Raw genomic sequence first — 55778 nt, forward strand, 5'->3', positions numbered from 1 at the left:
CGCAACGGGGCCCCGGGTCCCCCCCGGTCGGGCCCCCCCGGCGGGCGGATATCCCCCCGTTCCCCCGGCTGGGCCCGCGGGCGCCGAGCCGTATCCGCCATACCCCCAGGCTGACCCGGCGGGATACCCGCCGCCACCTCCGGGATACCCCGCTGCGCCATACGGCTATCCCGCGGCGGGCTCCTATCCGCCCGTCGAAAGCGCGCGAAGCACCAACGGATTCGCCATTACGGCGCTGATTTTCGGCATCGTCCCCTGCCTGGGCGGCATCCTGGGCATCATCTTCGGCGTCCTGGGCCTGAATCAGATCAAACGAACCGGTCAGAACGGCCGCGGAATGGCCATCGCGGGCATCGTGCTCGGCTCCCTGTGGGTCGTCGCGTCGATCGTCATCATCGCGGTGGGCGTCGGCAACCAGCCCAAACGCGACGAATCCGGACACGTCACCCAGTCCGGCGATATGGACGTCACCAAGTTGCGCGTGGGCGACTGCGTCGCCGATCTCGGCGACAAGGACTACTACACGACGACTAAGGCCATCCCGTGCTCTCAGCCACACAAGGCAGAGGTCTACGCACTGCTACCGCTGTACGGATCCTCGGTGCCCGCGCAGTCCGAGCTGGACGAAAAGGGCAATGAGGGCTGCAGTACCGCGCTAGAAAGCTACTCTCCCAGTGCATTCGAAGACGACGGGGTCGAGATCACCTACCTCTACCCCACCAAACGTTCCTGGACACAGGGTGATCACGCGATCGCCTGCGTGGCCGTCTTCACCACCGAGCGCACTGCATCCATCAAGGGCCAGTAGCTGCTACGGGCGCAATGTCAGAATGCGGGGGCCGTCCTCGGTGACGGCTACCGTGTGCTCCCAATGCGCGGCCCGGGAGCCGTCGGTGGTCACAACGGTCCAATCATCGGCCAGCACCCGGGTCTGCGTGGTTCCCAGCGTGAGCATCGGCTCGATGGCGAGCACCGACCCCACCCCGAGAAGCGGCCCCTTGCCGGGGGCTCCCTCGTTGGGCAAGAACGGATCCAGGTGCATCGAACGGCCGATGCCGTGGCCGCCATAGCCGTCCACGATTCCGAATGCCCGGTCGAACTGCTTCTCCGCCGCCCGGGTGCCCAGCTCGATCGCATGGGACACATCGGTGAGCCGATTCCCCGGGATCATCGCCGCGATACCGGCCTCCATCGACAACCGGGTGGCTTCCGACAACGCCTCGTCGACGGGAATGACTGTCCCGACCGCAAAGGTCCACGCGGAATCCCCGTGCCACCCGTCCAGAATCGCACCGCAGTCGATGGACACCAGGTCGCCCTCAGCCAAGATCGCTGTCGCCGAAGGTATTCCATGAACCACTTGATCATTGACCGAGGAGCAGATCGACGCCGGGAAACCGTGGTAACCCAGGAACGACGGCACCGCGCCGCCATCCCGGATCACGGACTCGGCGACCTTGTCCAATTCCAGCGTCGAAACACCGGCCTTTGCGGCATCACGCACGGCGACCAATGCGGCGCCCACGACGGCGCCCGCGGCAGCCATGGCATCCAGTTCTCCGGTGGTGCGCTGCTCCACCGTCTTCTTGCGGCCGAACAGCCCCACTGCTACCTCGCCTACTACCGGCCCAGAGCCTGCGATGTCCGCGCGAACACTTCGTCCACCGTGCCGACGGCATCGATGGTCTGCAGCACGCTCTGGTAGTACTCCAGCAGCGGTGCGGTCTCGTCGCGGTACACGTTGAGGCGATTGCGAATAATGTCCTCGGTGTCGTCGGCGCGGCCACGGCCCAGCAGTCGCTGCACGAGCTCTTCTACCGGCACCCGGAACTCCAGCACGGCGTCGATCTTGACGCCGCGGGCCTCTTCCATCGCGGCCAGCGCATCCGCCTGGTCCACGGTGCGCGGGAATCCGTCGAGGATAAATCCGTCCGCGGCGTCCGCCTCGTCGAGGCGCGCCTCGACCATCTTGTTGGTGACCTCGCTGGGCACCAGATCGCCGGCGTCCAGGTACTGCTTGGCCTGGATTCCCAGCTCGGTGCCCTCACTGATGTTCGACCGGAACAGGTCGCCCGTAGAGATCTGCGGAATGCCGAACTTCTCCGAAATCAGTTGTGCCTGCGTACCTTTGCCTGCCCCTGGCGGGCCGAGTAACACCACTCTCACTTGAGGAACCCTTCGTAGTTACGCTGCATCAACTGGCTTTCGATCTGCTTCACAGTATCGAGGCCGACACCGATCATGATCAGCACCGCAGTTCCGCCGAATGGCAGGTTCTGCATACCGCCGGAGTTCCCGATCTGCAGGAACAGGTTCGGCAAGATCGCGATGATACCCAGGTAGATCGAGCCTGGCCACGTGATGCGGTTGAGCACGTAACGCAGGTAGTCGGCGGTGGCACGTCCGGGACGGATACCGGGAATGAAGCCACCGAACTTGTTCATCTCGTCGGCGCGCTCATCGGGGTTGAAGGTGATCGACACGTAGAAGAACGTGAAGAACACGATGAGCGTGAAGTAGATCGCGACGTACCAGTAGTTGCTGGGGTCGGTCAGGTACGTGCTGACGAATCGATCCCACCAGCCGGTCTTGTCCTTCCCGCCACTGCGCACGAGCTGCGTGATGAGACCCGGGATGTACAACAGCGAGGAGGCGAAAATGACCGGGATAACACCGGCCTGGTTGACCTTCAGCGGCAAGTAGGTGGAGGTGCCGCCGTACATGCGCCGTCCCACCATGCGCTTGGCGTACTGGACGGGGATGCGGCGCTGGCCCTGTTCGACGAACACGACACCGATCACGATGAGAAGCGCCGCCACACAGACGGCGGCGAAGGTGACACCGCCACGGCTGTCGAGGATGGTCTTGCCCTCGGCGGGGATCCGGGCCGCGATACCGGCGAAGATCAGCAGCGACATGCCGTTGCCGACTCCGCGTTCGGTGACCATCTCACCGAGCCACATCACCAAGGTGGATCCGGCGGTCATGACCAGAACCATCACGGTCAGCGAGAAGATCGACTGGTCCGAGACAATCTCGTCCTTGCGGTCACAGCCCTGCAGCAGGTTTCCGCTGGCACCGAGCGCGACGATCGAGGTGGACTGCAGCAGTGCCAGCGCGACCGACAGGTAGCGGGTGTACTGCGTCATCTTGGCCTGGCCCGACTGGCCTTCCTTGCGCAGCTGCTCGAACCGGGGAATGACCACGGTGAGCAGCTGAACGATGATGCTGGCGGTGATGTACGGCATGACGCCGACCGCGAAGACCGACAACTGCAGCAGCGCACCACCCGAGAACAGGTTGATCAGCGAGTAGAGCTGCGCCGAATCTCCACTGCTGACCTGCTCAACGCAGTACTTCACGTTGGCGTAGTTCACCCCGGGAGACGGCAGCGTCGCACCAAGCCGATAGATGAACACGATCCCGATCGTGAAGAGGATCTTCCGCCTCAGGTCAGCTGTCCTGAGAGCAGAGACAAAAGCGGAAAGCACACATCCTCCTGCGCATCCTGCAGCTCGCCATGTGATCTGCTAGATGAATCAGCTGGTGATCCCAGCGTTGGGTAACCGTTTCGGCGGCCGTCAGGGCACGCCCGGGCCGGATACGAGACTAACAGTTCGCTACGAACCGGTGGAGAAGACGGTGTCCTTCTGGTCGGGGACGACCGTGCCATCGGAACGAAGCAGCGGCCCTGTGCTGCCGTCCGGGTTGGTCCTGCCGTCGGTCGCACACAGGTACGGGTCCACATGCTGCGGATAGGGATCGATAAACATCGGGTTGACCAACCATTTGCCGTCGGCGTTGTCATAGGCCCGGCACATGAGCTCGGTCTTGTTCCGATTGATGACGAGGTGCGCGGCGGTGGCGTCGTCGACAAAGGTGACGTCGGTGGTCGAGTCCCCGGCGGCGAGAATCTGCCGCTTGTTGGCGTCGTAGGGCTCGAATGCGGCGGGTCCCTGCACGCCGAAGACCACCTGGTTAGCCCAGCAGCGTTTGCCGTCGACATAGGTGATGACGGTGTCGGCACCGTCGGGCTGTCCGCCACAGCCCTTGACGTGCGGGGTCTGCCGCCCGTTGGTGTCGTAGACGCTGCGCACCCCGATCACCTGGTTTGTGGGGATTCCGATTTCCGGTGACCACACCTTGGCGACCACCTCCGACGACGCCGAGATCACCCAGGTGCTGACACCGTGCGCCTGCAGCGTGGCAATGAGGTCCTTGATCTGCGGATATACCCGTACATACCCCGGCACGGTGGTGGTGCCGATGGTCTGGGTGGCTCCGATCGGCGCGTCCAGGTTCTCGCGCTTGGCCGCCTGCGCGAATTGAGCGACCTCGTCGGCGGTGTACCCGGCGGTCAGCGCGACTGTCCACACGTAGGCGCCATTGCTCCAGCGCTGGTTGTATCCGGTGAAGGCTTCCTGCTCGTCATGGGTCTTGCCCTCGCGGACCGCCAGGATCTCGTCGGCGCATGCGGCGTTGGTTGAGGTGGCCAGCGGCTGTCCAGCGGGGGTTGTGGTGCCGCACGCCTCGCGCAGCGCGGTGGCCGCCACTTCGGTGATGTGTCGGCTGGTGGCGTGCCAGTCGCCGGGCTGACGGATCTTGTTGTGCCGCAGCATCCACGCGAGGGTCGCATCCGAGATGTCGTTCTTGACCTCGGTGTTGTCCCAGTCGAAGAGCGCGACCGCCGTGGTGGAGCGCTTCCAGGTGCCGGTGCACGTGCTGTTGGCGTCGATCGCGGCTTGCAACCGCTCCCTGACCTCGCCGTACCAGGGCAACGCGGGATCCAGCTGGCGGCATCCGGGTGCGGCCTGCGCGACGGGAGTGCTCACGTTCCAGGCTGCGACGAATAAAACGACGGCAGCAATCCAGGTCATCGCCTTCACCGGCCGAAATTACCACCGCGCGTCCGTGACTCGGGGCCGGTCACCGGGCGTTCATCGGCATTTCCCGTTAGTTGAGTTCGGATCTGCGCGGCCCGCAGCCAAATGTGCTCTCGCAGTTGCGAGATATCGGTCGGATGCGGCGCGGACAAGACATCGGCTCGCGCTCGTTTCGCGATGGCGACCTCGCGGCGGTAGTTCAGGAAGATCTGGAGCTCGCCTTCGCGATCGGCGAGATATTCGTAATCCGTGTCCCACGGCGCGCCGACGCGCATCAGTTCGGCATGGGTGGCCCATTGCCGCAACGTCTGCGGGCCGCCCGCCAAAACAAGTACCCCGCCGATCCGTTCGACGCTCTCCCACCCGGTGGGTTCGGGTGTGTACGGATACTGCCGTTGGCCACTGGGCATTTCCCGCCACTCACGAAATTCGGCGACCCAGCTGTCCAGGCCATGGGTGCGCCAGCGCACGGTGCCTTCAGGCTTGGCCGGCGGCTGCACCCGCAATGTCTGTGCCGCCTGCCGGGTGAGCACGGTCAGATGCGACGGCAGCAGCACAATCGGGTCCGCCGTCTCGGCGTCGAACGGATTCGGTTCGAGGTGCGCACGGTCGATGAGCACCAGCGTGCCGGGGCGCCGCTGATATGCCAGACCCCACAGCAGCCGGGCCAGCGTCTTGGCGCCCGCCTCATCGGAGATCACATGCCAGGTCTCATGAAACCGATTGGTGGAGAACCGCACATCGGCATCCGCGCGCAGCGTGATGACCGTGTAGGACCGTCCGTCAAGCGTCACGGAACGCCGGTGCAGCTTCATCACGCTGTCTCCGGTGGCGGCCGTACACGGCCGCACTTCTGTTTCGGCCACGTTCACCTCCTGATATCTCGGCCGCCCTCAGTGCCGGAACAGCAAACACCTCGATACGGGTCGCGCGCAACTGAATTTGCGCAGGCCACAGGCCCGGGGGTGCGCAATCGCAGACAGCGGCGCACTATGGTCGGGGCACCCCGACAACCTCCAAAGGAGCCTCGATGACGCGGACCGATGACGACAGCTGGGACTTGGCCTCAAGTGTCGGAGCGACGGCGACGATGGTGGCCGCGCAGCGCGCGCTGGCCAGCCAAGTGCCCAATGCCTTGATCAACGATCCCTACGCGGAGCCGCTGGTGCGTGCGGTCGGCATCGAGTACTTCACCAAGCTGGCCTCGGGTGATTTCGACCCCGAACAGATGGCAGGTCTGGTGCAACTGGGCATCACCGCGGACGGCATGGCCAACGGGATGGCAAGCCGCACCTGGTACTACGACACCGCCTTCGAATCCGCCACCGCCGCGGGAGTACGCCAGGTCGTCATCCTCGCGTCGGGACTCGACACCCGGGCCTATCGCCTGGATTGGCCGGCCGGTACCACCGTGTACGAGCTGGACCAGCCGGATGTGATCGCGTTCAAGACCGACACCCTGGCCGAGTTGGGAGCCTCACCGAGCGCCAACCGGCGCACTGTGGCGATCGACTTGCGCGACGATTGGCCAACCGCCTTGAAAGCGGCCGGTTTCGACCCTGGACAACCGACGGTGTGGTCTGCCGAAGGACTGCTGATCTATCTGCCCCCGGAGGCACAGGATCGGTTGTTCGCCTCAGTCACCGAGCTCAGCGCACCGGGCAGCCGCCTCGTATGTGAGCAGGTTCCCGGCCTGGAGACCGCCGACTTCTCCAAGGCCCGCGAACTCACCCGCCAATTCGCGGGCGACACACTGGATTTGGATATGGAGTCACTCGTCTACACCGAAGAGCGTCAAATGGCCGCGGATTGGCTGGCCGAACACGGCTGGTCGGTGGTCACCGAGGAGAACGACGCACTCTACGCGCGGCTCAACCTAGATCCGCCGAACCCTTTGCTGCGCACGATATTCCCCAACATCGTGTACGTCGACGCGATGCTGGGCTAGCTCGCCACGCGCGAGCGGCCCCATTTCCACCAGGCCCGCCTCGGCACCTGCGGCTCGTCGGTATCGGAGTTCGCAAACGGAACTCCTTTATAAACAGCGAGATACATGTCGATCGTGGTCACGATGACAATCATCAGCACCGGGCCCAGCACGATCCCCCAGAATCCGAAGGCCGCGATACCCGAGAAGACCGCTAGAAGCATCAACGCGGGGTCCAGGCGTGCGCCGCGCGGTACGAGGAAGGGGCGCAGCACATTGTCGATGTTGGACACCACCAGCAGGTGCCAGGCGATGACGAATAGTCCAGCGACGGGGTGCCCGAAGAGGATCATGCCGATGCCGAAGGGAATCGTCACGATGCCACCCCCCAGCGGGATGATCGATAACGCGGTCAGCAGTATCGCGAAGAAGAAGAAACCCTGCTGGAAGCCGGCCACGTAGATCGACGCGGCGCCCGCGACACCCTGCGCCATCGCAATGACGAACTGGCCCTTGACTGTTCCACGCACCATTGCACCGATCTTGTCGAGATACAGATCGGTGATCTCCTCCCCCAGCGGATTGAGCTGCCGCAGCAGGGTGAGCACCTTGTCCTGTTTGACCAGGAGCGAGACAAACACGTACAGGAAGATGATGCAGGCCGCGACCGCCGCCGCAACACTGCCGACGGCGCTCTGCAGCACCTGCAGCAGCCCTTGCCCAACGTTCTCCGCCAATGACGCGATCGACTGCCGCAGGCTGTCCGGGGTCAGCTGGACGTGCACGAATGGGATCCGGGCCAAGACATCGTTGATCACCGCGAACGCCTTCTGCCCGAGTGTGGTCATATCGGTGTCCCCCACCCAGTTCGAGACACTGTCGACCATGCGGGTGATCTGAACCGTCGCAACGTAAACCAGCGCACCGAGCGGAACCACCACCGATCCCAGCGCGCACAGCAGCGTCAGCGTGGCGGCCACACCCGATCCGAATCGGCGACCCAGGCGCCGATACAGCGGCGTGAACAGATATGCGGCCACCGCCGCGACGACGATCAGGATGAAGTAGCCGCGCAGAAAGTAGATGCCGACGGCGATGCCCACACCGGTGAGAACGGCGAGCACACGTTTCTGAAACACGGTCAGTTCGGTGTTCACGCCACGCCCTTCCGCCGGCAGCTGCACCCGATACGTTAGTCGGTGTCAGCCCCGGTCCTGGCGAAACATGCTGGTGCCGCGCGACTAGAAGCGGTAGTCGCCCATCATCATGGCCTGTGCACTGCCGATCGATCGCTGGGCGCGCTGCACCGTCTCCACAGCCAGCTGCGCCACTCGCCCCAGCACCGCATCGGTCACGGCCGCGGCGGCGGGTTGCGACGACGCGCGCTGCCGCAACAGCGAGGTGAGCGGCGAACTCGGGAAGCTCGCGATCCGAACCTCGTCGTCGGCATCGATGTCCGCGAGTTCCTTGGCCTTGGCCACCGCGTCACGAAATCCGCCGAGCTCATCGACGAGGCCGTGCTCCAACGCATCCCTGCCCGACCAGATCCTGCCCTGCGCAACCGCTTTCACGGCATCGATGGTCAGATTTCGTCCGTCGGCGACCCGCTGCACAAAATCGTCGTAGTGCATGTCGATCTCGGCCTCGACGAGATCACGTTGCTCGTCGGTGAAGGGTTCATTACTCGACCACGCGTCGGCGTTGGCGTTGGTGCGCAATGTGGCCGACGCGACGCCGAGCTTCTCCTTGAGTCCGCGAGTGATGAACTTTCCGGTGATCACGCCGATGGACCCGGTAATGGTCCCCGGATTGGCGATGATCGCGTCGGCACCCATGGCGACGTAATAGCCACCCGATCCCGCGACGGCACCCATGGACGCCACCACTGGCTTGCCCGCCTCACGCGCCCGGATCACTTCTCGCCAAATGGTTTCCGAGCCGTTGACCGAACCACCGGGGCTGTCCACACGCAACACGATGGCGGCCACCGAATCGTCGGCGACGGCATCGCGCAGCGCCTCGGCGATCACGTCACCTCCGCTGGCCGGCCCCGGCGGGAAGAGCCGGGGCCCGCTGCGGCCGCTCACAATCGGTCCCGCCAGGGTGACCACGCCGATGGTCCGCCGCGACGGACGGCCGGGCAGGGCGGGCAGGCTCGGCACCTGTGGCCGGGTGGCCCGGGCGTAGCGCGCCAGATACAGCAGCGGGGGTTCTTTGTCGGCCTTGACGCCGGTCACTTCGGCGATGCGGGCGTACGCCTCGTCGCGATATCCGATGCGATCGACCAATCCGGCGACCACCGCATCGGTGCGCCGCAGTGGCGCCCGGTCTGCCAGGGCGTCCACATCGGCCGGTTCCAGCTTCCGCGATGCGGCGACGCCGTCGCGAACCTGTTCGGACAGGCTCTCCAGCAGTCGCCCGTCGGCCTCCCGCTGCGCCTCGGTGTAGCCGTCTTCCGTGAAAAGATTTGCCGCCGACTTGTATTGACCCCGGGAGAGGAACTGCGCTTCCACCCCGGCCTTATCGAGAGCGCCGCGCAGGAAGGTCCCGTTAGCCGCGAATCCGATGAGTCCCACCGTGCCGGAGGGCTGCATCCACACCTCACCGAACGCCGATGCCAGGTAGTAGGCGAGGGTGCCCGGGTAGGTCTCGGCCCATGCCACGCTCGGCTTGACGGCGCTGAATGCCTCGATGGCGGCCCGCAGCTCCTGCACAGCTCCGGCGGCGGCTGGAGGGATCTGCACACGGGCGATGAGACCGGCGACCCGCGGATCGTCAATCCCCCGGTGGATGGCGGCGATGGTGTGCCGCAGCGACAGGGGCCTACTCGCCCCGGAGAACACGAGGCCCAGCGGATCGAAGCTGACGGCTTCCGGCGGGACGTCGAGCAGGTCGAGCTCCAGGATGCAGTCCCGCGGCACGCCCCGGTGACGCGCGGTGTCGACCTTGGTCAGCAGATCGTGGACGTCCGAGGGCGTGGTGAAAGCGAACATGCCTTGAGCGTACCGACGAATGCGGCAATGCTCCCGGCCACAAATCCGTGCTGCCGTTCTACTCGGCGCGTAGGGTCGAAGCCATTCGCTGGCGGAGGGGCAACGATGACACGTGCACAGAAGATGGTGGCCAAAAAAGTATTGGCCCAGGTCGCTGCGCTGCTCGCGGTGACGACCGTATCCGGGTGTATCGATACCTCCGGGTCACGCGAATTCACACCGCCACCATCGGCGTCATCGACCGCGGCAGCACCCACCCGTAGCTACCCCGGCTTGTTTCCCGAATACCGCGGAAAGTTCCATCCCAATCACACCGATCTGGGTGGGCGGAACAACGCCGAGCTCTCCAGCCTGCTGCCGACGGAGGCCGACTTCCCCGCGCAGGGAACGACCCGTCCGCCGGATATCGCCTCCGACGACGGTTCCGGGCTGGGCGTGCACGGACAAACCGATGGTGAGACGCGTCCGCCCGAATGCCTGTACACGCCCTTCGGCAAGTCCTTTTCGCGGACTCCTGATGGCTCGGACTGGAACCTGTACTACGTGGCCTCGACATTTCACGAGGCGGACCCGAACGGTAACCACATCATCGTCACCGTGAATCGTGAACGCGAGAACACCGACGTCTTCGCGTTGACCAGCACCTGGATCAAGAAGTGCGGGCAGTACGACAAGGCGTTCCCGACGTTCGCCAAGCCGGAGGTGCGGAATCGGCACGTCACCGACACCTTCGCGCCCGGTCCGACCGTCGACGGTGTGCAGACCTATGTGTACACCAGTGCGAGCACCGACCTGGATGACGCGTCGGCGAGTGCCCAGCCTTCTGGAGTGCGTGGACAGCGCATTCTGCTCGCCAGGGTGCGCTCGGTCGTGTTCGAGGTGGAAGGCACCGACCAGGTCGACGCCGGTCTGCTGGACCAGCTGATGGCCACCACCATTGCCAACGCCAAACATGCCCCGCCACCGCCCGATCAGAACGCCGGGCGATTGGCCGCACTTCCCACCTGCGACACCGCACCGACCCAGCCCGGGAATCCGCAAGCGGATCCGGCGCTCGACTGCACGATCCGCACCTCGGACGGCAGCGGTGTCATCTTCGAAGTGCTGGGCACCCCCGCCGGGACCATCCGCGTATTCAACGGCAGTGGTGCACAGCTGCAATCCATTCGTGTCCCCAACTCGATCTTCCAGCAGCGCGTGCCCTTCTTGCAGGACCTGGATCAAGACAAGCGCGAAGAGCTGCTGGTGGTCAGGGCAACCGGCGACCCCGCGGGCGATCTCATGGATGTGTGGCGCTCGCGGCCGAACTCCGATCAGTTCGACATGACCGGAACGATTTTCGGGGTCCCGAGATTCTGGCTGACCTCCGATCGATTCATCGGAATCTTCTCGCGCAACGGCGCCGACGCCGGGGTGGCAGCGCTGTTCCGGTTCGTCGACAACAAGTTGGCGGTGCTGGCACTGCTGGACACCGAAAGACGTGTCGACAACAAGCCACTCGACGATCCGAAGTGGCGCCTCAACGCCAACGTCAAATGCGCGATGAACGTGTCCGATGATCCGCCGGGAGCGCTGGGGTCACGGATGGATGCGTTACGCGCAGCCGGCGTCGACCCAGCCACAGCCGCGGAACATTTCTGCCTGCAGCCGTGGGTGCCAACGCTGTACCGGCAGGGCGCACGGTGAGGCGCATATGAAAAAGTGGGGTTTCACTGCACTTTTCGTCGTGGGGATGACCCTGACGGCATGCAGTCACGGCGGTATTCATCGCGCCGCAACGCCGACCAGCTCGGCGCCCAGCCGCCTCGATGCGCTGCCACTGTGCTCATCGATCACGCCGCAAGCGATCGAGCCGGATCCAGACCCGGCTCTGGACTGTGTATTGCGATCCAAGGATTCGGCGAAGCTGACGTTCGAGGTACTGGGCACACCCCCCATCACCATCAAGGTGTACGAGCCCAATGGGACCGAGCGGCAGACCTTTACCGTTCCCGTCAACAAGCCGGAACGAACCCCGCCGCTTCTTGCCGACTTGGATCGCGACGGCCGCGATGAATTGGTCGTGGTGGACACCGTCGGCTCCGATGGCGATGTCCTGGATGTGTGGCGGGTCAACAAGGATTCGGGGAAGTTCTCTCACGCGGGACAGGTAGTCGGTTATCCGGATTTCCGGACGACCGACGAACACTTCGCCGCGTTCTACGCCAGTACCGGCGCCGGATCGGGAAGGGCATCCCTCTACCGGTTCGTCAACGACAAGGTGGTGAGCCTCGGCTCCCTCTTCGTGCAGGCGGCGGACTGGCCGGATCCGCCCGATCCCGCCCGCACCTGGTACACCAACGGAAACACGTTGTGTTCCTTCAACTACGACGACGTTCCCCCTGGACAAGCCGAGAAGACGAACCAAGCCTTGGCGGAAGCGGGCGTGGATCCACCGTCCGCACAGGATCGATTCTGCAAGCAAGCCTGGGTTGCCGATATCTACCGGAAACGCTAGCCGGACGTACCGTGGTGGGATGCGGTTCTCCATCTCGATTCCCCAGTTCGACACCGGCGGCTTCGATGCCGAGGGCGTCCGCTCCTATCTGAGACGCGCCGAGGACCTCGGCTTCGAAGGCGGCTGGACCCTGGAACAGACCATCGGCGCGTCGCCGATCATCGCGCCGCTGGAGTTACTGGCCTATGCGGCGGCATGCACCACGCGATTGCGCCTTGGTGTCGCGGTACTCGTTGCCTCACAACATGATCCGCTACAGCTGGCCTCCGCCATCACAGCGGTGGACCGGCTCAGTCACGGGCGCCTGGACATCGGGGTCGCCCCGGGCGGCGGTTCCCGCAACTTCGCGGCGTTCGGTGTGGACAAGGCGACCTTCATCGCGAGCTTCACCGAGGGACTCGATCTAATGAAGCTGGCGTGGTCAGACCAGGAACGCATCACGTTTCCTGGGCGCTTCCGGCATGTCGACGATCTGGCGATCCAGCCCAAGCCCGTTCAGCGTCCGCATCCGCCCATCTGGTTTGGCGGGCACGCGCCCGCCGCACTCGCCCGCGCGGTGCGCCATGGCGACGCCTTCCTGGGCGCGGGATCCTCCACAACGGCTGCCTTCGCCGAGGCGGTCACGCAGCTTCACAGTGCGTTGCAGGGCCAGGGGAAGGACGCGGCCGGATTCCCGATCGGCAAGCGCGTCTACCTGATGATCGACGACGACAGGGACCTCGCCCACGCGCGTGTCCAGGCAGGGCTGCACCGGATTTATGGCGAGATGACGGGCATTGACGCTGTGCCGGTGTGGGGCACTGCCGATGAGGTCGCGGCTGGTCTGCGCGAGGTCGCCGACGCGGGCGCGGAGATGATCCTGCTCAATCCCGTCGGTGAGGACGTAGCGGCCGATCGTGAGCAGATGGAACGCCTTGCCGCCGAGGTCATCCCGCAACTGGCCTGACACCGAGTGTGAAGCCAGGGCGGAAAAGCGGCCGAATTGTCGCCCTGGCTTCACACTCGGCGCAACAGAAAGGGCGCCCACCCGAAGGTGGACGCCCTCTCCAGAAAGCAGTTACTAGGCCTCGTTGACCGAGCCGCCTGCGGCGGTGATCTTCTCACGAGCCGCATCGCTGAACTTGTTGGCAGTCACCGACACCTTGACCTTGAGGTCGCCGTTGCCGAGCACCTTCACCAGCTCGTTCTTGCGCACCGCACCCTTGGCAACCAGGGCCTCGATGGTGACGTCGCCACCCTCGGGGAACAGCCGCTCGATGTCGGCCACGTTCACCACCTGGTACTCGGTACGGAAGCGGTTCTTGAAGCCCTTGAGCTTCGGGAGCCGCATGTGGATGGGCATCTGCCCACCCTCGAAGGTCACCGGCACGTTCTTGCGTGCCTTGGTGCCCTTGGTACCGCGACCCGCGGTCTTACCCTTGGACCCCTCACCACGACCGACGCGGGTGCGCTCGGTCTTGGAGCCCGGGGCCGGGCGTAGATGATGCAATTTGATGGTCATTTACTTCACGTCCTCGACGGTGACCAGGTGGCGAACCACCTGGAGCAGGCCGCGGGTCTGCGCGTTGTCCTCACGGACAACGGTCTGGCGAATCTTGCGCAGGCCCAGTGTCTTCAACGATTCGCGCTGCTTCCACCGGGATCCGATGGTGCTGCGCACCTGGGTGATCTTCAGATCAGCCATGGCTGCCTCCCTGTGCTGCCGCAGCTGCGAACTCTGCACGGGCCCGGAGCATGCCGGCCGGTGCCACATCTTCGATGGGCAGACCGCGACGTGCCGCAACCTCTTCGGGGCGCTGCAGCTGCTTGAGCGCCGCGACGGTTGCGTGGACCACGTTGATGGCGTTGTCGCTACCCAGCGACTTGGCCAGGATGTCGTGCACACCAGCGCACTCCAGCACCGCGCGAGCAGCACCACCGGCGATCACACCGGTACCGGCCGAGGCCGGACGCAGCATGACGACACCGGCGGAATCCTCACCCTGAACGGGGTGGACGATGGTGCCGCCGATGAGCGGGACGCGGAAGAAGTTCTTGCGAGCCTCATCCACACCCTTGGCGATAGCGGCCGGAACTTCCTTGGCCTTGCCGTAGCCAACGCCCACCAGGCCGTTACCGTCGCCAACGATCACCAGCGCGGTGAAGCTGAACCGGCGACCACCCTTGACGACCTTGGAGACGCGGTTGATGGTGACAACGCGCTCCAGGTAGTTGCTCTTCTCGGCGTTGTCACGCCCACCACGACGGTCGTCGCGGTTGTCGCGGCGTCCACGGCCGCCATCGCGACCATCGTTGGCGCCGCCCGCATTATCGGGAGCGCCAGAATTGCGCTGCGCCATCATGCATTCCTTCCGTTGAAAGTCACGAACATCAGAACACCAGCCCGTTCTCGCGGGCGGCGTCGGCGAGTGCGGCAATCCGGCCACCGTAGGTGTAGCCACCGCGGTCGAACACCACGGTGTCCACGCCGGCAGCCTTCGCACGCTCGGCGATCAGCTGACCGACCCGAGCGCTGCGCGCCTTCTTGTCGCCGTCCACTGCCTGCACGTCGGGCTCGATGGACGAGGCCGCCGCCAGTGTGGTGCCGGTGAGATCGTTGACCAGCTGCACGTGGATGTGGCGGGCCGAACGGTTGACGACCAGACGAGGCCGTGCGTCCGTACCGGACACCTTCTTGCGCAGACGCGCGTGGCGGCGCAGACGCGAGGTCCGACGCGCCTCCGAAACGCTCTTGCCGACGGGCTCGTGCTGCTTCGCTTCTGTCTTCGTTTGAGCCATGGTCACTTACCTGTCTTTCCGACCTTGCGGCGGATCTGCTCACCCTCGTAGCGAATGCCCTTGCCCTTGTAGGGGTCGGGGCGACGCAGGCGGCGGATGTTGGCCGAGATCTGGCCAACCTTCTGCTTGTCGATTCCGCTGACCGAGAACTTGGTGGGGGTCTCGACCGCGAACGTGATGCCCTCGGGCGCCTCGATCAGCACGGGGTGGCTGTAACCGAGCGCGAACTCCAGGTTCGATCCCTTGGCGACGACGCGGTAACCCACGCCGAAGATCTCCATCTTGGTGGTGTAACCCTGTGTCACACCGGTCACCAGATTGGCGATCAGGGTGCGAGACAGTCCGTGCAGCGAGCGGTTGCGCCGCTCGTCATCGGGACGGGTGACCACGATGGCGCCATCGTCGTTGCGCGACACCGAAATCGGCTCGCTCACTGTCAGTTCGAGTGTGCCCTTGGAACCCTTGACCGAAACGTTCTGGCCGTCGATGTTGACGTCCACTCCGGCGGGAACCAGCACTGGCTGCTTTCCAATACGTGACATGTTTGTAGTCCTCCCCTACCAGACGTACGCGAGGACTTCGCCGCCCACGCCCTGTCGGGACGCCTGACGGTCGGTGAGCAGGCCAGTGGACGTGGAGATGATCGCCACGCCGAGGCCACCGAGAACCTTGGGCAGATTGGTGGATTTTGCGTACACACGCAGACCGGGCTTCGACACGCGTCGCAGGCCAGCGATGCTGCGCTCACGGCTAGGGCCGTACTTGAGCGAGACAACCAGGCTCTTGCCCACGCGGGCGTCCTCGGTGCGGTAATCGGTGATGTAGCCCTCGCGCTTGAGGATCTCGGCGATATTGGCCTTGATCTTCGAGTGCGGCAGGGTCACCTCATCGTGGTATGCCGAGTTGGCATTGCGCAGACGTGTCAGAAAGTCTGCGATCGGATCAGTCATAGTCATGACAGAGTCCATCAACCTTTCTCGCCGCGGTTCCCATACAGCACGCTCGTACCGGTTCCCGTAAAGGGCCTGGTACATCCCGTGGTGGGCCTACTGCGAAGTGATCTTCCGTATCTGACCGGGTTCGGTCAGGGGTCGTGCATCGGTAGTGCTATCCATAGAACCCGAAAGCACGTACCGACCGGCCATGGGCGAGACACAGCCCAGGCAACCGGTCAAGTGTAGGTGGCCTGGACGTACGGACCAAATCGGTGCCGCCGACCGGTCAATCGGTGGGTGTCAGCGTGAACGGCAGCCAGTAGGTACCCGGTCCATCATCCGGGCATCCCGGTGCGCCGACCGTGAATGTGCGCTCACCCGAAAAGCTGCCATCGCCGTTCGGCACCAGGAAGTCGGATCTGGCCGCGATGACCGCGCCGCCGTCGCTGCAGTGAAACGGATAGTCCGAGGACGATTCCCATCGATCGCCGTTCCACCGATAGTCGAACAGCGCGGGTGCATGGGGATTGTCGGCAAGCTCGGCCAGCCGCAACCAATGCGCCACGCACCCCTGCGCGCCACACAGGGTGGTGAAGCTCGCCGCCTGCGTTGAGGGGTCCGAGGCATCCGGCCGGCCCTCGAATGTCTGCCGTGAATGATCCAGGTAGGTGTCGTAGGTGCCGTACAGCGGCACCGGCTCAGGCCGGTCGGCGCGCGCCACCCCGGCGCCAGACAATGCCGCGACGACCGCGAGCACCAACCCGCCGCACCTGCGCATACGTCACTGATAACACAGCACGCACACGACCGGAGCCGAACGATCGAACACGCTCCTCAGATGACACCGAGGGCGACCATCGCGTCGGCGACACGCGTGTATCCGGCCAGGTTGGCGCCGGTCACATAGTTCCCCGGGTCCCCGTAGTGATCCGCGGTTTCGATGCAGGTGGCGTGGATGGATCGCATGATCGACTGCAGGCGGTTTTCGGTCTGCTCGAACGACCATGAGTCGCGGCTGGCGTTCTGCTGCATTTCGAGCGCACTGGTTGCCACTCCACCGGCGTTCGACGCCTTGCCGGGGGCGTACAGCACCCCCGCGTCCTGGAAGTTCTTCACCGCCTCCGGTGTGCAGGGCATGTTGGCGCCCTCGGCGACGAGCTGCACACCGTTGTCGATGAGCCTGCGGGCATCCTTGCCGTCGAGTTCGTTCTGAGTGGCGCACGGCAGCGCGACCTGGCAGGGCACTTCCCAGAGGGTGCCGTCGGTGATCTGGCGCGCTCCCCCGCCGTGCTCGGCGACATACTCGGAGAGCCGGCCCCGCCGGACCTCCTTGATCTCCTTGAGGAGTTCGAGATTCAGGCCCCGCTCGTCCACGATGTAGCCGTCGCTGTCCGAGCAGGCGATGACCTTCGCGCCCAGCTGCTGCGCCTTCTCCACGGCGTAGATCGCGACATTCCCCGCGCCGGACACCACCACTGTCTTCCCGGCCAGCGATTGTGCACGGGTTGCGAGCATCTCCTCGGCGAAAAGTACGACTCCATAGCCGGTGGCTTCGGTGCGCACCTGAGATCCGCCCCAGGGCAACCCCTTACCCGTCAGCACACCGGATTCGTAGCGATTGGTGATGCGCTTGTACTGCCCGAAGAGATACCCGATTTCACGCTGGCCCACGCCGATATCGCCGGCGGGCACATCCGTGTATTCGCCGATGTGCCGATAGAGCTCAGTCATGAAGGACTGACAGAAGCGCATGATTTCGGCGTCGGAGCGGCCCTTGGGATCGAAATCGGATCCGCCCTTGCCGCCGCCGATGGGCAGTCCGGTCAGCGCGTTCTTGAACATCTGCTCGAAGCCAAGGAATTTCACGATCGACAGGTTCACGCTCGGGTGGAAGCGCAGACCACCCTTATAGGGGCCGAGCGCGGAGTTGAACTCCACCCGGTAGCCGCGGTTGATCTCGACAGCGCCATCGTCCCTGATCCATGGGACGCGAAAGATGATCTGCCGCTCTGGCTCACAGATCCGTTCCAGAATCGACCAGCGGTCGTAGTCCGGCGTCTTGCCCACCAGAGGAGTCAGACTGGCCATCACCTCGAAAACAGCCTGCTGAAATTCCGCCTCTCCCGGGTTACGTGCGAGAACGGTTTCGAAACGCGGCTGAAAGACGGGGTGCAAAGCCTCTGGCATACCTAATAGAGTGCACCACAGCACATTTGGCTAACGAGGCGGTATCAAACCGCAAGACTACGCGGCAGGCGCGGGCACGATGGCCAGTGCGTTGCCCTTGATGGTGTAGAAGAACGTGCCCTGCTCGGTCTCCGTCTCGATCACACCGGGTCCGGCAGGCACCGGATGCCCGTCGACGACGCCGACGCGCGACAGCTTCGGGTTGCTACCCGACGCGTGCCAGATCGCCCACTTCCCGTCCTTGACGCGTGCGTCTACCTGAACGAGCAGATCGTCACGCCCGTCCTGATCGATGTCGCGCAACTCGACCGCCGCGCCGTTGAGCCAGCCCTTGAACGGCTCGGAGATCGTCTGCACAACCTTGCCGTCGGCGGTGCGCACCGTGATGGTGGTCGTTGCCCCCTCCGGCTGCGGAGTGCTGGTCTTCTCGAACCGCAGGCCGAGCTGATCAGTGGACTGCAGTACCTCGGGGTCGGCACTGGCCACACCGGGAAGTGCCACAAGGGCCAGCGCTGCGAGCGCTGCCACGCCGGTTGTGCGCAACCGCACCTTGGTGATTTCTCGTCGACCCTGCGAGACCTGCATCGGTGTGTCCATTCGTCATAATTTGCTCAGACATGATTTCTTCGACCCCTCTCGCTGCCCAACCCTCCAGATCAGCGAGTTTGTCGAGCCACTGCCGGACTATCAGCAATGCGGCATCACAAAGGTATACCAGCTGGACCACCGTCGCTAACTCAGCCGTTCGTTGCGAGATGCACAACACTGCGCAGAGAACTCCTGCACAGGCCACAGCCCCAGAACGTTCCCCACCGCATGACACACGCACAGCGCCGAATCGGCAGCAAAGTATCCGATCACACGACCCGGAATTGAAACGCACGCCGGTCTCGGCTCTCGCGCACCCTCCGGCACAGCAGAGGAGGTTGCTGACTCGGAATCATCTGGGCCGGCGAGGTTGGGCTGGGGTACCGCGTGTCACGTCGTGCTCGTCGACTCACGCACGAGCGTGCTCAGCGATGAGGCGCGTGAATTCCGGCTGCAGTCGTTGAGCTTCGCCCACCGTGATGTGCCCGCCGTCGCGCGCCACCCAGCGCGCACCCAGATTGGTGCGGCATACGCCGCCCGGGCACATCGCTGAACCCAGATCAACGGTGGACACCCCGGGAAGTCCACCGGCGGCACGCTGCTCGGCCGCCATCGCGATGTTCTGCTGGCGCTGAATGTCCGCCAACGCGACGGTGCGGCCACAGTGGGAGGGGGATGTCCAGACCTCGTAACCCGGGCATTTGTACAAATCCCAGTTCACGAAATGCGGCAAGGTATGCACGACGACCACGGGGACCCGCGCCCCCGACAGCTTCTGCAGCACAGCCGCCATCCCCTGCTGCCACAACCGGCCCTTACCGGCATCATCGCCGACCCATTCCTGCGTATCAGGAAGCCGGAAGCGGACATGTTGATCGGCCAGGAAGTAATCGCTTGATGCGGAGGCGATCACCACCAGCCCCGGCCGGACGGCCGCCAGCGCGCTCGTCCAACCCCGCACGAAATCGATGCAGCCGGACGGTGAGGGATCGAGGACGAGCTCAACGAAGGGGCAGGCGGCGTTTGTCGCGAGGATCATCGTCCGGTTTTGCTGTGTCGCCGCCGGGATGAGCGCCTCGGCGAACTGTCCGGCGTTGGAATCACCGACAAGGACGACCGACCGCGAATCGACGTCTCCGCCTCCGGGCCACAGGCAGTCCAGACGAGTCTTTTCGTCATCCGGCATGTTGCCGATGCACCCTCGGACGACATCCAGATGGGCCGCTCGCTGCGCACGCGCGTCACGAATCGCGGGTGTGGCTATCTGTGCGGCACCGAATGTCACCACCGAAACGAGCACCGCCAATCCGACGGAGGTCGCCGCGAGCCGCGGCGCCCGAAGATCGGCCAGCTTTCGACCCGCGCGAATCGGATCTTCGACGTAGCGCTTCGACAACCAGGCCGGAAGCAGCGAGAGCACGCCCGCACAGGGCACCACCCACCGATACTCGGCACTCAACAGATTGTTGGTGAAGACGATGACCGGCCAGTGCCACAGGTACCAGCTATAGGACAAGTCCCCGATCCATTGCATCGGCGCCGAGGACAGCACCCAGCCGATGGGCTGCTGCACCGACACCGACCCCGCGACGATCAGCAGGCCCGAGCCCAGCACCGGGACCAGCGCGTTGATTCCCGGAAACGGGTCCGTCGCCGATATCCCGACGGCGCCCCACAGGACACCGGCCGCACCCAGGACGGCGATCGGCAACGCCGCCCTACTGCTCCATCGGCGTATCCGGCTCTCCCCCAGCGCGATCAGCGCACCGACACCGAATTCCCATGCGCGCGTGGGCGAGCTGTAAAACGAGAATGCCGCGTTGTGCGCGTGAAAAGGGAGACCATCGCTGGCCGTCAGGTAGATCGCGAGCAGCAGCGATGCCACCGACAGCGCCAGAAGCAGCGAGAACGTGACGACCAGCCGACTGGCCCGCCGCCGCGTTGCCACATAGGCGGCCAGCACCATCAGGCCCGGGAATATCAGGTAGAACTGCTCCTCGACTGCCAGCGACCAGGTGTGCAGGAAGGGATTCATCGCCGCCGGCGCGGCGAAGTAGCCCGAGGGTTCCAGGAAAAGCACCGCGTTCGAGACGAACAACGCCGCGGCCGCGGCGGTTCGCGCCGCGACCTGCATTGACCCCAGCGGACTTTGGATGACGGCGGTCACCGGGAGCACCACGATAATCAGGAGCGCGAGCGCGGGCAGCAGACGCCGCACCCGGCGTGCGTAGAAGCGCCGCACGTTGATGCGCCCCGCCCGATCGGTCTCACGCAGCAGCAGTCGGGTGATCACGAATCCAGAGATCACGAAGAAGACGTCGACACCGACGAATCCGCCGGAGACGGGCAGACCGCTGTGATAGGCGACGACAAGGAGAACGGCTACCGCCCGCAACCCTTGAATGTCGCGACGGCGGTCAACCACCGGCCGATTCTAGATGACGAGCGTTTCCAGATTCGCCTGGAGCAGCCGCTACCGCCAGTAACCGCACTGATGGGTGCTGGCGAAACCTTCTCCCGGCTGTGGCGTTGGCGGCGCCAGGCGCAGGAACGCACCTCCGGATAGATATTTGGGCCATTCAGGTTGGCCGTCACCGTTCGGATTCCCGGTCTTCACGAACTGTGTCCAGTACTGGATCATTCGTGTGGACAGGGCAGCGGATTCCTGACTCAACGACCTCGACAGATCGAACAGATATCCCAATTCCGAACCGTGCGAGGCCCCCAGCGGCAACGGCGCGTCCCGGTACTGCTGATCTACCGGCGCGGCAGGGTCGGCGAATTCGTAGGCGTACACCGGCGTCTTTCTGGCCAACGCCTCGGCCAGACCGAGGGTCGGGCACGCGTAGCTGTTATCGGTGTCGATCGCCGCGAGCGCGGCGAGCACATTTCCACCGAACCCGGACAGGGGATATCTCCGTGCGAGTTCGGCAGCCCTGTCCGCGTACTTGCTTTCGAGCACGCGCTGATACTCCTCGGCGGTACTCGGCACGGGCTTGTGCTGGTACTGCTGTGCCTCAAACACCGTGGCCTCGTTGGCATTGCTGCCGATGAGGACAGGGACGGGCGAGGCCAAGCCGCTGGTGAACGCATCCAGTGGCGGCGCCGGAAGCTCTGGCGTCCCGGTCACCGGGCTCACCGGCAGCCCTATGCCGGTGAACTGCGGCGAATCCCGCAGCGCGTCGACCGATAGTGCGCGCAAGCAACCGGCGGTGCCGGGCCCGGCCGGACAACCCACCTCGGCCGCGTAGGCCGCACTATCGCGGACGGCAGAAGAGACCGGGGCCTGCGCCTGGCATGGAGCGCTCTCCATGATCGCGGATCGGAACAGCCCGGCGGCGCTCGGCGCCACCATCAGGTCGCACACCGATACCCCGCCCGCTGATTGGCCGCCGATGGTTACCTGCCCGGGATCGCCTCCGAACGCGGCGATGTTGTCGCGCACCCATCGCAACGCGGCCTCCTGATCCAGCAGCCCGTAGTTGCCGATCACATCGGACAGACCCGGAGTAGCCAAGAACCCCAACGTCCCTAGTCGGTAGTTGATGGTGACGACGGCGATTCCGCCCTCGGCGGCCAGCTTTCGCGCGTTGTAGCCGACACCATTACCGGAGATGAATGCGCCGCCGTGAATCCACACCAGCACCGGCACTTTCCCCTGGGTGTGCCGCGGCATGGTGACGTTGAGAACCAGGCAGTCCTCGTTCTGGGTCAGATCGCTCTCGGCTCCCGGCTGCGGGCATTCGACGCCGGGGCCCGTCGCATCACGGGTATCCGACCACGGCGCGACAGGCTCCGGCGCGGTGAATCGTCGCGCGCCGACCGGTGGCGCCGCATAAGGGATGGCGGTGAAGACACGTACTTCGTCGTCGGTGTGCCCACGCACGGCACCCGCGCGGGTGTTGACGATCGTCGGATCCGCGGCCGTGGTGGGGCTGCACGACACCACAGCGGCCACGAGTGCAACCAGCACAACCAACAACCGCGGCATCACGTCACGCTTCACTGGCACGGCCGCAAGCGTAATGGCCGTGGAGCCCGGCAGGGCTTCACGGCCATTACAGAGACGCCAATAGGCCGGGACTCGAAAGTCCCGGCCTATGGTGCAGAGGTTTACCAGCTGCTCTTGCGGATGCCGGGCAGCTCGCCGGCGTGTGCCATCTCCCGCAAGCAGATTCGGCACAGGCCGAACTTGCGGAACACGGCGTGCGGGCGTCCACACCGGTTGCACCGGGTGTACCCGCGTACCGCGAACTTAGGCTTCTTGTTGGCCTTATTGACCAGCGCAGTCTTCGCCATTACTTCTTCGCTCCCTGCTCAAGTTCTTTGAAGGGGAAGCCGAGTTGCCGCAGCAGCGCCCGCCCCTCGTCGTCGGTGGTCGCCGAGGTGACGACGGTGATGTCCATGCCCCGCGGACGGTCAATGGAGTCCACGTCGATCTCGTGGAACATCGACTGCTCGGTGAGACCGAAAGTGTAGTTGCCCTTGCCGTCGAACTGCTTGGGCGACAGGCCGCGGAAGTCGCGGATACGCGGCAGCGCGATGGACACGAGGCGGTCCAGGAACTCCCACATGCGGTCTCCGCGCAGCGTGACGCGGGCACCGATCGGCATGCCTTCACGCAGCTTGAACTGTGCGATGGACTTGCGAGCCTTGCGGATCTCCGGCTTCTGGCCCGTAATAGCGGCCAGGTCGGTGACGGCGCCGTTGATGAGCTTGGCGTCACGCGCGGCGTCACCCACACCCATGTTGACGACGACCTTCACGACGCCCGGGATCTGCATCACGTTGGCGTACTTGAACTCTTCGTTCAGCGCGGTCTTGATCTCTTCGCGGTAGCGAGCCTTCAGACGGGGCTGAGTGTTTTCGGTGGTGGTCATCAGATGTCCTTCCCGTTGCGGCGGGAGATACGGACCTTCTTGCCGGTCTCTTCGTCGATGCGGTAGCCGATACGGGTCGGCTTGCCGTCGGAGTCGATCACCATCACGTTCGATACGTGGATGGCGGCCTCCTGGGTAACAATCCCGCCGGACTGCGCGCCACGCTCATTGGCCGACTGCGCGGTGTGCTTCTTGATACGGTTCACGCCCTCGACGAGGACACGGTTGCGCTCCGGGTAGGCCGCGATGACCTTACCCTTGGCGCCCTTGTCCTTGCCGGCGATGACGAGAACGTTGTCGCCCTTGTGCACCTTCATTTACAGCACCTCCGGGGCGAGCGAAACGATCTTCATGAACTTCTTGTCGCGAAGCTCGCGACCGACGGGCCCGAAGATGCGGGTACCACGCGGGTCGTTGTCGGCCTTGATGATGACGGCAGCGTTCTCATCGAACTTGATGTAGCTGCCATCCGGGCGGCGACGCTCTTTGACGGTACGGACTATGACGGCCTTGACGACGTCACCACGCTTGACGGTGCCTCCGGGGACGGCGTCCTTGACGGTCGCCACAATGATGTCCCCGATCCCGGCGTAGCGTCGCGACGAGCCACCGAGCACGCGGATGCACAAGATCTCCTTGGCACCGGTGTTGTCGGCGACCTTCAGCCGTGACTCCTGCTGAATCACTGGTCTCTCCTACGTGACCTGGAAGTGGATGTGTGCCGGATTCCGACCCGACACACGCGGTCATGTTGTCTCCAGGGCACGCGTCATCCCCGGTTTTCACCTGGTGGGAATGCCTACCTGCCCCCGGGCGCCAAGCACCCACAAGACAACCGCCCTAGTGTAGGCGAACCTGCAGGTCGGATACAAATCCGCGCCGCTTCGCGCACTCCCCTCGCCGAGCACTCTATCGCTGGAACGCCGAGCCCTGCTCGCGGTCCAGGTAGGTCTCCGACTTGTTGGTAAGGAAGAACAGGTAGACCACCAGGGAAATCGCGATGCACACCGTGACGTACCCGATGAACAACGGCACCTGACCGTGTTCCTTGAGGGTTTGGTAGATCAGGGGCGCCGTCCCGCCGAACACCGAGTTCGCCAGCGCGTAGCCCACACCTACGCCGAGTGCGCGCACATGAGACGGAAACAGTTCGGACTTAACCAGTGCATTGATGGAGGTGTATCCGGTCAAGATCACGTAGGCGCCGGCCACCAACAGAAATGACGCGATGGGCGACCGCGTCTGGGGCAGGTACGCGATGAGGACATAGGTGTAGATGAGTCCCCCGAAGCCGAACCACAGCAGCAGCGGCCTGCGGCCCACCTTGTCGCTGATGATCCCGCCGATGGGTTGCAGCAGCATCAGGAAGATGAGTCCCGCCAAGTTGATCCAGGTGGCGGTCATGGCCTGGTCCTTGTAGGCGGTCTTGACGATCGCCGGCGCGTTGACGCTGTAGGTGTAGAACGCGAGGGTGCCGCCCATCGTGATGAGGAAGCACAGCACCAGTGGTCGCCAGTACCGAGTGAGCAGCTCCCGCATCGACCCGGAACTGGTGTCCTCACCAGCCTTGATGGCCGCCAGCTGTTCGTCGCTGAGCGATTCGTCCATGGTGCGCCGCAACCAGTACACGACTATCGCGGCCACACCTCCCACGGCAAAGGCTATGCGCCAACCGAATTCGTGAACCTGCTCCTTGTCGAAGACCGTCAGAATGATCAGCAGCGTGAATTGGGCAAGCACATGGCCGCCCACCAGCGTCACGTACTGGAACGACGAGAAGAAACCGCGCCGCTCACGGGTGGCGGCCTCGGACATGTAGGTGGCCGAGGTGCCGTACTCGCCACCGGTCGCGAAACCCTGGACCAGTCTGCACAGGATCAGCACGATCGGCGCGGCCATTCCGATGCTGGTGCGCGAGGGCACCAGGGCGATGACCATGGAGCAGGCCGCCATCAACGAGACGCTGATGGTCAGCGCGGCACGGCGGCCGTGCCGGTCGGCGAACCTGCCGAAGAACCACGAGCCCACTGGCCGGGTGATGAACGTGACCGCGAAGATCGCGTACACGTACACCGTCGAGTTCTGGTCGGCCTCATCGAAGAATTGCTTCTCGAAGTACATCGCGAAGACGGTGTAGACGTAGACGTCGTACCACTCGACGAGGTTGCCGGACGACCCTCTGATGGTGTTCCAGATGGCGCGGCGAGTGTCCGCCCGGCCCGAAGGAGTTGGCGTGTCAGCAGTCGAAACGGTCATGCAGGCTTACTGACCACCGGATGCCGGACCCGGCGGCGGGCCGTGCCGACCTGGATCGGGCGCAGGGATGCTGCTGGTCGATGCCACTGCCGCAGGAGCATCGGGCGCCGGGCCGTCGGTCGCCGGCATCATCCACGCCGGCGCCTTTCGCGTCGGTGTCGCCGCTACCGGCTTTGGTGTGGACGACGAGGGCTCCGGCGCAGCGGACGAGGTGGGCGGTGTCGTCGTTCCGCTCAACGGCTGGGCGCTCTTGGACGTTGAAGCCGGGGCGCCGGAAGTGCTCGTGGAACTGCTGCTGGAAGCGGCCGCCGCGCTACTGCTGGCAGCGACGGCGGTCAGGCGGCTGGCGACGAAATCGGCGGCACGATCGGCCGACCCGTCCGATTTGTACTGCATGTGCGGACCCAGCCCGCCGCCGGCCGGATCACAGATCCCGTCACCGGGGTTGCAGATGTCGATGACCTTGCCGCGCTGGTCATCCCTGATCTCCAGGTCCAGATTCATGCCGGCAACCTGCCAGTTCTTGGGGTTCCCGATCAATACGATTGCGGCGACACGCTTTTCAAGATCGGCCGGAAGCGGATTATTGAAAGTAAGCCCCGTCCCGTTCTTACCGAACAGCACGTCGACGACCGCCGCGCCCTGGGAAAAGCCCCCGAGCACGAACTGGGTGTTCGGGCAGTTCCGCGCCACTTCCTGGACGTGGAAGCTCATGTCATTGGCTCCGTCGCCGGCACGGACCCAGTCGAAGCTTGCCGGATAGTTGACCGCATAGATCTCGACGTTCTTACCGGGGAGCCGATCAACGATTTCGTCGGTGACCGCCTTCCCGACATCGCCGAGCCCGGGTGTGTCGTTGGTCCCGCGCGCGAAGGACACATCCACATCGGGACAGCCCGCCGCGCGAGCGGTTGGAGAGCTCTCCGTGTGTGTGGCGAGCACCGCGGCGGCCGCCGCGGACACCGCGAAAATCGAAACCCCGACCGATCCACGCTTGACGTATCGGTTCATTCGTCCAGCGTAGACAGGTCTGCCCGCACATTGACAGAAGTTGGCGGCATCCGAAAACGACTCTTACCGGCCCCTTACTCGCACCTAATCCGCGTGGCGGAGTCCCCGCGTGCCTTGCCCACTCAGCGGGCACCGCCGTCACCCGAAACTGAAACACGTTCTACTCTTATGTGGTGGACGTGACATACGAGGGCACCAAGAAAGAACTGGCCACCGATCAGGGCGTGCTGCGCTATCACGAGGCCGGCGAGGGCGAGCCGCTGATCTTGCTGCACGGCTCCGGCCCCGGTGTGACGGGATGGCGCAATTACCGCGGGAACCTCGAGGTTTTCGCCAAGCACTTCCATACCTACGTCTTGGAGTTTCCCGGGTTCGGCGTCAGCGATGCCGTGCAGGGACACCCCGTCCTGACGGCCGGCGCCTCGGTGATCCGGTTCATGGACGGCCTCGGTATCGAGTCCGCCGCCATCGTCGGAAACTCGATGGGCGGAGTCGTCGGCATCAATCTGGCGATCAAGCACCCCGACCGCGTCACCAAGCTCGTCACCATCGGCGGTGTCGGACCGAACATCTTCAGCCCGAGCCCCAGCGAGGGCCTGCGCCTGCTGCAGGAGTTCACCGACAACCCCGACCGCGACAAGCTGGTCCGCTGGCTCAACTCGATGGTGTGGAACCCCGCCGTCGTCACCGAGGAGCTCATCGAGGAGCGTTGGGAAGCCGCGATCAATCCGGATGCACATAAGACCGCGCAGCTGATGTACGGCTCCAAAGCCTTTGCGATGCAACAGCAGTTCCTCGCGAACGCCGATATCGCGCCGTACTGGGCGATGATGCACAAGATCAAGTGCCCGACCCTGCTCACCTGGGGCCGCGATGACAGAGTCAGCCCGCCGGACATGGCGATCGTGCCGATGCGACTCATCCCCAACGCCGAACTGCATATCTTCCCCAACAGCGGCCACTGGGTGATGATCGAAGCCAAGCAGGCCTTCGAGCAGACCGTCGTGGACTTCCTGCGCCGCTAAACGCTCAATGCGCGGAGCTACTCCCCCAAAGCAAAAAGCGCGCCGCCCCTTTCGGGAACGGCGCGCTTTTTGCGTATCTGCTTACTTGGCCTTTTCGAGAACCTCGACCAGGCGCCACCGCTTGGTGGCCGACGTCGGACGAGTCTCCATCAGCGAGACGCGGTCGCCGACACCGGCGTCACCGTTCTCGTCGTGGGCCTTGACCTTCGACGTGGTGCGGATGATCTTGCCGTACAGGGCGTGCCGTGCACGGGACTCGAGCTCGACCACGATGGTCTTCTGCATCTTGTCCGAGACGACGTAACCGATGGCGGTCTTACGACGCCCACGCGGCTGCTCGGTGGCCGGGGTGTGCTTAGGCCCGGCGGCCTTCTTGGTCTCGCTCACTTGCTGTCCTCGCTATCGGGTCCTGCGGCCAATCCGAGCTCGCGCTCACGCATTACCGTGTAGATGCGCGCGATCTCCTGGCGCACCGCACGCAGCCGACGGTTGTTGGCGAGCTGACCGGTGGCCATCTGGAAGCGCAGATTGAACAGCTCTTCCTTGGACTCACGCAGCTTGGTGATCAGCTCGTCCTCGTTGCTTTCCCGCAGTTCGCCAGCGGAAATTCCCACTGCCATCAGAACTGCTCCTCTCGTGTGATGATGCGCGCCTTGATCGGCAGCTTGTGGATCGCGCGCGTCAAAGCTTCGCGGGCGGTCTCCTCGTTCGGGTAGCTCAACTCGAACAGCACACGACCGGGCTTGACGTTCGCAACCCACCACTCCGGCGAACCCTTACCGGAACCCATGCGGGTTTCGGCAGGCTTCTTGGTCAGCGGGCGGTCCGGGAAGATGTTGATCCAGACCTTGCCGCCACGCTTGATGTGCCGGTTGATGGCGATACGAGCGGACTCGATCTGCCGGTTCGTGATGTATGCATGGCCCAGCGCCTGAATGCCGTAGTCACCGAAGGCAACAGTGGTACCGCCCGAGGCGGTGCCCTTCTTCTTCGGGTGATGCTGCTTGCGGTGCTTGACCTTACGGGGAATCAGCATGTTTAGCTCTCCGTGGTTTCTGCGGACGGCGCGCTAGCACCGTCCGAGGCAGGGGTCTCTGCGGCGGCACGGCCGGCCTCGGTGCTCGTCGCGGTGGTACCCGATGCGCCGCTACGACGCGGACGGGCACCGGCCGGACGCTCACGGCGCGGACGGTCACCGGCAGGCGCGGCCACCGCGGCGGCGAGCTCACGCTTGCCACCGACGATGTCGCCCTTGTAGATCCAGACCTTCACGCCGATCCGGCCGAAGGTGGTCTTGGCTTCGTACAGGCCGTAGTCGATATCGGCACGCAGCGTGTGCAGCGGCACCCGACCCTCGCGGTAGAACTCCGAGCGGCTCATCTCAGCACCGCCGAGGCGGCCCGAGCACTGCACCCGGATGCCCTTGACGTTCGGCTGACGCATGGCCGACTGGATGGCCTTGCGCATCGCGCGCCGGAACGCCACACGATTCGAGAGCTGCTCGGCGACACCCTGGGCAACCAGCTGTGCCTCAGCCTCGGGATTCTTCACCTCGAGGATGTTCAGCTGCACCTGCTTCTTGGTCAGCTTCTCCAGGTCGGCGCGGATGCGGTCGGCCTCGGTGCCACGACGGCCGATGACGATGCCGGGACGCGCGGTGTGGATGTCGACGCGAACCCGGTCACGGGTGCGCTCGATCTCCACCTTGGCGATGCCGGCACGCTCCAGGCCAGTGGCCAGCAGGCGGCGGATCGCCACGTCTTCCTTGACATAGTCCGCGTACTGCTTGTCGGCGTACCAGCGGGACTTCCAGTCGGTGGTGATACCGAGCCGGAAACCGTGCGGATTGATCTTCTGGCCCACTAGCGCGAGCCTCCCTTCGCCTCAGCGGTGGTCTTGTTGGCGGCAGCCTTCGAGCCCTCGGCCCGGCGGGCACGAGCGGCGGCCTGTGAAGTTCCGGCCTTACCGCCCTTCTCGGACTTGGGACGGCTCTCCACCACCACGGTGATGTGGCTGGTGCGCTTGCGGATCCGGAACGCACGACCCTGCGCGCGGGGACGGATGCGCTTAGCGGTCGGGCCCTCGTCGGCGAAGATCTCCGACACCACCAGGGTGGAGGGATCCAGACCGTCGTTGTTCTGCGCGTTGGCGGCAGCGCTGGCGATGACCTTGGCCACCGGCTCGCTGGCCGCCTGCGGTGCCCACCGCAGGATGTCGATGGCGACGGCGACAGGCTTGCCGCGCACCAAGTCAATGACCCGGCGTGCCTTGGTCGGCGAGACCCGCACGAACCGTGCAACGGCCTTGGCCGATGGGTATTCAGTCGTTGTAGTCATTAGCGCCGCTTGCTCTTTCGGTCGTCCTTGATATGACCCTTGAAGGTCCGCGTCGGGGCGAACTCGCCCAGCTTGTGACCGACCATCGCTTCGGTGACGAAGACGGGAACGTGCTTGCGCCCGTCATGCACCGCGAAGGTGTGGCCGATGAAGTCGGGGATGATGGTCGACCGACGCGACCAGGTCTTGATGACCTGCTTGGTGTTCTTCTCGTTCTGTACGTCGACCTTCTTGAGCAGATGGTCGTCGATGAACGGGCCCTTCTTAAGGCTGCGTGGCATCGCTTACTCCTAGCGCTTCTTGCCGGTGCGCCGGCGACGGACGATGAGCTTGTCGCTCGCCTTGTTCGGCTTGCGGGTGCGGCCTTCGGGCTTGCCCCACGGGCTCACCGGGTGACGACCACCGGAGGTCTTACCTTCACCACCACCGTGCGGGTGGTCGACCGGGTTCATCACGACACCACGGACAGTGGGGCGCTTGCCCTTCCACCGCATACGGCCGGCCTTACCCCAGTTGATGTTGCCCTGCTCGGCGTTGCCGACCTCGCCGACGGTGGCGCGGCAGCGCACGTCGACACGGCGGATCTCACCGCTGGGCATACGCAGGGAGGCGTAAGCGCCTTCCTTGCCCAGCAGCTGGATACCGGCACCGGCAGAGCGGGCCATCTTGGCTCCACCACCGGGACGCAGCTCGACGGCGTGCACGGTGGTACCCGTCGGGATATTGCGCAACGGCAGGTTGTTGCCCGGCTTGATGTCGGCGTTGGCGCCCGACTCCACCACGTCACCCTGCGAAAGCCCGACCGGCGCGATGATGTAACGCTTCTCGCCATCCAGGAAGTGCAGCAGCGCGATGCGCGCGGTGCGGTTGGGGTCGTACTCGATGTGCGCGACCTTGGCGTTGACGCCGTCCTTGTCGTGGCGACGGAAATCAATCAGCCGGTAGGCACGCTTGTGGCCGCCACCCTTGTGACGAGTGGTGATGCGGCCGTGGGCGTTACGACCACCGGTGCCGTGCAGCGGGCGAACCAGCGACTTCTCGGGAGTCGAGCGAGTGATCTCCGAGAAATCGGCGACGCTCGAGCCGCGGCGACCGGGGGTCGTCGGCTTGTACTTGCGAATAGCCATGTCTTCTCTAGTCCTCTACTCCCCGACTACGCGGGGGCTCCAAACAGGTCGATCGGCTTGCTGCCCGGTGCCAGGGTGACGATGGCGCGCTTGGTGCTCTTGCGCTGTCCGAAACCGGTGCGGGTGCGCTTGCGCTTGCCCTGCCGGTTGGCGGTGTTCACCGAGGAGACCTTGACGCTGAAGATCTGCTCGATGGCGATCTTGATCTGCGTCTTGTTCGAGTCCGGGTGGACAACGAAGGTGTACACGTTGTCTTCGATCAACGAGTACGACTTCTCCGAGATCACCGGGGCCAGGATGATGTCGCGGGGGTCAGCGATGGTTGCCATCAGGCCGACACCTCCTCTTTCTTCTTGGCGTTGATGAAGCCGTTGAGGGCCTCGACGCTGAACACCAGGTCATCGGCCTTCAGCACGTCATAGGTGTTGAGCTGGTCGTAGGCCAGCACATGCACGTTCGGCAGGTTCCGGACGCTCTTGACCGAAGTCAGATCGTCGCGGCCCAGCACCACCAGCACCTGCTTGCGGTCGGTGATCTCGGCCAGGAACGCCTTGGCGCTCTTGGTCGAGGGCTCCTGCCCGGCAACCAGTTCAGTGATGGCGTGGATCCGGCCGTTGCGAGCCCGGTCAGACAGCGCACCGCGCAGGGCGGCGGCGATCATCTTCTTGGGCGTCCGCTGGCTGTAGTCACGCGGCTGCGGGCCGTGGACAACGCCACCACCGGCGAACTGCGGGGCGCGGGTCGAACCCTGACGGGCACGGCCGGTTCCCTTCTGCCGGTAGGGCTTCTTGCCACCACCGGACACCAGACCACGCGTCTTGGTGGAGTGGGTGCCCTGACGGCCTGCGGCCAGCTGAGCGGTCACCACCTGGTGCAGCAGCGCGATATTGGCTGGGGCGTCGAACAATTCGGCCGGCAGCTCGATGGAGCCGTCCGTCTTGCCACCCGGAGCCTTGACTGCGATCTTCAAAAAATCCTCAGACACTACTTCTCACCTCGCTTGACAGCGGTGCGGACCACAACCAGGCCACCCTTACGTCCGGGGATGGCACCCTTGATCAGCAGTACGCCGTTCTCAGCATCAACCTTGTGCACCACCAGGTTCTGCGTGGTGACGCGATCGCTACCCATACGTCCGGACATCCGCGTGCCCTTGAAGACACGGCCCGGGGTGGCGCAGCCACCGATCGAGCCGGGACGACGGTGCACGGCCTGTGCACCGTGGCTCGCGCCCTGACCGCTGAAGCCGTGACGCTTCATGGTTCCGGCGAAGCCCTTGCCCTTCGAGGTTCCGGTGACGTCGACATAGGCGCCGTCACTGAAGATCTCGGCGGTCAGCTCCTGGCCGACCTCGTACTCCGCGGCAGCAGCCTCGTCGTCCAGACGGAGCTCGGCCAGGTGGCGACGGGGGTTGATACCCGCAGCACTGAACTGGCCGGTGACCGGCTTGGTCACCTTGCGCGGACTGATCTCACCGAATGCGAGCTGGATGGCGCTGTAGCCGTCCTGCTCCTGGGTGCGGATGCGGGTCACCACATTGGGTCCGGCCTTGACGACGGTCACCGGAACAACCCGGTTGTTGTCGTCGAACACCTGTGTCATACCCAGCTTGGTGCCCAGAATTCCTTTTCTTGCCATGGTTTCTGGTTCTCCTACTGGATGTTCACGTCGACGCTGGCCGGCAGGTCGATGCGCATAAGCGCGTCAACCGTCTTGGGCGTCGGGTCGAGGATGTCGATGAGCCGCTTGTGGGTGCGCATCTCGAAATGCTCGCGCGAATCCTTGTACTTGTGCGGCGACCGAATAACGCAATACACGTTCTTCTCGGTTGGCAGCGGCACAGGTCCAACGACACTCGCGCCGGTACGGGTCACCGTCTCAACAATCTTGCGCGCAGAGGCATCAATGGCCTCATGGTCGTAGGCCTTGAGCCTGATGCGGATCTTCTGTCCCGCCACGCTTCCTACCTCTACTATCACTGGTCCGGAGCACGCCGAAGCGCACAACCCGATACCGCCGCTGTTTACCTGTCTTAGTTCACCGACCCCCGCGGTCGGGCGTGTCGCCCTCGCGCGCAGTCGTCCGCGTCGAAAATTCTCGTCGCTTGGACCGGGCCGACGCGCCCGTAAGGGCGCTGTAGTTCGCCGTACCCGTTCGCGCGCCACAAAGAGCGTCGCAACCGGTTCACGGCAACCCGAACAGTATGCCTTATCCCGCGGCTGCGGCCAAATCCCTGCTGTACCCACCCGGCAGCGCCAACTGGGAGCCCTTGACCTGCGAATCCGAAGACGTCTGGAACGCTAGTGCAAGATTCGTTGAGGAGGTTGTGACGTGCGCTGGCCGGAGGCCGACGGAGGGCGTTCATTTCTGCGGGCACTGCCCGTCCTCTCCGGCAGCGCCCCACCGTTCAATATCGATGGCGCCCCCGCCGAACCGCTCCCCTTGTTCGTCGAGTGGATAGAGCAAGCAGCGCGGGCCGGCGTACCGGAGCCGCACGCCATGACGATCTCGACGGTCGATGCCCAGGGTGCGCCGCGCGCACGCGTTCTGGCAGGGCTCCCCCGACCGCAAGCACCTGCGCATCGGCTATCAGCGCACTGATGACGGATGGGAGCGCACGCAGCTCTGGCCGTGATCGAGGAGCTGGTTGATGTGCGTGTTCGATGTCATCTTACTTTCGAGTAAGGTACGTGACGTGAGTGCATCTCCGACCTACAAAATCTGGCAGCGTCTGCAGAACAAGCCCGGCGGCTCCGCCCTGTTCTCCGCCGCCATGATGGCCCGTGTCCCCTACTTCGCCTCAGTGGTGCCGCACGTGCACCGGATGGAGCCGGGCTACTGCGAGGTGACCGCCCCCAAGTGGTACTTCGTCTACAACCACCTCAAGACCTTCCACGCGATCGCCGCGTGCAACCTGGCCGAGGTCGCGATGGGGATGCTGATGGAGGCCACCACCCCGTCCTCGCATCGCTGGATTCCCAAGGCGATGAACGTGCAGTACCTCGGCAAGGCCACCACCTCGCTACGCGCGGTCGCCAAGCTGGACGGCCTCGACTTCGCCTCGATCACCGAGGGCACCGATGTCGTTGTGCCGATCAGCATCACCGACCGCGACGGCAAGGAAGTGGTGAAGGCAGAGATCACCACCTGGGTGACCCCCGCCTAGCCCGCATCCGGCGGCCCGATTCGGCCGTTACGGTCAAATCTATGGTGTGCCGCGCGCACACTCCGGCTATGGCCACTGCACTATCCGAAATCGAAGACGCCGGCCGACTCTTGGCCGATCCGACCGCTTACGCAGACGAGCCCCGTCTGCACGACGCGCTGACCCTGCTACGGCGTGAACAACCCGTGGCGAAGGTCGTTACCGACAACTACCGACCGTTCTGGGCGGTCACCAAGCACGACGACATCATGGACGTCGAGCGCGACAACACGCTCTGGATCAACGAACCGCGTCCGCTGTTGATGAACCTCGAGCAGGAAGCCGAGCTCGACCGGCAGGCGGCGATGGGCATCGAGCTCAAAACCCTTGTCCATATCGACGACCCCAAACACCGCGTTCTGCGCGCCATCGGAGCCGACTGGTTTCGGCCAAAGGCAATGCGGGACATGAAGATCCGCACCGACGAGCTGGCCGCACGATATGTGAACAAGCTGATGGAGGCCGGCGGAACCTGCGACTTCGCCCAGGACGTCGCCGTGCACTTTCCCCTCTACGTCATCATGTCGCTGCTCGGAATTCCCGAATCGGATTTCGACCGGATGCTCAAGCTCACCCAGGAACTCTTCGGCGGCGACGACACAGAATTCCAGCGCGGTGCAACTCCGGAGGAGCAACTGCTGGCGCTACTGGATTTCTTCGGATACTTCAGCGGGCTCACCGCATCCCGGCGTGAAAACCCCACCGGTGACCTGGCGTCGACCATCGCGAACGCCAAGGTTGATGGTGAGCCGCTCTCCGATGTCGACATCGCGTCGTACTACACGATCATCGCCACCGCCGGACACGACACCACCAGTGCCACGATTGCCGGTGGGCTGGAAGCACTTCTGCAGCATCCAGACCAGCTCGCTCGACTGCGCGAGAACCCCGAGCTCATGCCCCTGGCGGTCGACGAGATGATCCGCTGGGTGACACCGGTCAAGGAATTTATGCGAACAGCGACCGCCGACACCGAGATTCGTGGAGTACCCATCGCCGAAGGCGATTCGGTGCTGCTGTCCTACCCCTCGGGTAACCGCGACGAGGACACCTTCGCCACTCCGTTCACCTTCGACGTGGGACGAGACCCCAACAAACACTTGGCATTCGGGTTCGGTGTGCACTTCTGCCTAGGAGCGGCACTGGCCCGGATGGAGGTCAACAGCTTCTTTTCGGCGCTACTCCCCCGGCTGGAGTCCATCGAGATCGATGGGAATGTTGAGCGGACGTCGACCATATTCGTCGGCGGTATCAAACACCTGCCGATCCGCTACGCCCTGCGGTGACGGCGACTATCAGTTAAGCCGCGCGGAACCATCCGCCGCGACTTCGATTGACGCACCGGCGATATCGGTGTCCACGAGCTGGGCCGCCGCATCGCGGTCGTCGATCTTGGCGAAGGTACGCGCCCCGGTCGGGGTACGCACGCTCACGAACGTCTGGAACGGCGATCCGTCTCGTCCATAGTTGACGGTCCAGGCCTCGACGGTCGCCGCACCCGAATAACCGTCGGCCGCTGCGGTTCTGGGCTCCCGGTCGACCTCGGACTGCACGTCCTCGTACCTGAAACCGGATGCGGGCGGCTCGGTTCCGTAGATTCCGAACGCATGCTTGGTGAGATACCCGCCATTGGCCGTGATCAGCCCCTTCGCCCCGGGACGCTCGCGCAGCCGCTCGGCCATGGTGGCAATGGAGTGGGTGACGTAGTTGCACCACGGGCCGCCGGCGAACGTCAGTCCACCGGTGACCGTGAGCGGCCGTGCCGGGTCATCGAGCGCCAGCCCCAGCTCGGTGGCCGCGACCTGCACCGCCGAGGGGAAACACGAATAGATGTCGATCAGGTCCACGCCATCGGTTCCCAGACCGGCGATATCGAAGACGCGCTTACCCGCAAGGCGGATGGCCGGAGACCGATGCAGTTCATCGCGTTCACTGAGCGCGAAGGTGTCGTTGGCCTGGCTGCCGGCGAGCGGAAATATCCAGCGATCCTTCGGGATTCGGAGCCGTTGCGCCGTTTCTAGCGAGGTGAGCAGCAGTACCGCCCCCTGCTCGACCATGTTGTTGGAGTTCATCAGCTTGGTGTACGGCGAGCTGATCCACCGATTGTCCGGACCGGGAGTGGCGATCTCCTCGGCGGTGTACGCATCGTTAGACCAGGCATGCACGTTGTTCACGGCCACGGCGTTGAAGCGCTGCCACAACTGAGCAATCGCGGCGCGATGGTCGGCGACGGATACACCGTTGGCGACCCGAATCGCCTGCTCGAACAGCGGGTACACGTGGCCGGGAGAGATCAGGCCAATGGCGGTCTCGGCGCCACCCACCTGATCCATACGCCCGCCGAGAATGGTTGGTTCGGCGATGGATTCATCTTGAGTGGTCCACGTGGGCTGTACACCGGTAGCCATCATCTTATTGCGCGACCGCCACATCTCCGCGCCACCGATGAGAACCACGTCGGCGTCCCCGGCAAGAATGTCCGCGGCCGCGTGGTTAACCAACAGCTGCGGCGAGTTGCCGCTGGGCCCGGTGTAGAACGTGCGCTTGGGCGCCGCACCCAGACGTTCACCGAGCAGTACCCCGGGGTCGCGATACTTCCAGGAGAAGATGTTCGCCACGGACACCGTGTCGATGGCGGTGAGCAGATCAGCCGCCCCCGCATCCTCGGCCGCCAGCCGGGCCGCTCGCTCCATAAGATCGATGGGCTCGGCGATCTCGGAGAACGGGGTATCGGCGTCTGTCCGCTGGTTGACCTGTCCGGTACCGACGAGGACCGGCGTGCGAGGGTCGAGGGCCATGAGCCGATGGTAACCAACCACCCGGTTGGCCCCGGAGGGCCGCCCCGCTACGTGGACAGAGCGGGCCCAGATCCCTCGATCTGACTATCCGCACCCGTCATGTCCTTGAGGGCAACACCTGATCGGCCGATCTCCCGTGCGCCCGCCACCAGGGCGGCAACGACCTGCGCCGCCTGGTCGTAGCCCAATCCTTCCGGCGGATGGATGTTGGACACGCAATTACGTTGTGCGTCACTGCATCCGACAACAGGATTGTGCGTGAGGTATATCCCGACGCTGTCGGCGACGGACAGTCCGGGACGTTCCCCGATGAGCACCAGGACGGTGTCGACGCCAAGTGCGACGCCAATGTGGTCACCGAGGGCAACCCGCGCCTGTGTCGCGATGACGAGCGGGGCGATCGAATATCCGCGAAGTCGCTGGTGTAGCGCCTGTAACAGCTGAACCCCGTGGTCATCGAGGGCCCGCGGAGACAAACCGTCGGCCAGCACGATGCCGATATCGGCGGCGGAATCCGCAAACGAATCCAGCGCGCCATCGGCAGGCGTCCGGCCCAGGTCCGGGCGGCGCAGGTACTCGGATCGATCGCCTGCCCGGCTGGTCACCAGCAGCGGCGTGCCCAATCCGAGCCCGTCGATCCGGCCTGCCAGGGCACCCGCGTCCAGGGGCGTATGCACCGCGTCACGAGCGGCAGCGTGCGCGGTCCCGAACTCCAGGACTCGCGTGGTGGGCAGTGCATCACCGCTGCGTCCCAACCCGATTCGTGACTGCGTGGATCGGCGCAAGGTATCCCAGATATCGTGCGCCGCTCCGTTGTTCGCGACATCACTCATAGCAGGGCCCGTAACGGCGAGTCGTTGACCGCGATTTCACGCAGCCCCCCATCCCGTTCCAGCATGCCCATGCGTTCAAGCCAGTCGTTGAACTCCGGGGCAGGTCGCAAGCCGAAAGTGCGGCGCGCGAACAGCGCATCATGGAAGGACAGGCTCTGGTAGCCGAGCATGACATCGTCGGCCCCGGGCACCGCGATGACAAACGCGACCCCCGCGGCCGTGAGCACCGTGAGCAGGACGTCCATGTCATCCGAATCGGCCTCGGCGTGATTGGTGTAGCAGACATCCACTCCCATCGGGAGCCCCAGCAGCTTGCCGCAGAAGTGATCCTCCAGACCAGCCCTGATGATCTGCTTCCCGTCGTAAAGATATTCCGGCCCAATAAATCCCACGACGGTATTGACCAGGAGTGGTTCCACCTCGCGCGCGACCGCATACGCTCGGGCCTCCAGCGTCTGCTGGTCTACCGCAACGCCACCCACCCCGATATGCGCCCCGGCGGAGAGCGCCGAGCCCTGGCCTGTCTCCAGATACATAACGTTGTTACCCACGGTGCCCCGCGCCAACGAACGCCCGGCCTCATTCGCCTCACGCAGCAGCGCCAGGTTGACCCCAAAACTCTCGTTAGCGCCTTCGGTGCCAGCGATCGACTGGAACACCAAGTCCACCGGTAGATTTCGCTCGATAAGCTCCATCGTGGTGGTGACGTGCGCGAGCACGCACGACTGTGTGGGGATGTCGAATCTCAAGCGGATGTCGTCGATGAGGCGCAGCAGGTCGGCTGCGGCATGCGGGGAATCGGTCGCCGGGTTGATGCCGATGACGGCGTCGCCGCACCCCAGGAGCAGACCGTCGAGGGTCGCGGCGGCAATACCGCGCGCGTCGTCGGTGGGGTGATTGGGCTGCAACCGGGTCGCCAACGTGCCCGGCAGTCCGATGGTCGTACGAAAAGCACTATGGTTGCGCACCGCGGCACCGACGGCAATGAGGTCCTGATTGCGCATCAGCTTGCTGACGGCCGCCACCATCTCTGGGGTCAACCCGGGCGAAATATCCTTGAGCGACTGCGCCCCATGGGGTTTAGTGATGGTCTCCAGTAACCAATCGCGGAAATCGCCGACGGTGAGATGCGAGATCACCGCGAAGGCCTCCGCATCGTGACTGTCAATGATCAGCCGGGTGACCTCGTCGGTGTCGTACGGAACAATCTCCTCGGACAGGAAGTCCGCGAGCGGTACCTCGGCGAGCACCCAGCGCGCGGCGGCCCGCTCGGCGTCCGACTGCGCCGCACAGCCCGCGAGCTCGTCACCGGACCGAGGCGGCGAGGCCTTCGCCAGAACTTCGGCGAGCGACCCGAACTGGTACGTGACCGGCCCCACGATGTGGCGAAAGGTACTCATAATGTGCCTATTTCAGCTCGTTCTCGGCTTCTGCAAGCGCCGCGAACTCCTCATCCGGGGAGTTCGCCACCAAACGGTGACGGCTATACAACCCAAAATACGCCATAAACAGGATGAATACGCCGAACGTGGCAAAAGCTGCGGTGGTATCGACGATGAAGGTCGCCACCACCGCAGCACAGGCGATCACCAGCGCGAACCCGCTGGTGACGATGCCACCGGGGGTGCGGTATGGCCGCTGCATCTCCGGCTCGCGAATACGCAGCACAATATGGCTCACCATCATCAGCACATAGCTCAGCGCCGCACCGAAAACCGCCATGTTGAGCAACATCGCGCCTTTACCGCTGAGCGACAACAGGAATCCGATGATTCCCGGCACGATCAGCGCCAGTACCGGAGCCTTCCGGCTGTTGGTGACCGACAACCCGGTAGGTAGGTAGCCTGCCCGGGACAACGCAAAGGTCTGGCGACTGTAGGCGTAGACAATGGAGAAGAAGCTGGCGATGAGTCCGGCCAGCCCGATGTAATTGACCGCCTTGGCCACTGTGGTGGTTCCGAGCGCCTCGACCAAGGGATTCCCGGACTGCCCCATCGCTTCGGCACCGCCCGCGCCGGGCACCAAGATCAGCACGGCAGTACCGGTGATGACGAGCACCAGCATGGCCATCACAATGCCGCGCGGGATGTTCTTGGCGGGATCGCGGGCTTCTTCGGCGGCCAGCGGTACGCCCTCGATCGCCAGGAACAACCAGATCGCGAACGGCACCGCCGCCCAGATTCCCAAATATCCGTAGGGCAGGAATGCCGATGCACCCGTTGCTGTTTCATCGACGGGTATGTCCGTGAGATTATGCGCGTCGAATCGGCCGACAGCTCCGATGGCAAAGGTGATGAGGCCGACGAGCGCGATCCCGGTGATGATGAACATCGTCCTGAGCGCCTCACCGGCACCGCTGAGGTGGATGCCGATGAAAATCGCGTACACCGCCAGATAGATCCACCACCCGTCCTTGAGACCGAACAGGTGCAGTGATTCGACGTAACTTCCGATGAAAGTGGCGATGGCGGCCGGCGCGATCGCATACTCAATGAGAATCGCCGTCCCAGTGGCGAATCCGCCCCAGGGGCCCATCGCACGCCGGGCGAAGGTGTACCCGCCGCCCGCGGTGGGTAATGCCGACGACATCTCCGCCATGCTGAGCACCATCGACAGATACATCGCGGCGATGACGACGGCCGCGATGGCCATCCCGCCGAAACCGCCCTTGCTCAGCCCGGTGTTCCAGCCCGCATAGTCTCCGGAAATCACGTAGCTCACGCCGAGCCCGGCCAGCAGTACCCAGCCCGCGGTGCCCGATCTCAGCTGCCGCCGGGCGAGGTAGTCGGCACCTTCGAGGTGTGATTGGACGCCGGCATGATCAAGCGGCGCCTCCGTACGTGAACTGACGGCGTCATCGGGAGTTGACATCGTCCAATTGTGCGACCGATGACGTGCGCGCGTGCGGTAGACGCCAAGATTCGCGCTCCCGTTACGACCACGCAACAAACTGGGCCGCGCGATGCCCGATCATCGCGATCGTGGCCGCTGGCCCTCGGCTCGGAATGGTCGGCATGATCGACCCATCGATGACGAACAGCCCATCGATTCCCCTGACGCGACAGTACTTGTCGACGACCGCATGCTTGTCCTCGTCATTGCCCATCGGGGCGGTCGCGCACAGATGCTGCGACGTGGACCACCGCGGGCCACCGAACCGCCGTCCGTACAGCTCGGATACCAGACGCACGCCGTCGCGCAAGCGATCCATGTCTACGGGTTCGCTGTCATATCTCAAGTCGATGTACACCGGCGCCGCGGGATCGGTCGAACGTAGCTCAAGCCGGCCGCGACACCTTGGCGTCATCAACGCGACACCGATCTGCCGGGCATCCGCGCCGCTCAGTGCCACCCCTGCCATGGCTGCGAATCCGGTTGTATACGGCCGTATTTCGATGCCCATCTGACGATCGGTGTGCAACACGGTGTCCAGAACCGGATAGCCTTGCTGCCCCTCGTCACCCGTGTCCAGCACCCATTCCGCGTGGTCCATCAGCCGCGTACCGACGCCGGGCAGGTCGACCACGGGCTGAACCCCCACCGCACGCAGGTCATCCGCGGGCCCGATCCCCGACAGCAACAGCAGCTTTGCGGTCTCAATCGCCCCCGCACTCAAGATGATTCGATCGGCGGTCAGCGTCCGCACCGAATTTCCGACCGCCACCTGCACCCCAGTGGCCCGCCCGGCGCCGCAGAGAACCCGCAGTGCGCGGGTACCGGAGTACACCGCGAGATTAGGCCGCCAGCCCGCCCCCTCCAGATAGGCGCGCGCGGGCCCAACCCGCATCCCGCTATCGATGTTGAGCGGCACCAGCCCCACCCCGACGCCGGCCTTGCCATTCAGGTCCGCCACCACCGGGTATCCGCCCTTGACCGCGAGCTCCGTCAATTCCCTTCCAGCACTGCTTTGTTCGTGCTTTCGGCCGATCGGTATGGGCCCCGACGACCCATGTAACGGATGGTCCCGAAAGTCGCGGTCGGTCTCCATCGCGCGGAAGTGATCACGAACATCCGCCCAGGCCCATCCCGGCACCGACCATCCGTCAAAATCCGCGGGCCGGCCACGCACGAAGTAGCCGCCGTTGATCGCGCCGGAGCCGCCCACCACCGATCCCCGCACCAGCTCCGCCTGATCACCCGTGGATGTCAGCGTCGCCCAGTAGTAGGTGGCTATCTGACTGTCGGGACCAATCGGGAGGCGGTACCCGTCGCGTACGCCGTCCTCGTCCGCAGAGGACGCTGGCCCCGCCTCGACCAGCACCACCCGGAACGACGGATCCTCGGAGAGGCACCCGGCCAGAATCGATCCCGCGCTGCCTGCGCCCACGATGAGCACATCCGCGTGTATCGGCCTGCTCAGGGCCGTAGTTCCGGTCGGAGCGCACCGAGATCGCGCTCCTGCACGATCCCGGACCACAGGCCAATCCCATAGGCGATGTCGTCGAGACGCTTCAGCAGCACGTACTCGAGCAGGCCGATCCGATCATCGGGCGAAGCCGAATTGTCGTTGCGCTTCATCCAATCCACCACGCCGTCGACAATCGCTGCCACCACGAGCACCTGGCGGCTGCGCCGCGACAGCGCGGCGGCCACCAACGCCAACGGCCAGTAATGACGGCACAGCGCCGACGCGATCTGCAGCGCCGCACCGCCCACACCCTGGGCAGCGACCCTGACGACATCCCGTGGCGGGGTATCCACTCCCCGGAGAGTCCGCGCCACGCGCCCCGCCGCGAGCGCAGCCATGCCCGCAGCGGCCAGATAGCCCATCCCTGAGCCCACCGCCACGAGAATCCACACCAGCAGCGTCCACCTCGAGATGACCATCGGCGCGACTTTGTCGGGATGGCGCGTCGACAACGGCGCCGCGCTCTTTCCATAAAATGTCTTGCGCGCGAACCATTCTCGAAGGGTGAGCCGATGGTCATGTGCCACATGGGACACGGGTTCATACCTCAGCCGCGACCCCGCCTCGATCAGCCGCCAGCACAGATCCACGTCCTCACCGCACTGCAGCGACTCGTCGAACCCGCCAATCTCGTCGATCGCGGCCCGCCGCACCACGATGGCCGCACTGGGGACGTACGACACCGGGCCGTACGGTACGACCGGCGCCTCACGGAGGCCGAGATCCAACGAGGACCTGACCGCCTCATACCGGGCAATCGCATTGTCGCTCAATACCAATCCGACAATCCGTGGAGCGACCAGGGCCACCGCCGGATCGCTGAAGTGTCCCAGCAGTCCCTCCAGCCAGCCGCGCCTGGGCACCACGTCCGAATCGAGGAAGGCGACAAAATCCGTGGTCGCCAACTTCAGTCCGGTGTTGCGGGCCGCCGCCGGACCCTGACTGTCGACGTGGCGCACCACCCGCACATCACAGTGCATGCCCTCCAGCTCGCACTCCACGATCGGAATGGTGGAACCGTCATCGATGACTATCACGCGCATTCCACGCAGGGCGCGCAACAGTCGACGCAACCCAAATCCATTGTTGCGACAAGGAATAACGACGGTTACGTCTCGATAGCCCGGCCCGCCTGTCGGGCGCGGATGCGCAACGGTCGCATCCAGCAGCGTCCGGGCGAGCTGAGCGCTCGTCGCATCGCGCACCTCAAGCCGTCCGCCGGAAAGCAGCGTGCGCGCCGCCGGGGCCAATCGCAGGAGCCGAGTCGGCGAGCCACCCAGCAGCGCCGAACCCTCGTCGAGAACCCGAACTCGTCGATCCACCTGAACCGCGAATCCGTCGGGTAGCCGTCCGTGTGGTGCGGACGCGCCCTGCGCCGCGTCGTCGCTCGTGGTCATACCAGCCGCCCGTCGGCATCGGGTAGCCAGCGGCGCACCGCGTCGGCGCAGCGTCGGGTCATCGCCGCGAGCATCCGCGCGCCGTCCTGGCTGCTGGCCGTCGTCGGATCTCCGAGCACGCCGATCGCGCTCACCGCCGCCACTCCGCCCGCACGCATCGGTGCCATCAGCTCATGCAGCGGCGCCGAGTTTCCGGCGAGCACTTCTTCCCGCCGGACGGTATCTGGTGAAATATGTAGCAGCAGAGATGTTTCCGCATGCCCAGCGTGAGCGTCACCGCCTTCGACCGCGCACGCCCACCACCCGATATCGCGGCCCTCCGAACGCAGGAGCCGCACCGCGGAGACCGTCGCCTCGATGTTGCCGCCGTGACCGTTCACGAAGACGATGCGTCGGCACCACTGGGTGGCCGATCTGCCGTACTCCACGAGGACCTGGGTCAGCGCCGCGGTACCGATCGAGATGGTCCCAGCGAAGGACTGATGTTCTCCACTGGACCCGTACGCGATGGCAGGGGCGAGAGCCGTCCGGCCCGCACTCGCATCGGACGCTAGTTCCTCGGCCGCAGCGGTAGCCACAGCACCGGCAATCCGGGTATCGGTATCCAACGGCAAGTGCGGCCCGTGTTGTTCGGTCGAGCCAAGCGGAGTGAACAGCGTGATGGCCTCGTCTGCGAGCTCCGGAGAGATGGCGGTGCTCAAGACAGTCGGAACAGCCACCCGCCGATGGTAGGCCGAATTCACGTCAAATGCATCCAAAGTTGGCGCACCCAAGTGAGGTCTTTACATCCTTGCTGGCCGTCGGCTTAGGTGCTACGCGCTCTTTCGCACCTGTTGTCACGCCAGTCCCTGCCGCCCCATCGACTCTGCCGACGCCGTGTTCAATTCGCGATGCGCTGAACTAGTGCCGTCCGAGGCCCCGGGCAAAGCCCTCAGGGATGAGAAGGTCATCTGGGGATAGCTCGTGCACAGACTTCTTGCCGAGGCCCATCAGCGCCGAGTCGATGCCGCCACGCATGATGTCCAGAACGTTCTCGACCCCGGTCTGCCCCGAGGCCGCCAGACCCCACAGATACGCCCGGCCGATCATCACCGCACGCGCACCAAGGGCCAACGCCTTGACGACATCGCTGCCCCGCCGAATGCCGCCATCCAGAAGCACCTCGACATCACCACCGACGGCCTCGGCGATGCCCGGCAACGCGCGGATCGAGGCGGGCGTTCCGTCGAGATTGTTGCCGCCGTGATTCGACACCGAAATCGCCGAAACTCCGCAATCCACAGCCCTTTTAGCGTCATCGATGCGCATGACGCCCTTGAGCATGAACGGACCGTCCCATTGTTCGCGCATCCATTGAACGTCGTCCCATGTCGGCGCGGGAGTACCCATCCACTGCCCGTAGGCGTCGAAGAACGGCGGTCCGGCCTCGCCCCGGGCTGCCTGGTTGGGCACCCGCAGATCCGGAATGTTCATCTTCTTCCCGAACGACCACAGCCACCCGGGTTTCGTGACCACTTCCGGCGCCAGCCGGACCATCGACCGCAGGTTCATCTTCTCGGGTATGGACGGGCTGCCCCAGTCACGACCGTGCGAGAAGCTCCAGTCAAGAGTAGCGATAAGGCCCACTGCACCAGCATCTTTCGCGCGCTGGATGCGCTGGGCCACATCGTCACGCCCGCCCAGCCAGTAGATCTGGAAGTGCGTCTTCGGATTCGCGGCCACCACATCCTCGATGGGCTTACTCGCGAAGGAGGACAACCCCATGGCGGTGCCGCGCGCGGCAGCGGCACGCGCCACCGCCACCTCACCGTCGGGGTCGACGGCCTGAACACCGGTCGGCGAGATCATCACCGGCAGGGAGATCTCTTGCCCCAGAACGGTTGTCGATAGCTCACGATCCGGCTGAATGCCGACGACATGGGGCTCGAATCCGAGCTCTCCGAACGCCTCGACATTGTCACTGACGGTCAGCCCTTTTTCACTGGCCGAGATCAGGGAGCTGTAGACGGACTTCGGCAGTCGCTTCTTGGCCCGCTGCTGGGCGATCGCGACCGTCTCGAACCATGTGTTGCGGGCCATCTACCGTCCTGCTCGTAGGTTGGAAATCGGGTTCTCATCGCAGGCGCGCGAAGGTGGCCGACGCGTCAGGGTCAGGGCGACGGGCCCCGCTGACGGAGCGCGCTTGCCCTTCGAATGCGAATGGTCCCCACTGGGTTTGGGTACTACGCGATCGGCGGCCAGGGCCGCCTCTCCGTAGCCCTGCACGCATTCCGGGTCGGGCCCGTCCATCGGCAACCCGGTGAAGAACTTGGCCGCCATGCAGCCACCCCGGCAGCTGTCGTAATGCCCGCAACTGCCGCAGGCGCCCGCGGATTGTGGCTCACGTAGCTCGTTGAACAGCTGCGAGTGTTTCCACACCGCATCAAATCCACCATCGGACACCACATTTCCGGCACGGAATCGGTCATGGATGGCGAATGGGCAGGCATAGACATCGCCCACCGGGTCGATCAGACACACCACCCGTCCGGCGCCACACATGTTCAGGCCCGGCAAACCCCCGGACCCGTCGCCGTATGCCGACAGGTGGAAGAAGGAATCGCCCGTAAGCACCCGCTCACCATTGAGCACCAGCCAGTCATAGAGCTGGCGCTGTTGCGCCGGGGTGGGGTGGAGCTCGTCCCACACATCGGCGCCACGACCGGACGGACGTAGTCGTGTAATCCGCAGTGTGGCACCGTATTTTGCGGCTAGATCCGCGAATTCGTCGAGCTGGTCCACGTTGTGACGGGTAACCACCACCGAGATCTTGGCGTCCTTGAATCCGGCGGCGGCAAGGTTCTCCAGCGCGCGTACCGCCATGGCGAACGATCCCGCACCGCGCACCGCGTCGTTGACCTCCGCCGTCGCACCATCCAGCGAGATCTGTACATCGACGTAGTCGCTCGCGGCCAGTCGCGCCGCCACCTCCTCGGTGATGCGCACGCCGTTGGTCGAGAACTTGACTCCTACGTGATGCTCGGTCGCGTAGTCAACGAGTTCCCAAAAGTCCGATCGCACAGTGGGTTCGCCGCCGCCGATGTTCACGTAAAACACCTGCATGCGTTCGAGTTCGTCGATGATGTCCTTGCACTGCCCGGTGGACAGCTCACGTGGATCGCGCTTGCCCGACGATGACAGGCAATGCACGCAGGAAAGGTTGCAGGCGTATGTCAGCTCCCAGGTGAGGCAGATGGGGGCATCCAGTCCCTGCTCGAACTGATCCACCAGTCTCGGAGCCGCAACGGCGGCGACATTGAGGCGGGGCACTGCGGGAGCGCTCATCGGGCGTCCTCTCGGGTCACGATCATCTTCGAATCCGCCAATACAGCCAGGGCACGCTGGTACGCGGCAACCTGAGCCTCCTCGACACCAGCGGCCCGCCAAGCATTCTCGGCGCTGCTGTGGTCGGTGAGGGATTGCACGATCTGCAGCAGAGTGCGGTTCTTCAGGAAGGACAGCTTTCGGGTGCCGAAGTGGTAGAGCAGCGCCCCGAACGGCTCCGGGCGCAACGACACCTGAGGGTGTAACTGCCAGGGCCGGGTCCAGTCGAAACCGGCGGGCGCCTCGTCAATCATGGCGCTCATGGAGGTGGGGCGTCTCAGTAGACGCCGCACATCCCGTCGATCGATACCTCTTCGACCAGCGATTCCTGCACCAGCTCGGTGTCGGTGGTCTGTCCGGCGACAGTGGTGGGCTCGGCCATCTGTTCACTCCCTTGTGAGTCTGGACTGTGGCAACGATCACGATAATAATGGCATCGAGTGCAGAAAGGGAAGAGGGTGTCAGGAAATGGCGGAGTTCTCGGCATGAATGCGCAGCCGGCGCGCGTAGGACGACGCCCTTCCACAACACGGGACGAGATCACCGCGGTTGCCATGGCGCTGTTCACGCAGCGCAGCTTCGACGACGTCAGCGTCGACGACATCGCCGCGGCGGCCGGCATCGCGCGGCGCACGGTGTTTCGGTACTACAGCTCCAAGAACGCAATCGTGTGGGGCGATTTCGATTCTCATTTGGAGGTGATGCGTGCGCTGCTGGACGAGACTCCGGACACGGTGGATACCAGCACCGCGCTGCGTCAGGCGTTGTTGACATTCAACGACTTTCCGGCCGACGAAGCCCCGCGACACCGTATGCGGATGAGACTGATTCTGGAGATCCCAGCACTACAGGCGTATTCGATGCTGATGTATACGGGCTGGCGTGATGTCATCGCGCAGTTTGTGGCCAAACGCAGCGGCGCGGATCCCGCCGCCCTCTTGCCGCAGACCGTTGGCTGGACACTGCTCGGCGTGGCGCTTGCCGCCTACGAACAATGGCTCGCCGATGAATCTTCGGCGCTTACCGCGCTACTCGGCAAGGGCTTCGACGCCGCCGAGGCGGGGTTGCGAGCCCTCCGCTAAGTCTCGCTACTCCAGTACCTCGGCGATGGGCGTCCCCGCCGCGATCTTGGCCCGCATCTTCATCACCGGGCCGGCCATCCCACAGCCGACAACTCCGGTCAGTACGCCATCGCGCTCCAGGTACGCCAGGAACTTGCGACCGTCGTCGGAGATGAGATGCACGGTATCCGAGCCTCCCAGATGGCCGAGCGACTGAATCTTCACGTCGTACTGATCACTCCAAAAGTACGGCACGGCAGCGGCATTAGCGGCGGGCTCCTGCCCAAGCAACGCTGGCACAAGCGCGCGAACCTGCTCGGCAACGTTGCTCCAGTGCTCTACTCGACTGGGAAGCCCGGCAGCATCCGCCCATGCGGCGACATCACCCAGCGCCCAGACATGCGGGGTGGCGGTACGGCCAACGGCATCGCACACCACGCCGTTGTCCACCTGGACACCGGATCCGTCGAGCCAGTCTGTCGCGGGCCGGCTCCCGATCCCCAGCACGACGAGATCGGCGTCCAGTCTCGTACCGTCCGACAGCGTGACGGACCGGACGCGCTCCTCGCCCTCCACGGCGTCCACTCCGACACCCACTCGGACATCGACACCCTCGTTGCGGTGCAGCCGGGCGACCAGGTCACCGAGCTGCTGACCGATCGCGGCGAGCAGCGGGGCCGGCTGCGGTTCGACCAGAACCACGTCAACCCCGTTGGCCCGCAATGTTGATGCGACCTCGCATCCGATGAAGCCCGCCCCGACAATCACTGCGCGCCGCGCATTAGCGGCGTCTCCCCGCAATGCGAAGCTGTCGTCGGCGGTCCGCAGGACGTGGATGCCGTCCAAGTCGGGGAATGCGGAAATACGCCGGGGAACGAGGCCGGTCGCGATGATGACTTCCCCGTACTGCAGCGTGGTTCCGTCATCCAGCGTGACCGTGCGAGCGGCGGGATCCAATGCCACTACCCTCGCACCGAGTCGCAGCTCGATCTGCTTCTCGTCATAGAACTCTCGTGGCTTGAGTACGACGGCGTCGATGCTCTTCTCCGCATCACGCAGGACGTCTTTGGATAGCGGCGGGCGATCGTAGGGCAGATGGGTCTCGCCACTCACAATGGTGATCGGCCCGGTGAACTCCGCGCGGCGCAGCTGCTCGGCGGTTCGCACCGCGCCCAGCCCGCCACCGATGATCAGTACACCCTGCTCTGCGTCGCTCCCAGTCGCATCACTCACGGTCTACTTCATACACGACTGGACATGCGCGGTGTCAGGCCTATATCGACCCTGCCTCCTACCCCTGGACCTGCGCTCGGTCCACCAGGTTGGAGAGCACCACGATGCTCTCGGTGCGGTCGATGTCCCCACTGGCACGGATGCGTTCCAGCGCGCGCTCGAGGTGCTGAATATCGCGGGCAAGCACGCGCAACATCGCGTCGGAGGTTCCGGTCACCGTTGCCGCGCTCACCACTTCGGGAATATCGATCCACGCCCGCCGCAGGGCTTCCGGGGTGATGGTGCCCTGGCAGTAGACCTGAACGTAGGCCTCGGTATTCCATCCGACGGCAGCGCGATCCACCACGGTGGTGAAACCCTTGATCACCCCCGTCGCGACCAGGCGATCGACACGACGCTTGACGGCGGGTGCCGACAGGTTCACCTCCTCGCCGATCTCGGCGAACGTCGCTCGAGCATTGCGCATCAACAGCGTCACGATCCGCTCATCGGTGGCATCGAGCTCGGCCATTCGCGATCCTCCTCCGGCGATCCCATCTATTCCTGCAATAGAATGCCAAATTGACCATCTAGACGCAATGGATCGCACTCCACCAGACAACGTATGAAGATTGATTGCAGTAAGCACCTCTCATACGCTCACCACATGACCGTTGTGCACGAGGGTGGACACCCGGCCGGCTCCCCTATCCAGCATTCAGACAGAACACCGACGACACGTCACTACGTGATGGTGCCGCCGACGTATTACACAGTCGAATACGCGATCAATCCCTGGATGGACGTATCCAATCCCGTCGACCCGACGCTCGCAGTCGCGCAGTGGGATGCGTTGCGCGCCACCTACGAACGTCTCGGGCACACGGTGGACATCCTGCCCCCGGTGGCCGGTCTACCGGACATGGTCTACGCGGCTAACGGTGGAATCGTGTTGCGGGGCAAGGCTGTTGTCGCGCGATTCACGCACGCGGAGCGCGCGGGTGAATCTGCCGCACATGCCGAATGGATGCGTGCGCATGGAATGCGCCCCATGCACTCGCGCTACACCAACGAGGGACAGGGCGACTTTCTGCTGGCAGGCGAGACCATGCTGGCGGGCACGGGTTTTCGCACCGATGTCAGATCGCACATCGAGGTGGCACGGATGCTCGATATTCCCGTCGTCACACTGGAGCTCGTCGACCCGCGCTTCTATCACCTGGATACGGCGCTGGCCGTGCTGGATCCGCAGACCGTGGCGTACTACCCGCAGGCGTTCAGTGAGGCCTCACAAGCCAGGCTGCGGTTCCTGTACCCCAACGCGATCATCGCCAGCTCGGACGATGCCTGCGTCCTCGGAATGAACGCCGTCTCCGACGGTCGCCACGTCATGCTGCCCACCGCGGCTACCGGATTCGCCGAACAGCTCCGTGCCGCCGGGTTCGAACCGGTCGGCATCGACCTTTCCGAACTACTCAAGGGTGGCGGATCGGTGAAATGCTGCACACTGGAGCTGCACTCGTGACCACCACGGAACAGGCTCCCGGCATGTCACCCGATTCCTACAAGAGTTCTGAGTACATCGAGTTGGCCGAACAGTACGGCGCGCACAACTATGCGCCGTTACCGGTCGTCGCTCACCGCGCCGAGGGCGCCTGGATCGAGGATGTGGACGGCAAGCGGTATCTGGATTGCCTGGCCGCCTACTCGGCGGTGAACTTCGGCCACGGGAACCCCGAGATCCTCGCGGCCGCGCACGCACAGCTCGACACGGTGACCCTGGTGAGCCGGGCGTTTCATTCCGACCGTCTCGGCAGGTTCTGCCGCGATCTCGCCCGCCTCTGCGGCAAGGGCATGGTGCTACCGATGAACACCGGGGCCGAGGCTGTGGAGAGTGGCATCAAGGTCGCGCGCAAGTGGGGCACCGATGTCAAGGGAGTGCCTGCAGGACAAGCCAATATCGTGGTGGCACACAACAATTTCCACGGTCGAACCATCAGCATTGTGAGCTTCTCCTCCGACGAGACGGCGCGCGGCGGGTTCGGCCCGTTCACTCCCGGGTTCCGTGTGGTCCCGTTCGGAGATATCGACGCCCTGGCACGGGCAATCGACGACAACACCGTCGCCGTCCTCCTCGAGCCCATTCAGGGTGAAGCCGGCATCGTCATCCCGCCCGACGACTACCTCCTCGCGGTCCGCGCAATGTGCACCGAGAACAATGTTCTGTTCATCGCCGACGAGATCCAGGCCGGGCTCGCACGCACCGGCCGGATGTTTGCATGCGACCACTGGAACGTGGTCCCGGATGTGTACCTGCTGGGCAAGGCACTCGGGGGCGGCGTGGTTCCGGTGTCAGCCGTGGTCGCCGATACCGACGTACTCGGCGTGCTGCATCCGGGCGAGCACGGTTCCACCTTCGGCGGTAATCCCTTGGCCGCGGCCATCGGATCCACCGTCGTGGCAATCCTGGAGCGTGGCGACTTCCAGCGCCGGGCAGCCGTTCTGGGCGCACACCTGCGAAGGCGTCTCGACGCCCTGATCGGCCATGGCGTCACCGAGGTGCGTTCGCTGGGGCTGTGGGCCGGGGTCGACATCGATCCGAATGTGGCAACCGGAAGACAAATCAGTCTGCGCATGGCAGAGTGTGGCGTCTTAGTGAAGGACACGCATGGCGCGACTCTCCGGTTTGCACCACCCCTTGTCATCACCGAGGACGAAATCGATTGGGCGATAGACCAGTTCGCCGATGCGCTGGCCAATAGCCGATAGATTTCGCCCGGTCACAGGAGGCACTATGGCACCCTCGTCACCCAGTCTTGCCCAGCAGCTGCTGCGCCGCCGTCCCACGTCCGGGGCGCCCACCGCGCACGGCGCCGGCGGGCATCTGCGGCAGTCGATGGGAACGTTCCAACTGACCATGATCGGCGTCGGTGCCACGGTGGGCACCGGCATCTTCTTCATCTTGGCCGAATCCGTGCCCAAGGCGGGCCCTGCGGTGATGGTCTCGTTCTTGGTCGCCGGTCTCGCCGCGGGGCTCGCCGCGCTCTGTTACGCCGAGTTGGCCTCCGCGGTACCGGTATCGGGTTCCTCGTTCTCCTACGCGTACACCACCTTGGGCGAGCTGGCCGCGATGGTGGTGGCAGCCTGCCTGCTGCTGGAGTACGGCGTGTCGGCGGCCGCGGTAGCGGTGGGCTGGAGCCAGTATCTCGACAAGCTCCTGGTCAACGTCTTCGGAACACACCTGCCACACGCGATCAGCGCCGCCCCCTGGGATAACGCCGATCCAGGGATGCCGCATGCCTGGCTCAACCTGCCCGCAGTGGTCCTCATCGTCATGTGCGCAATCCTTCTCATCCGCGGGACGAGTGAGTCGGCACTGGTGAACACGGTCATGGTGCTGCTCAAACTTGCCGTGCTGACGGTGTTCGCGATCATCGCGTTCACCGCGTTTCAGGCGGGTAACTTCGCCGACTTCGCGCCGTTCGGCGTCAGCGGCATCGGCGCCGCGGCAGGGACGATCTTCTTCACCTACGTCGGGCTGGACACCGTGTCCACCGCGGGCGAGGAAGTGAAGGACCCACAGCGGACCATGCCACGGGCGCTCATCGCCGCACTCCTGATTGTCACCGCCTTCTACCTCATGGTGGCCCTTGCCGCGTTGGGCGCGCAGCCGTGGAGGGAGTTCGAGGGACAGTCGGCGGGCCTGGCGCTAATTCTGGATAAGGTCACCGGAAGCACCTCTGCCAGTACGTTCCTCGCGTTGGGCGCGGTCATTTCGATCTTCTCGATCACCCTGGTGTCGATGTACGGTCAGACCCGTATTCTGTTCGCCATCGGCCGCGACGGCCTGCTGCCCTCGGTCTTCGCGCAGGTCAACCCCCGCACGCTCACGCCGGTGAACAACACGATCATCGTCGCGATCGTCGTGGGCCTCATGGCCGCATTCGTCCCCTTGAACAGCCTCGCGAACATGGTGTCGATCGGCACACTCACGGCATTCATCGTGGTCTCGATTGGCGTCATCATCCTGCGGGTGCGGGAACCCGATCTGCCGCGCGCCTTCCGTGTTCCCGGCTACCCGGTCACACCCGTCCTATCCGTCATCGCCTGCGGCTACATTCTGTTCAGCCTGCCCTGGGTCACCTGGATCGCCTTCGGATCCTGGGTTGTCGTGGTGCTGGCGTTCTACCTGGCGTGGGGCCGGCACCACAGCGCGCTGAACGACTTACCCAGCGACCCAGCCGAATTGATTGAGGAGCCGGTGCGATGAGCCGCTTGCGCGAAGAGCGTCAGATATGACCGTCGTCGTCGGATATCTCTCGGGCAAGGGCGGTAAGGGCGCGCTGCATCTGGCTGTCGAATCTGCCCGCGTCCTGGAGACCTCGCTGACTGTCACCACGGTGGTGCCCAAGCCGTGGACCACACTGTCGAAGGCCAAGATCGACGCCGAGTACGCCCAATGGGCCCAGAAGCTCTCCGAAGACTCAAAGTCCGAAGCCGCCGCGTATCTCGAAAAGATCAGCGCCGGAATAGATGTCTCGTTCCACAACGTGGCGCATCGCTCAGTGTCCGGCGGGCTGCTGGAAGCCGTCGAGGCATCTGACGCGGATGTGCTCGTCGTTGGCTCTGCCTCGGAGGGAAGCCTCGGTCAGGTGGTATTGGGCTCGACCGGTGACCGGCTGTTGCACTCCTCCCCTGTCCCGCTGGCCATCAGCCCCCGCGGCTATCGGGGCTCGAAGGCAGGCACGGTCAGCCGGGTCACCTGCGGGTACCCCGGCACGGAGGATGCGGTCGACGTTGTGCAACAAGCGGTTCGACTGACCGAGCGCCTCCACGCACCAATGCGCGTGGTCACCTTCGCGGTGCGCGGCCGCACGATGCTGACCGCCGGTGTTGGCCCCGAGGCCGAGGACGCGGTGCTCGCCAGCTGGGTCACCCAGTCCGAGGAGGCCCTGGCCGCGCTGCGCCACGAGGGAATCCTCGAACCCGGCGTGGAGCTGAAGGTCGTCACCGGCGACAGCTGGGATGACGCGTTGGACAACGCCGAATGGCTCGACGGCGAGCTACTGGTGCTCGGCAGCCGCCCACACAGCACCGTCGCCCGCGTCTTCCTCGGCTCACGCGCAACCAAGATCGTCAGGCACAGCCCGGTCCCCGTCGTCGTGATGCCGGGCTAATACGTCAGGTGCCCCTTGTCCACCGGCACCTGCGCGCCAGCTAGCGTGCCCGACGCATCGCCCGCCAACCACAGCACCACGTCTGAGATCTCGTCCGGCTCAAGCATCTTGGTGGGTGACAACGGCATTGGAGCAATGCTCGGCAGGTAGTTGGGGTGCTCGGCGAGCAGCTTCATCATCGCGTCGCCGGTGATCATCGGGGTGGTCACCCCATACGGATGGATCGAGTTGACCCGGATCCCGTATTCGGCGAGTTCGATCGTCAAGGACTTGGTGAGTCCGGTCAGGCCGAATTTCGAGGCAACGTAGGCGCCGTTACCCGGGGTGCCCTTGAGCCCGGACACCGAGCTCACGATCACGATCGAACCACCGTTACCGGCCGTGATCATCGTCGGTACAACGGCTTTCACTGTCTTCCAGGTACCGGTGAGATTGGTATCGATGATGTCTTCCCATTGCTGGTCGGGCATCTCCCACAACCGGCCCCAGCTGAGCACTCCCGCATTGGCAATCAAGATGTCGATGTGCCCGAACTGGGCGACAGCCTCCTCGACTACGCTCTGCAGCGCCGCACCGTTGCGGACATCTGCCTGCTCGGCGATGATCTTGCGCCCGGCGGCCTCGACGAGTCGCGCGGTCTCCTTGAGGTCTTCAGGGGTGGCGGCGTCATACCCCGCGTACTCCGACACGGGGGCACAGGCGTCAATCGCGACAATGTCGGCGCCGGCCTGGGCCAGCCGCACGGCGTGCTGGCGTCCCTGGCCACGAGCCGCACCGGTTACGAACGCCACTTTTCCGGACAAGGTCTGATGGGCCGGCTGATCCGCCATGTCTGCTCCTTTGCAATCGACACCAGGCTAGCAGCCGTTCTAGAACGTGTTCCAGATTGAGGACCGCTCAG

Annotated in this window: 63 protein-coding genes and 1 pseudogene; 15 read left to right on the plus strand and 49 right to left on the minus strand. The window is 64.5% G+C overall.

From position 1 onward, the window contains the following. Positions 1-808, plus strand: an 808-nt coding sequence (locus B4400_RS02625; RefSeq protein WP_286151521.1) for a DUF4190 domain-containing protein, incomplete at its 5' end; no start/stop codon positions are given. Positions 809-811: 3 nt separating this feature from the next. On the opposite strand, the gene map is transcribed toward B4400_RS02625, so the two are convergent. The 5 genes from map to B4400_RS02650 all read right to left on the minus strand — a co-directional run bounded on the left by map (position 812) and on the right by B4400_RS02650 (position 5749). After that, positions 812-1606, minus strand: a complete 795-nt coding sequence (map, locus tag B4400_RS02630; RefSeq protein ID WP_078308573.1) for a type I methionyl aminopeptidase — start codon at positions 1604-1606, stop codon at positions 812-814. A 14-nt stretch (positions 1607-1620) separates the two neighbouring features. Next, positions 1621-2166: an adenylate kinase gene (locus B4400_RS02635; RefSeq protein ID WP_078288370.1), complete on the minus strand. Its 546-nt coding sequence runs from the start codon at positions 2164-2166 to the stop codon at positions 1621-1623. Then, positions 2163-3491 (minus strand): preprotein translocase subunit SecY, encoded by a 1329-nt coding sequence (gene secY / locus B4400_RS02640; RefSeq protein ID WP_078288371.1) that lies wholly within the window; start codon positions 3489-3491, stop codon positions 2163-2165. Before secY ends, B4400_RS02635 begins: the two co-directional genes overlap by 4 nt. Positions 3492-3620: 129 nt before the next feature. After that, positions 3621-4886: a hypothetical protein gene (locus tag B4400_RS02645; protein WP_078308572.1), complete on the minus strand. Its 1266-nt coding sequence runs from the start codon at positions 4884-4886 to the stop codon at positions 3621-3623. After that, the gene (locus tag B4400_RS02650; protein ID WP_078308975.1) at positions 4883-5749 is read right to left on the minus strand and encodes a hypothetical protein; all 867 of its coding nucleotides are present in this window, start codon (positions 5747-5749) and stop codon (positions 4883-4885) included. The genes B4400_RS02645 and B4400_RS02650 overlap by 4 nt, the downstream gene beginning before the upstream one ends. Positions 5750-5913: 164 nt before the next feature. On the opposite strand from B4400_RS02650, the gene B4400_RS02655 reads away from it, so the two are divergent. Further along, complete coding sequence (locus B4400_RS02655) at positions 5914-6831, plus strand: class I SAM-dependent methyltransferase (protein WP_078308571.1); 918 nt, start codon at positions 5914-5916, stop codon at positions 6829-6831. Here B4400_RS02655 and B4400_RS02660 read toward each other — a convergent pair. Together B4400_RS02660 and sppA are read right to left on the minus strand one after the other, a co-directional pair. Beyond that, positions 6828-7967 (minus strand): AI-2E family transporter, encoded by a 1140-nt coding sequence (locus tag B4400_RS02660; RefSeq protein WP_078308974.1) that lies wholly within the window; start codon positions 7965-7967, stop codon positions 6828-6830. The two genes, B4400_RS02655 and B4400_RS02660, sit on opposite strands and share 4 nt — an antisense overlap. 84 nt (positions 7968-8051) lie before the next feature. Further along, positions 8052-9803, minus strand: coding sequence for a signal peptide peptidase SppA (sppA, locus tag B4400_RS02665; protein ID WP_078308570.1), 1752 nt, complete (start codon positions 9801-9803; stop codon positions 8052-8054). Between the two features lie 105 nt (positions 9804-9908). On the opposite strand from sppA, the gene B4400_RS02670 reads away from it, so the two are divergent. Genes B4400_RS02670 through B4400_RS02680 form a run of 3 tightly spaced genes read left to right on the plus strand, consistent with a single transcriptional unit; the run spans position 9909 to position 13246 of the window. Beyond that, complete coding sequence (locus B4400_RS02670; RefSeq protein WP_078308569.1) at positions 9909-11489, plus strand: sensor domain-containing protein; 1581 nt, start codon at positions 9909-9911, stop codon at positions 11487-11489. Between the two features lie 7 nt (positions 11490-11496). Further along, positions 11497-12300 carry a hypothetical protein gene (locus B4400_RS02675; protein ID WP_078308568.1) on the plus strand — a complete coding sequence of 268 codons (804 nt, stop codon included), beginning with the start codon at positions 11497-11499 and terminating at the stop codon, positions 12298-12300. A 19-nt stretch (positions 12301-12319) separates the two neighbouring features. Beyond that, positions 12320-13246 carry an LLM class flavin-dependent oxidoreductase gene (locus B4400_RS02680; RefSeq protein ID WP_078308567.1) on the plus strand — a complete coding sequence of 309 codons (927 nt, stop codon included), beginning with the start codon at positions 12320-12322 and terminating at the stop codon, positions 13244-13246. Positions 13247-13360: 114 nt separating this feature from the next. Here B4400_RS02680 and rplO read toward each other — a convergent pair whose 3' ends face one another. The 17 genes from rplO to B4400_RS02770 form a co-directional block, all read right to left on the minus strand. Beyond that, positions 13361-13801 carry a 50S ribosomal protein L15 gene (gene rplO, locus B4400_RS02685; RefSeq protein WP_078288379.1) on the minus strand — a complete coding sequence of 147 codons (441 nt, stop codon included), beginning with the start codon at positions 13799-13801 and terminating at the stop codon, positions 13361-13363. Further along, positions 13802-13984, minus strand: coding sequence for a 50S ribosomal protein L30 (gene rpmD, locus B4400_RS02690; protein ID WP_070938530.1), 183 nt, complete (start codon positions 13982-13984; stop codon positions 13802-13804). It lies immediately after the preceding gene. After that, positions 13977-14642 carry a 30S ribosomal protein S5 gene (rpsE, locus tag B4400_RS02695; protein ID WP_078308566.1) on the minus strand — a complete coding sequence of 222 codons (666 nt, stop codon included), beginning with the start codon at positions 14640-14642 and terminating at the stop codon, positions 13977-13979. The genes rpmD and rpsE overlap by 8 nt, the downstream gene beginning before the upstream one ends. A gap of 28 nt (positions 14643-14670) precedes the next feature. Beyond that, a complete protein-coding gene (gene rplR, locus B4400_RS02700) occupies positions 14671-15078 on the minus strand; it encodes a 50S ribosomal protein L18 (protein ID WP_078288380.1) in 408 nt (135 codons plus the stop codon). A 2-nt stretch (positions 15079-15080) separates the two neighbouring features. After that, positions 15081-15620, minus strand: a complete 540-nt coding sequence (gene rplF / locus B4400_RS02705) for a 50S ribosomal protein L6 (RefSeq protein ID WP_078288381.1) — start codon at positions 15618-15620, stop codon at positions 15081-15083. A gap of 15 nt (positions 15621-15635) precedes the next feature. Further along, positions 15636-16034: a 30S ribosomal protein S8 gene (rpsH, locus tag B4400_RS02710; protein ID WP_078288382.1), complete on the minus strand. Its 399-nt coding sequence runs from the start codon at positions 16032-16034 to the stop codon at positions 15636-15638. A 265-nt stretch (positions 16035-16299) separates the two neighbouring features. Continuing rightward, complete coding sequence (locus B4400_RS02720) at positions 16300-16791, minus strand: MBOE_33420 family protein (RefSeq protein WP_078308565.1); 492 nt, start codon at positions 16789-16791, stop codon at positions 16300-16302. A 56-nt stretch (positions 16792-16847) separates the two neighbouring features. After that, positions 16848-18200 carry an NADP-specific glutamate dehydrogenase gene (gene gdhA / locus B4400_RS02725; protein WP_078308564.1) on the minus strand — a complete coding sequence of 451 codons (1353 nt, stop codon included), beginning with the start codon at positions 18198-18200 and terminating at the stop codon, positions 16848-16850. A 57-nt stretch (positions 18201-18257) separates the two neighbouring features. Continuing rightward, positions 18258-18785 carry a hypothetical protein gene (locus tag B4400_RS02730; RefSeq protein WP_078308973.1) on the minus strand — a complete coding sequence of 176 codons (528 nt, stop codon included), beginning with the start codon at positions 18783-18785 and terminating at the stop codon, positions 18258-18260. Positions 18786-19197: 412 nt separating this feature from the next. Next, a complete protein-coding gene (locus tag B4400_RS02735; RefSeq protein WP_078308563.1) occupies positions 19198-21213 on the minus strand; it encodes an acyltransferase family protein in 2016 nt (671 codons plus the stop codon). Between the two features lie 48 nt (positions 21214-21261). Further along, positions 21262-22779: a carboxylesterase/lipase family protein gene (locus B4400_RS02740; RefSeq protein WP_078308972.1), complete on the minus strand. Its 1518-nt coding sequence runs from the start codon at positions 22777-22779 to the stop codon at positions 21262-21264. 122 nt (positions 22780-22901) lie between these two features. Next, positions 22902-23087: a type Z 30S ribosomal protein S14 gene (locus B4400_RS02745; RefSeq protein ID WP_078297704.1), complete on the minus strand. Its 186-nt coding sequence runs from the start codon at positions 23085-23087 to the stop codon at positions 22902-22904. Further along, on the minus strand, positions 23087-23668 hold the full coding sequence (rplE, locus tag B4400_RS02750; RefSeq protein WP_078288386.1) for a 50S ribosomal protein L5: 582 nt from the start codon (positions 23666-23668) through the stop codon (positions 23087-23089). Before rplE ends, B4400_RS02745 begins: the two co-directional genes overlap by 1 nt. Continuing rightward, positions 23668-23985 (minus strand): 50S ribosomal protein L24, encoded by a 318-nt coding sequence (gene rplX / locus B4400_RS02755; RefSeq protein ID WP_078288387.1) that lies wholly within the window; start codon positions 23983-23985, stop codon positions 23668-23670. Before rplX ends, rplE begins: the two co-directional genes overlap by 1 nt. Further along, positions 23986-24354, minus strand: coding sequence for a 50S ribosomal protein L14 (rplN, locus tag B4400_RS02760; RefSeq protein ID WP_078288388.1), 369 nt, complete (start codon positions 24352-24354; stop codon positions 23986-23988). A 223-nt stretch (positions 24355-24577) separates the two neighbouring features. After that, positions 24578-25924 carry an MFS transporter gene (locus B4400_RS02765; RefSeq protein WP_078308513.1) on the minus strand — a complete coding sequence of 449 codons (1347 nt, stop codon included), beginning with the start codon at positions 25922-25924 and terminating at the stop codon, positions 24578-24580. 6 nt (positions 25925-25930) lie between these two features. Then, positions 25931-26935, minus strand: a complete 1005-nt coding sequence (locus tag B4400_RS02770) for a cutinase family protein (protein ID WP_078308512.1) — start codon at positions 26933-26935, stop codon at positions 25931-25933. A 173-nt stretch (positions 26936-27108) separates the two neighbouring features. Here B4400_RS02770 and B4400_RS02775 point away from each other — a divergent pair, with 173 nt between their 5' ends. Beyond that, positions 27109-27960 (plus strand): alpha/beta fold hydrolase, encoded by an 852-nt coding sequence (locus B4400_RS02775; RefSeq protein ID WP_078308562.1) that lies wholly within the window; start codon positions 27109-27111, stop codon positions 27958-27960. Positions 27961-28041: 81 nt separating this feature from the next. On the opposite strand, the gene rpsQ is transcribed toward B4400_RS02775, so the two are convergent. From rpsQ to rpsJ, 11 genes are read right to left on the minus strand one after another with little or no spacing between them, the layout of a single operon-like run. Beyond that, on the minus strand, positions 28042-28347 hold the full coding sequence (gene rpsQ, locus B4400_RS02780; RefSeq protein WP_078288393.1) for a 30S ribosomal protein S17: 306 nt from the start codon (positions 28345-28347) through the stop codon (positions 28042-28044). Further along, positions 28344-28580, minus strand: coding sequence for a 50S ribosomal protein L29 (gene rpmC, locus B4400_RS02785; RefSeq protein WP_078288394.1), 237 nt, complete (start codon positions 28578-28580; stop codon positions 28344-28346). Before rpmC ends, rpsQ begins: the two co-directional genes overlap by 4 nt. Further along, entirely contained in the window at positions 28580-28996 is a 417-nt protein-coding gene (rplP, locus tag B4400_RS02790) for a 50S ribosomal protein L16 (protein ID WP_030096699.1), read from the minus strand. The genes rpmC and rplP overlap by 1 nt, the downstream gene beginning before the upstream one ends. Positions 28997-28998: 2 nt before the next feature. Then, positions 28999-29823 carry a 30S ribosomal protein S3 gene (gene rpsC, locus B4400_RS02795; RefSeq protein WP_078288395.1) on the minus strand — a complete coding sequence of 275 codons (825 nt, stop codon included), beginning with the start codon at positions 29821-29823 and terminating at the stop codon, positions 28999-29001. Further along, a complete protein-coding gene (rplV, locus tag B4400_RS02800; RefSeq protein ID WP_078288396.1) occupies positions 29823-30296 on the minus strand; it encodes a 50S ribosomal protein L22 in 474 nt (157 codons plus the stop codon). Before rplV ends, rpsC begins: the two co-directional genes overlap by 1 nt. Further along, positions 30296-30577 carry a 30S ribosomal protein S19 gene (gene rpsS / locus B4400_RS02805; RefSeq protein ID WP_030096696.1) on the minus strand — a complete coding sequence of 94 codons (282 nt, stop codon included), beginning with the start codon at positions 30575-30577 and terminating at the stop codon, positions 30296-30298. Before rpsS ends, rplV begins: the two co-directional genes overlap by 1 nt. Before the next feature lie 9 nt (positions 30578-30586). After that, positions 30587-31423 carry a 50S ribosomal protein L2 gene (gene rplB, locus B4400_RS02810; RefSeq protein ID WP_078288397.1) on the minus strand — a complete coding sequence of 279 codons (837 nt, stop codon included), beginning with the start codon at positions 31421-31423 and terminating at the stop codon, positions 30587-30589. A 26-nt stretch (positions 31424-31449) separates the two neighbouring features. Next, the gene (gene rplW, locus B4400_RS02815; RefSeq protein WP_070909387.1) at positions 31450-31752 is read right to left on the minus strand and encodes a 50S ribosomal protein L23; all 303 of its coding nucleotides are present in this window, start codon (positions 31750-31752) and stop codon (positions 31450-31452) included. Continuing rightward, entirely contained in the window at positions 31752-32393 is a 642-nt protein-coding gene (gene rplD / locus B4400_RS02820; protein WP_078308561.1) for a 50S ribosomal protein L4, read from the minus strand. The genes rplW and rplD overlap by 1 nt, the downstream gene beginning before the upstream one ends. A 14-nt stretch (positions 32394-32407) precedes the next feature. Further along, positions 32408-33061, minus strand: a complete 654-nt coding sequence (rplC, locus tag B4400_RS02825; RefSeq protein ID WP_078288398.1) for a 50S ribosomal protein L3 — start codon at positions 33059-33061, stop codon at positions 32408-32410. A 14-nt stretch (positions 33062-33075) separates the two neighbouring features. Further along, on the minus strand, positions 33076-33381 hold the full coding sequence (rpsJ, locus tag B4400_RS02830; protein WP_003883485.1) for a 30S ribosomal protein S10: 306 nt from the start codon (positions 33379-33381) through the stop codon (positions 33076-33078). Positions 33382-33754: 373 nt separating this feature from the next. On the opposite strand from rpsJ, the pseudogene B4400_RS02835 reads away from it, so the two are divergent. From B4400_RS02835 to B4400_RS02850, 4 genes and pseudogenes are all read left to right on the plus strand, one after another. Beyond that, positions 33755-33973, plus strand: a pseudogene (locus B4400_RS02835) (pyridoxamine 5'-phosphate oxidase); the annotation flags it as partial. Continuing rightward, complete coding sequence (locus tag B4400_RS25015) at positions 33942-34058, plus strand: pyridoxine 5'-phosphate oxidase C-terminal domain-containing protein (RefSeq protein WP_078308511.1); 117 nt, start codon at positions 33942-33944, stop codon at positions 34056-34058. The pseudogene B4400_RS02835 and the gene B4400_RS25015, both read left to right, overlap by 32 nt. A gap of 60 nt (positions 34059-34118) precedes the next feature. Then, the gene (locus B4400_RS02845) at positions 34119-34589 is read left to right on the plus strand and encodes a hotdog fold domain-containing protein (protein WP_078308560.1); all 471 of its coding nucleotides are present in this window, start codon (positions 34119-34121) and stop codon (positions 34587-34589) included. A 68-nt stretch (positions 34590-34657) separates the two neighbouring features. Beyond that, positions 34658-35914 carry a cytochrome P450 gene (locus tag B4400_RS02850; protein WP_078308510.1) on the plus strand — a complete coding sequence of 419 codons (1257 nt, stop codon included), beginning with the start codon at positions 34658-34660 and terminating at the stop codon, positions 35912-35914. A 9-nt stretch (positions 35915-35923) separates the two neighbouring features. Here the strand turns inward: B4400_RS02850 and B4400_RS02855 are convergent, their stop codons facing one another. The 11 genes from B4400_RS02855 to mftA form a co-directional block, all read right to left on the minus strand. Continuing rightward, on the minus strand, positions 35924-37426 hold the full coding sequence (locus B4400_RS02855) for an acetyl-CoA acetyltransferase (RefSeq protein WP_078308509.1): 1503 nt from the start codon (positions 37424-37426) through the stop codon (positions 35924-35926). Between the two features lie 47 nt (positions 37427-37473). After that, on the minus strand, positions 37474-38259 hold the full coding sequence (eutC, locus tag B4400_RS02860) for an ethanolamine ammonia-lyase subunit EutC (RefSeq protein ID WP_078308508.1): 786 nt from the start codon (positions 38257-38259) through the stop codon (positions 37474-37476). Beyond that, positions 38256-39659, minus strand: a complete 1404-nt coding sequence (locus B4400_RS02865) for an ethanolamine ammonia-lyase subunit EutB (protein WP_078308507.1) — start codon at positions 39657-39659, stop codon at positions 38256-38258. Before B4400_RS02865 ends, eutC begins: the two co-directional genes overlap by 4 nt. Before the next feature lie 7 nt (positions 39660-39666). After that, positions 39667-41130, minus strand: a complete 1464-nt coding sequence (eat, locus tag B4400_RS02870; protein WP_078308506.1) for an ethanolamine permease — start codon at positions 41128-41130, stop codon at positions 39667-39669. Positions 41131-41191: 61 nt separating this feature from the next. Continuing rightward, positions 41192-42607, minus strand: a complete 1416-nt coding sequence (gene mftG / locus B4400_RS02875) for a mycofactocin dehydrogenase MftG (RefSeq protein WP_502688380.1) — start codon at positions 42605-42607, stop codon at positions 41192-41194. A gap of 8 nt (positions 42608-42615) precedes the next feature. Further along, entirely contained in the window at positions 42616-44064 is a 1449-nt protein-coding gene (mftF, locus tag B4400_RS02880; protein WP_078308505.1) for a mycofactocin biosynthesis glycosyltransferase MftF, read from the minus strand. Continuing rightward, positions 44061-44807: a mycofactocin biosynthesis peptidyl-dipeptidase MftE gene (gene mftE, locus B4400_RS02885; protein WP_078308504.1), complete on the minus strand. Its 747-nt coding sequence runs from the start codon at positions 44805-44807 to the stop codon at positions 44061-44063. The genes mftF and mftE overlap by 4 nt, the downstream gene beginning before the upstream one ends. 157 nt (positions 44808-44964) lie before the next feature. After that, positions 44965-46143, minus strand: a complete 1179-nt coding sequence (mftD, locus tag B4400_RS02890) for a pre-mycofactocin synthase MftD (RefSeq protein WP_078308503.1) — start codon at positions 46141-46143, stop codon at positions 44965-44967. Then, on the minus strand, positions 46144-47388 hold the full coding sequence (mftC, locus tag B4400_RS02895) for a mycofactocin radical SAM maturase (RefSeq protein WP_078308502.1): 1245 nt from the start codon (positions 47386-47388) through the stop codon (positions 46144-46146). Continuing rightward, positions 47385-47690 carry a mycofactocin biosynthesis chaperone MftB gene (gene mftB / locus B4400_RS02900; protein WP_078308501.1) on the minus strand — a complete coding sequence of 102 codons (306 nt, stop codon included), beginning with the start codon at positions 47688-47690 and terminating at the stop codon, positions 47385-47387. The genes mftC and mftB overlap by 4 nt, the downstream gene beginning before the upstream one ends. A 14-nt stretch (positions 47691-47704) precedes the next feature. Next, positions 47705-47809, minus strand: a complete 105-nt coding sequence (gene mftA, locus B4400_RS02905) for a mycofactocin precursor MftA (RefSeq protein ID WP_030096679.1) — start codon at positions 47807-47809, stop codon at positions 47705-47707. A gap of 103 nt (positions 47810-47912) precedes the next feature. On the opposite strand from mftA, the gene mftR reads away from it, so the two are divergent. Further along, positions 47913-48509: a mycofactocin system transcriptional regulator MftR gene (mftR, locus tag B4400_RS02910; protein ID WP_078308500.1), complete on the plus strand. Its 597-nt coding sequence runs from the start codon at positions 47913-47915 to the stop codon at positions 48507-48509. A 6-nt stretch (positions 48510-48515) separates the two neighbouring features. Here the strand turns inward: mftR and B4400_RS02915 are convergent, their stop codons facing one another. Continuing rightward, entirely contained in the window at positions 48516-49721 is a 1206-nt protein-coding gene (locus B4400_RS02915) for an NAD(P)/FAD-dependent oxidoreductase (protein ID WP_078308499.1), read from the minus strand. Between the two features lie 58 nt (positions 49722-49779). After that, the gene (locus B4400_RS02920; RefSeq protein ID WP_030096676.1) at positions 49780-50232 is read right to left on the minus strand and encodes an Rv2324 family transcriptional regulator; all 453 of its coding nucleotides are present in this window, start codon (positions 50230-50232) and stop codon (positions 49780-49782) included. Between the two features lie 135 nt (positions 50233-50367). On the opposite strand from B4400_RS02920, the gene ddaH reads away from it, so the two are divergent. Genes ddaH through B4400_RS02940 form a run of 4 tightly spaced genes read left to right on the plus strand, consistent with a single transcriptional unit; the run spans position 50368 to position 54877 of the window. Further along, a complete protein-coding gene (gene ddaH / locus B4400_RS02925; protein WP_139361235.1) occupies positions 50368-51225 on the plus strand; it encodes a dimethylargininase in 858 nt (285 codons plus the stop codon). A gap of 23 nt (positions 51226-51248) precedes the next feature. Continuing rightward, on the plus strand, positions 51249-52469 hold the full coding sequence (gene rocD / locus B4400_RS02930) for an ornithine--oxo-acid transaminase (RefSeq protein ID WP_078308558.1): 1221 nt from the start codon (positions 51249-51251) through the stop codon (positions 52467-52469). 25 nt (positions 52470-52494) lie between these two features. Continuing rightward, complete coding sequence (locus B4400_RS02935) at positions 52495-53970, plus strand: APC family permease (protein ID WP_078308497.1); 1476 nt, start codon at positions 52495-52497, stop codon at positions 53968-53970. Between the two features lie 25 nt (positions 53971-53995). Continuing rightward, positions 53996-54877, plus strand: coding sequence for a universal stress protein (locus tag B4400_RS02940; RefSeq protein WP_078308496.1), 882 nt, complete (start codon positions 53996-53998; stop codon positions 54875-54877). Here B4400_RS02940 and B4400_RS02945 read toward each other — a convergent pair. Beyond that, entirely contained in the window at positions 54874-55707 is an 834-nt protein-coding gene (locus tag B4400_RS02945; RefSeq protein ID WP_078308495.1) for a mycofactocin-coupled SDR family oxidoreductase, read from the minus strand. The two genes, B4400_RS02940 and B4400_RS02945, sit on opposite strands and share 4 nt — an antisense overlap. Between the last annotated feature and the right edge of the window lie 71 nt (positions 55708-55778).

The sequence above is a fragment of the Mycobacterium sp. D16Q13 genome (genome assembly GCF_002013375.1).
In the GTDB taxonomy this organism is placed as follows: Bacteria; Actinomycetota; Actinomycetes; order Mycobacteriales; family Mycobacteriaceae; genus Mycobacterium.

What these genes read in the sequence shown, in the direction of transcription:
- B4400_RS02655 (WP_078308571.1), top strand. Translation starts at nt 5,914, where the DNA reads ATGACGCGGACCGATGACGACAGCTGGGACTTGGCCTCAAGTGTCGGA.
- sppA (WP_078308570.1), bottom strand. Translation starts at nt 9,803, where the DNA reads ATGTTCGCTTTCACCACGCCCTCGGACGTCCACGATCTGCTGACCAAG.
- B4400_RS02670 (WP_078308569.1), top strand. Translation starts at nt 9,909, where the DNA reads ATGACACGTGCACAGAAGATGGTGGCCAAAAAAGTATTGGCCCAGGTC.
- B4400_RS02675 (WP_078308568.1), top strand. Translation starts at nt 11,497, where the DNA reads ATGAAAAAGTGGGGTTTCACTGCACTTTTCGTCGTGGGGATGACCCTG.
- B4400_RS02680 (WP_078308567.1), top strand. Translation starts at nt 12,320, where the DNA reads ATGCGGTTCTCCATCTCGATTCCCCAGTTCGACACCGGCGGCTTCGAT.
- rplO (WP_078288379.1), bottom strand. Translation starts at nt 13,801, where the DNA reads ATGACCATCAAATTGCATCATCTACGCCCGGCCCCGGGCTCCAAGACC.
- rpmD (WP_070938530.1), bottom strand. Translation starts at nt 13,984, where the DNA reads ATGGCTGATCTGAAGATCACCCAGGTGCGCAGCACCATCGGATCCCGG.
- rpsE (WP_078308566.1), bottom strand. Translation starts at nt 14,642, where the DNA reads ATGATGGCGCAGCGCAATTCTGGCGCTCCCGATAATGCGGGCGGCGCC.
- rplR (WP_078288380.1), bottom strand. Translation starts at nt 15,078, where the DNA reads ATGGCTCAAACGAAGACAGAAGCGAAGCAGCACGAGCCCGTCGGCAAG.
- rplF (WP_078288381.1), bottom strand. Translation starts at nt 15,620, where the DNA reads ATGTCACGTATTGGAAAGCAGCCAGTGCTGGTTCCCGCCGGAGTGGAC.
- rpsH (WP_078288382.1), bottom strand. Translation starts at nt 16,034, where the DNA reads ATGACTATGACTGATCCGATCGCAGACTTTCTGACACGTCTGCGCAAT.
- B4400_RS02720 (WP_078308565.1), bottom strand. Translation starts at nt 16,791, where the DNA reads ATGCGCAGGTGCGGCGGGTTGGTGCTCGCGGTCGTCGCGGCATTGTCT.
- gdhA (WP_078308564.1), bottom strand. Translation starts at nt 18,200, where the DNA reads ATGCCAGAGGCTTTGCACCCCGTCTTTCAGCCGCGTTTCGAAACCGTT.
- B4400_RS02730 (WP_078308973.1), bottom strand. Translation starts at nt 18,785, where the DNA reads ATGCAGGTCTCGCAGGGTCGACGAGAAATCACCAAGGTGCGGTTGCGC.
- B4400_RS02740 (WP_078308972.1), bottom strand. Translation starts at nt 22,779, where the DNA reads ATGCCGCGGTTGTTGGTTGTGCTGGTTGCACTCGTGGCCGCTGTGGTG.
- B4400_RS02745 (WP_078297704.1), bottom strand. Translation starts at nt 23,087, where the DNA reads ATGGCGAAGACTGCGCTGGTCAATAAGGCCAACAAGAAGCCTAAGTTC.
- rplE (WP_078288386.1), bottom strand. Translation starts at nt 23,668, where the DNA reads ATGACCACCACCGAAAACACTCAGCCCCGTCTGAAGGCTCGCTACCGC.
- rplX (WP_078288387.1), bottom strand. Translation starts at nt 23,985, where the DNA reads ATGAAGGTGCACAAGGGCGACAACGTTCTCGTCATCGCCGGCAAGGAC.
- B4400_RS02765 (WP_078308513.1), bottom strand. Translation starts at nt 25,924, where the DNA reads ATGACCGTTTCGACTGCTGACACGCCAACTCCTTCGGGCCGGGCGGAC.
- B4400_RS02770 (WP_078308512.1), bottom strand. Translation starts at nt 26,935, where the DNA reads ATGAACCGATACGTCAAGCGTGGATCGGTCGGGGTTTCGATTTTCGCG.
- rpmC (WP_078288394.1), bottom strand. Translation starts at nt 28,580, where the DNA reads ATGGCAGTGGGAATTTCCGCTGGCGAACTGCGGGAAAGCAACGAGGAC.
- rplP (WP_030096699.1), bottom strand. Translation starts at nt 28,996, where the DNA reads ATGCTGATTCCCCGTAAGGTCAAGCACCGCAAGCAGCATCACCCGAAG.
- rplV (WP_078288396.1), bottom strand. Translation starts at nt 30,296, where the DNA reads ATGACTACAACGACTGAATACCCATCGGCCAAGGCCGTTGCACGGTTC.
- rpsS (WP_030096696.1), bottom strand. Translation starts at nt 30,577, where the DNA reads ATGCCACGCAGCCTTAAGAAGGGCCCGTTCATCGACGACCATCTGCTC.
- rplB (WP_078288397.1), bottom strand. Translation starts at nt 31,423, where the DNA reads ATGGCTATTCGCAAGTACAAGCCGACGACCCCCGGTCGCCGCGGCTCG.
- rplW (WP_070909387.1), bottom strand. Translation starts at nt 31,752, where the DNA reads ATGGCAACCATCGCTGACCCCCGCGACATCATCCTGGCCCCGGTGATC.
- rplC (WP_078288398.1), bottom strand. Translation starts at nt 33,061, where the DNA reads ATGGCAAGAAAAGGAATTCTGGGCACCAAGCTGGGTATGACACAGGTG.
- B4400_RS25015 (WP_078308511.1), top strand. Translation starts at nt 33,942, where the DNA reads ATGCCCAGGGTGCGCCGCGCGCACGCGTTCTGGCAGGGCTCCCCCGAC.
- B4400_RS02850 (WP_078308510.1), top strand. Translation starts at nt 34,658, where the DNA reads ATGGCCACTGCACTATCCGAAATCGAAGACGCCGGCCGACTCTTGGCC.
- B4400_RS02855 (WP_078308509.1), bottom strand. Translation starts at nt 37,426, where the DNA reads ATGGCCCTCGACCCTCGCACGCCGGTCCTCGTCGGTACCGGACAGGTC.
- eutC (WP_078308508.1), bottom strand. Translation starts at nt 38,259, where the DNA reads ATGAGTGATGTCGCGAACAACGGAGCGGCGCACGATATCTGGGATACC.
- B4400_RS02865 (WP_078308507.1), bottom strand. Translation starts at nt 39,659, where the DNA reads ATGAGTACCTTTCGCCACATCGTGGGGCCGGTCACGTACCAGTTCGGG.
- eat (WP_078308506.1), bottom strand. Translation starts at nt 41,130, where the DNA reads ATGTCAACTCCCGATGACGCCGTCAGTTCACGTACGGAGGCGCCGCTT.
- mftF (WP_078308505.1), bottom strand. Translation starts at nt 44,064, where the DNA reads ATGACCACGAGCGACGACGCGGCGCAGGGCGCGTCCGCACCACACGGA.
- mftD (WP_078308503.1), bottom strand. Translation starts at nt 46,143, where the DNA reads ATGGCCCGCAACACATGGTTCGAGACGGTCGCGATCGCCCAGCAGCGG.
- mftC (WP_078308502.1), bottom strand. Translation starts at nt 47,388, where the DNA reads ATGAGCGCTCCCGCAGTGCCCCGCCTCAATGTCGCCGCCGTTGCGGCT.
- mftB (WP_078308501.1), bottom strand. Translation starts at nt 47,690, where the DNA reads ATGAGCGCCATGATTGACGAGGCGCCCGCCGGTTTCGACTGGACCCGG.
- mftA (WP_030096679.1), bottom strand. Translation starts at nt 47,809, where the DNA reads ATGGCCGAGCCCACCACTGTCGCCGGACAGACCACCGACACCGAGCTG.
- mftR (WP_078308500.1), top strand. Translation starts at nt 47,913, where the DNA reads ATGAATGCGCAGCCGGCGCGCGTAGGACGACGCCCTTCCACAACACGG.
- B4400_RS02920 (WP_030096676.1), bottom strand. Translation starts at nt 50,232, where the DNA reads ATGGCCGAGCTCGATGCCACCGATGAGCGGATCGTGACGCTGTTGATG.
- ddaH (WP_139361235.1), top strand. Translation starts at nt 50,368, where the DNA reads ATGACCGTTGTGCACGAGGGTGGACACCCGGCCGGCTCCCCTATCCAG.
- rocD (WP_078308558.1), top strand. Translation starts at nt 51,249, where the DNA reads ATGTCACCCGATTCCTACAAGAGTTCTGAGTACATCGAGTTGGCCGAA.
- B4400_RS02935 (WP_078308497.1), top strand. Translation starts at nt 52,495, where the DNA reads ATGGCACCCTCGTCACCCAGTCTTGCCCAGCAGCTGCTGCGCCGCCGT.
- B4400_RS02940 (WP_078308496.1), top strand. Translation starts at nt 53,996, where the DNA reads ATGACCGTCGTCGTCGGATATCTCTCGGGCAAGGGCGGTAAGGGCGCG.
- B4400_RS02945 (WP_078308495.1), bottom strand. Translation starts at nt 55,707, where the DNA reads ATGGCGGATCAGCCGGCCCATCAGACCTTGTCCGGAAAAGTGGCGTTC.